This is a genomic window from Thiothrix lacustris DSM 21227, from assembly GCF_000621325.1.
GTDB lineage: Bacteria > Pseudomonadota > Gammaproteobacteria > Thiotrichales > Thiotrichaceae > Thiothrix > Thiothrix lacustris.
Genome location: NZ_JHYQ01000002.1, coordinates 55,851 through 113,521, shown reverse-complemented (window position 1 = coordinate 113,521; position 57,671 = coordinate 55,851). Strand labels below are relative to the sequence as shown.

Sequence of the window (57,671 nt, the reverse complement as noted above, 5' to 3'; positions counted from 1 at the left end):
AGGAACACCGTCGAACCCACCAGATTCACCACCACGTAATGCAGCCCCGCCACCGTGCGTTTTGCCCCACCGCCATGCAACAACAGGCTATAGGACGCCAGCAACAACACCTCAAAAAATACGAACAGGTTAAACGCATCCCCGGTCAGAAATGCCCCGTTCAAGCCGAACAATTGCATCTGGAACAACACATGAAAATGACGACCTTGCGCGTCAGTTTCCGTAACAATCGCATACCACAGCGCCCCGACTGCCAACACTGCCGTCACCAGCAACATCAACGCAGCGAGCTGGTCGAATACCAGCACTATCCCGAAAGGTGCAGACCAATTCCCCAGTGCATACACCTGCCGTTGCCCCGACAATGATGCATCAAACAGCAACACCGCCAGCATCAGCAAGGCAAACCCCGCGCCAAAACTCACCATGCGCTGCATTTTCACCCCCAGCGGGCGCAGCAACAACAATACGATCCCCGCCAGCAATGGCAACAAGATCGGCAAAATGGGTAAATGCATCATGAATCCACCTCGCCATCCACATGGTCACTGCCGGTTTCCCCGCGTGCTTTCAGCGCCAGTACAATCGCAAACGCCGTCATCCCAAACGCAATCACAATCGCGGTCAGCACCAAGGCTTGCGGCAACGGGTCAGCGTAAACCGTTGCATCCGGGCGGATCACCGCAGGCACACCAATCGCCAAACGCCCCATCGCAAACAAAAACAGGTTAGTCGCATACGACAACAAGGTCAGCCCCATCACCACCGGAAACGTACTGGCACGTAACACCAGATACACCCCGCAAGCCACCAAAACCCCGATACTCAAGGCAATCAACAATTCCATCATGCACCTTCCTTCGGGATTGACGCACCCACACGGCTCAACTTGCCCAGTTCCACCAGAATCATCACGGTTGCCCCAACGACCACCAGAAACACCCCGGTATCAAAGAACATCGCACTCGCCAGCTCAAAATCACCCACCAGCGGCCAATGCACATGCGTAAAGGCCGATGTTAAAAACGGATAACCCAGCGCCATTGCCACCAAGCCGGTTCCTGCTGCCACCAGCAAACCGCCTGCCAACCACTGATGCATATCGAAACGCAAGCGTTGCGCCGTCCAAGCAATGCCGTTCGCCAGATTTTGCAACACAATCGCCAACGCCGCGATCAACCCGGCAATAAAGCCCCCGCCCGGCAAGTTATGCCCGCGCAAGAACACATACACCGCCACCATCAACATCAACGGGAATAAAATACGACTAAACATCTGCAAAATGAACGGATTAGCCTCAGCAGACCATGCCCGCCCACCGCTATCTTCTGTGGGCACATACAGTTTGATCTGTTGCAATAAGGCAAAAATCCCCAGCCCTGCCAAAGCCAACACCGCGATTTCACCCAAGGTATCAAAGCCCCGGAAGTCCACCAGAATCACGTTCACCACATTCTTGCCGCCACCGCCCGGCACGCTATTGGCGAGGAAATAATCTGCTAGCGGTGTTGCGGTGTCGCGCGTCATTACCGCCAACGCCAGCAGCGCAGCGCCCAGCCCCAACGCCCCCGCCAGCAAGCCATCGCGCCACTTGCGCCATACCGAGCTAATCCTGGGGGTGTATTGCGGCAAAAAATACAGCGCCAGCATCAGCAATACCACCGTAACGATTTCCACCGATAATTGCGTCAAGGCCAAATCCGGCGCGGAAAATTTCACAAAAGCCAACGACACCACTAAACCCACCGCCCCCAGTACCACCAGCGCAACCAAACGTTCGCGATGCAATACCACGCTCAACAGGCTTGCCAGTATCAGGGTCGACCCCACGGCGAGGCTTACCCCATCCAGCGGCAACAATTCGCGCCCACCCAACAAAGGTGCGGTGCTAGACAAGAAACCCGCCAAGCCCGCCAGCAAGGTAAATCCCAATACCCAGAACAGCACATCCTGCAAACTTCCCCGGTCAAACCACTGGGTCACAAAACGGGCGAAGGCTTGCAGATTTTCCAGCATCCAATCATACACATGCCGCAACTGCTGACCTTTCACCCGCTCTTCATACAAAGTAAACAACGGCTGACGTACCACATACACCGCCACGCCACCCAATAAAGCGATGACACTCATCAATAACGGCACATTCAGCCCATGCCAAACAGCCAAACTGTATTCAGGAGGCGGTGCTTGCAACGTTCCTTGCACCGCAACGGCCAACAACGGCGCGACCGTGAACATTGGCAACATCCCCACCGCCAAGCACAACACCACCAATACATCGACCGGAATACGCATAAAACGCGGCGGCTCGTGTGGTGTTTTCGGCAAATTGATCGGCTCACCGTTGAAAAACACGTCATGGATGAAACGCAGCGAATACGCTACCGAAAACACCCCAGCCAATGTCGCCAATGCCGGAATCACCCACGCCCACATAGACGTATTCGATGCCACTACGGCTTGATCAAAAAACATTTCCTTACTCAGGAAACCGTTCAACAGAGGCACACCCGCCATCGCCGCCGATGCAATCATCGCCAGCACCGCCGTATGCGGCATGTATTTGAGCAAGCCATTGATACGCCGCATATCCCGCGAGCCGGTTTCATGGTCAATAATCCCCGCCACCATGAACAGTGACGCCTTGAACGTCGCGTGGTTAATGATATGGAAGAGCGCCGCCACCGCTGCCAACTCCGTCCCCAAGCCAAACAGCAAGGTAATCAAACCCAGATGGCTGATGGTGGAATACGCCAGCAAACCCTTCAAATCGTGCTGGAACAACGCTGTATACGCCCCGATCAGCAAGGTCAACATCCCCACCGAACCGATCAGCCAAGACCATTCCGGCGTACCCGACAACACCGGGAAAAACCGCGCCAACAGAAAAATCCCCGCCTTCACCATCGTGGCAGAGTGTAAATAAGCAGAAACAGGAGTGGGTGCTGCCATCGCATTTGGCAGCCAGAAATGGAAGGGAAATTGTGCCGATTTAGTAAAGACCCCCAGCGCAATCAGCACCAGCGCCGGCAAATACCAAGAATGTGCGCGGATTTGATCCCCCGCCAGCAGCACATCAGACAGGTTATAACTACCCGCCATTTGCCCCAGCAACAAAATACCCGCCAGTAAGGCCAGACCGCCGCCACCCGTTACCGCCAGCGCCATCCGCGCCCCTTGCCGCGCATCCGAGCGATGCGTCCAATAGCTGATCAACAGGAAAGAACTCAGGGAAGTCATTTCCCAGAACACCATCAATTGCAGCAGGTTTTCAGAGAGCACCACGCCCAGCATCGACCCCATGAACAGCAACAGATAGGCGAAAAAGCGCCCCATCGAATCTTTCGAGGAAAGGTAATAACGAGCGTAGAGAATAACCAACAGACCAATGACCAGAATCATCAGCGCGAATAAAGCACCCAAACCATCCAGCCGGAAAGCCAGGTCCAACCCCATCGCTGGTAGCCACGCCCATGATTGAATAAGGGTCTCACCCGCAAAAACCGCCAGCAGAGAAGGCAACAGCGCCAACAACGCCAGTAGCGTCACCAACCCGGCGAGCCATGCGGAAGCCACCCGGTGAAAATGTGCTGCCCATACTGTCAATCCCGCACCCATCAAAGGCAACAGCACTGCCAACGGCAGGTTTATGCTTGAAAAATCCATGCAACACCATCGCAACAAGACCGGCTAGTTTCCGGCAAATGTCGCCATTCTAACTCAACTCGACGATGGAATACGGATTTACGTCATACAAAATCGGGTTAATTGCCTAACCCGCAGCGCCCAGCCTCACCTTCTGGTAATCATCACCCTGCATCTCATTCAGCCGACTCAGCGCCCGCTGGAACTCAAAGCGCAACTTGTGCCCCTGATACAGGTTTTCCAGTGAAATCGTGGTAGAGAAAATAAACTGCACATTGCGGTCGTACAGCTCATCAATCAGATTGAGAAAACGCCGTGCTGCCGATTCATTATCCTCAGTCAGCACATGCAAACCCGACAACACAATGTAATCAAAGCGTTCCGCCAGCTCGATGTAATCGCGGGTAGAACGGGCGGTTTCACACAAAGTCTGGAAATCAAACCACACAATGTTTTCAGACACGCGATGAGTAGGCAGGGTACGCCCCTGCACCTCAATGTCTTGCCCGATTTCGATAGCGCCTGTCGCCAATTCAGCGAAACACTTTTCCAATTCGTGTTCCACCAGCACGGCGTCATCGTCTTCGAGAAAACTGTCGTGACTAGCCTGCTTCAACATGCGGTAGTCGATATTGTTGTCCAGCTCCACCACATGGGTGTGCTTTTTCAACAAGGCAATGGCAGGCAGGAAGCGTTCGCGCTGCAAGCCATTCAAATACAAATCATCAGGTGGACGATTGGAAGTCGTCACAATGGTAATACCGTGCTTGCACATTGCATCCAGCAAGCCGTGCAGCAGCATCGCATCGACAATATCCATGACGTGGAATTCGTCGATACACAGTAAACGCACATCCTTTGCCAATTCCACAGCCACCGCTTCCAACGGATTACGGTGGCGTGACAATTTTTTCAGCTCTTCGTGAATAAAGAACATGAAGTGGTGGTAATGCATCCGACGTTTTTCCACCAGCGGAATGCGGGCGTAAAACATATCCATCAACCAAGTCTTACCGCGCCCGACGCCACCCCACAGGTAAGCGCCGCGCACTGGATCAATCGAAACGTCATGCCGCTGCTTGGAAAAAACCGCTAAAAAACCGCGTGAGCGCGCAACAGGCGCTTTTTCACATGGTTTAAGCAGTCCGTTCCAGACTTCCTGCAATACCTGAATACCTTCCAGTTGGGCTGGATCTTTTTGGATCGCACCCTCCTTAATGGCATCGTGATAATGCTTCAGTAATGGCATAACGTTTCCTTCTTTCATGGATAAACAATTCCTAATGCATTATCCACTAATTCTTGCTGCTGTGCAGCATGAACTTTAGCGCTCCCTACCGCTGGTGAAGCAGACGCTGGGCGACTGGATACATCCAAACGTGCCAAACCACCCAATACGAGACGCAAGGATGGCTGAATGCTTAACCATGCGCCCTGATTCAATGGCTCTTCCTGACACCAGACATTTACCGCGATATTCGGGTAACGGTCGAGAATCGCGTTCATGTCCGCTTCGGGGAAGGGGTACAACTGTTCGATACGCACAATCGCCACATCCTCAAGGCCAGCATTGCGACGCTTTTCCAGCAAATCGTAATAAACCTTACCACTGCACATCACCAGACGTGTTACCGCCAAGGGGTCAAGCGCGTCAATTTCGTCGATAACATTCTGGAAACCGCGTTCGGTAAGGTCTTCCATGCTGTTCACCGCCAAGGGGTGGCGCAACAGGCTTTTCGGTGTCATCACGATCAATGGGGTGCGGTAATCACGCACCATCTGACGACGCAGCATGTGGAACGCCTGCGCTGGCGTACTAGGCACACACACCTGCATGTTATCTTGAGCACACAGCTGTAAGTAACGTTCCAAACGCGCGGAGGAGTGCTCTGGCCCCTGACCTTCATAACCGTGTGGCAGCAACATGACCAAGCCGCACAACAAGCCCCATTTCTGTTCGCCGGAGCTGATGAACTGGTCGATTACCACTTGCGCACAGTTGGCGAAGTCACCGAATTGCGCTTCCCAAATGGTCATCATATTGGCTTCGGTGGTGGCATAACCGTATTCAAATGCCAGTACAGCCTCTTCTGACAGCAGCGAGTCAATCACCACAAACGGCAGTTGCGCTGGGGAAAGGTGCTGCAAAGGCACGTAAGTTTCGCCAGTTTCCTGCTCATGGAATACCGCGTGGCGATGGAAGAACGTACCACGCCCACAGTCTTCCCCCGACAAACGGATGGGGTAGCCTTCCTTGATCAGGGTTGCATACGCCAGGTTTTCGCAGAAACCCCAGTCCATCGCTTGTTCGCCTGCCGCCATTTTTTTACGGTCAGCGACGATACGTGCCACGCGGGAGTTGAGTTTGAAACCTTCTGGCACGACGGTCAGCTTTTCGCCAAGTTCGCGCACGGTGGCTGCATCAACTGTTGTATCCGCAGACATATCCCACGTGCCACCGACAAAGCGTTTCCACTTGACCGGATGTGGGTTTTCAACCTGGCCTTTTTCCAGCAAATTCGGCACGGTGGGTGCGCCTTGAGTGAGCTGCTGGCGGCAACGTTGCACACGTTCCTGTGATTCTTCAGCAGTGAGAGCACCCTCAGCAATCAATTGCTGAGCGTAGTTTTCACGGGTGGTTGGCATTGAACGGATTTTGCGGTACATCACTGGCTGGGTAGCCGATGGCTCATCCGCTTCGTTGTGACCGTGGCGGCGGTAGCACACCATATCAATGACCACATCCTTGTCGAACTTAGCGCGGTAATCGAAGGCTAGTTTTGTCACCATCACTACGGCTTCGGGGTCATCACCATTGACGTGGAAAACCGGGGAGTCAACCATCTTGGCGATGTCGGTACAGTAGAAGGTGGAACGTGCATCGGAGGCTGCACTGGTCGTAAAACCTACCTGATTATTGATGACGATGTGAATCGTGCCATAGGTGCGGTAGCCACGAGTTTCTACCATTTGCAACATTTCCATGTTGACACCTTGCCCGGCAAAAGCCGCGTCACCATGCAACACGACTGGGATGATTTTATCACCACCCGCATCTTCCCAACGGTCTTGGCGGGCGCGTACTGCACCTTGCACGACTGGGCCGACGATTTCCAGATGCGAAGGGTTGAAAGCCATCGCCACGTGCACAGCACCACCCGGCGTCATCATGTCGGAAGCGTAACCCATGTGATACTTCACATCACCGGTGCGCCCGGTGTAGGAGTATTTACCTTCAAACTCACCAAACAACATGCCCGGCGCTTTGCCCAACACATTAACCAGTACATTCAAACGTCCACGGTGCGCCATACCGATGACCATTTCCTGTGCTCCCAGCGAGCCACCGTGTTGGATCAGGGTATGCAGCATGGGGATCAGGCTTTCGCCGCCTTCCAGCGAGAAACGTTTTTGACCAACATAGTTGGTATGTAAATAACGTTCCAAACCTTCCGCAACGGTGAGGCGATCAAGAATACTGAGCTTTTCGTCTTGGGTGTATGCAGCGCTGGAACGCATGGTTTCCACGCGCTGTTGAATCCAGCGTTTTTGCTCGGTGTCGGTAATGTGCATGTATTGCACGCCAACATGCCCACAATATGTCTGCTCAAGTTGCGCCAAAATGTTGCGCAATGTCATCTGATCTGAACCAAACAGGGAGCCGGTATTGAAAGCAGTATCTAGGTCAGTTTCGCTCAATGAGTGATACGCCAACGTCAGCTCTTTAACGAATGCGGGGGGCGTCTCATCCAGCGGATTGGTTTTAGCGTGGAAGTGACCAAGGAAGCGGTAAGCATTGATCAGCTGCAATACCTTAACTTGCTTGCGCTCATGCTCCACATCAACACTACTAGCCGGAGTGGCATAGGCTTGCGGCTTTGCTGCATAAGCACGGAAATAGTCTTTCACCAATGAGTGACGAGTATCACGATCGTGTCCATTAACCTGCGGCAATGCATCAAAATAGTGCTGCCAACTGGTGGGAATGGATGCTGGCTCTTGCAAATAGCGCTCGTACATCTCCTCGAGGTACAACACGCTGTTACCGTCCAATTGTGTATCCACATTTGAGGCCATAGCCTGCCCTTCTCCTTTGTTCATGCGATAAACCTACATTGATGGTAAATATCAAACATTCATGACTTGACGCACCGCAACAAAGTAGTGCATTGTCGACACATTGGTGTCGCAAGTGGTCTTGTTACCCACTATTTCAGGTCAAAAACAGTCATTTCTTGGTTATAGTGTCGACATTATAGCTTTAAAGTGTCAACAATGTCAGGATGTTTTTCTTGAAAAAGCGCTATTTCAAGGTATTATTGTCAACATAACGCATAAGATGTCGACAACCTGAGGTAGCACCATGGCCTTTCTGACAGCCTGCAAATTGCAGGATCCGGTAACGATTGCAGACAAGTTATTCATAGATCTGCGACGTGCCATTCTGGAGGGTGAAATCCCCGCCGGAAAGAAAATTAGTGAGCCAGAGCTGGCAGCAGCGTATGGCGTGAGTCGAGGCTCCCTGCGGGAGGCCATCGGCAAACTGGAAAATTGTAATTTAGTGACGCGCAAGCCCAATATTGGTGCACGCATCATTGGTTTTTCCACAGAACAACTAGTGGAAATTTACCAAATACGTGAAGCAGCGGAAGGTATGGCTGCACGACTAGCAGCGGAGAACATGACGGAAGAAGAAGTGGTGCGCCTGCGTAAAATTCTGGAGCAACACAAAGCGGAAATTGCCCAACATCAAAGCTACTCACAGCACGATGTTGATCTGGATTTTCACTTCTCCATCATTCAAGGCAGCAAGAACAAACGTCTGATTCGCATGTTATGTCAGGACTTGTATGATTTGGTACGATTTTACCGCTTCCGTATCCAGTCCGGTCTTAGCCGCAGCGAACAGGCATTTCAGGAACACAACCTCATCGTGTCCGCTATTGAACGGCGCGACGGGGAAATGGCGGAGACTTTGATGCGTCATCACATCCGTGCTTCGCGGGACTACTCCTGCAAGCTGCTGGAAGCGATGCCACATTCGGAAGGCTGACCGCCCACGACATTTCTATCAACGGGGATTATGCATGAAGACCGCGAACAAACGACCACTCTCACCCCATTTGCAGGTGTACAAACCGCAACTGACTTCGGTGCTATCAATCCTGCATCGGGTAACCGGTGCGGCACTGGCTGTTGGCACGTTGCTGGTAGTGTACTGGCTAGCTGCTATTGCTGGGGGCGAAGAATCTTTTAACACTGCCAATGCGCTCTTCGGCTCGTGGTTTGGACGGTTGATGTTGTTTGGCTGGTCATGGGCACTGTTTTATCACCTTGCCAACGGTATCCGCCATCTGGTCTGGGATGCTGGATTTGGCTTTGAACTACCCACGGTTTACCTTGGCGGTAAGATTACCGTTGCGGCATCCTTTGTACTCACTATCCTGCTTTGGCTTGTTGCCTGAACCCTGTTGAGGAATTGCTACACATGAGTTTATTAACACCTTTCAAACGCGCCAGCGGTCTGGGCACAACCAGTGACGGGGTAAAACATTGGTGGATGCAACGGGTAACTGCCGTCGCGTTGGTTCCCCTGACCCTTTGGGTTGTGTTTGCCGTTGCCGCACATTCTGGCGATGATTACGCCACTGTCGCCGCATGGTTCGCCCAGCCGTTCACCACGACCATGTTGACCTTGTTCGTGTTTACCACATTCCTGCACGCTATTCAGGGATTGACGGTCATCATTGAAGATTACATCCATCATGAAGGCTACAAAGTTATTGCCCTGATGGGGATGAAATTAGTGCTGGTATTGCTGGGAACCAGCAGTGTTTTAAGTATTTTACGTGTCGCTTTCGCAGGCTGATGACAGAAGAGGTTGATTACACAATGACTGAGTACAAAATTGAACATCACACCTACGATGTCGTGGTCGTGGGTGCAGGTGGTGCGGGCTTGCGTGCCACCTTCGGAATGGCGGTGAAAGGCTTATCAACAGCCTGTATCACCAAGGTATTCCCAACACGTAGCCATACCGTTGCAGCACAAGGCGGCATGTCCGCCGCGCTCGGCAATATGGGGCCGGATAAATGGCAATGGCATATGTACGATACCGTAAAAGGGTCGGACTGGCTGGGCGACCAAGATGCCATCGAATACATGTGCCGCGAAGCGATTCCGGCGGTCATCGAACTGGAACATCAGGGCGTGCCGTTTTCGCGTACTGAGGAAGGCCGTATTTACCAACGTCCGTTCGGCGGCATGACCACTGAATTCGGCAAGGGTATTGCTCACCGCACTTGCGCGGCGGCTGACCGTACCGGGCACGCGATTTTGCACACCCTGTACCAGCAATCGCTGCGTCACGATGCGGTATTCTTCATCGAGCATTTCGCGACCGACCTGATCATGGATGAGGAAGGCGTCTGCCGTGGTGTACTGGCGTGGGATCTGGCGAATGGCATCCTGCGTATCTTCCGTGCGCAAAAAGTCGTACTGGCAACTGGCGGTTACGGTCGTGCCTACTTCTCTGCCACCTCAGCACATACCTGTACCGGCGACGGTAACGGCATGGTAGCCCGCGCTGGCCTGCCGTTGCAGGACATGGAATTCACCCAGTTCCACCCAACCGGTATCTACGGCTCCGGTTGTTTGATCACCGAAGGCGTGCGTGGCGAAGGTGGCTACCTGACCAATTCACAAGGCGAGCGTTTCATGGAACGTTACGCACCAAATGCCAAAGACCTTGCCTCACGTGACGTAGTAAGCCGCGCCATGACCATCGAAATCAACGAAGGCCGAGGCGTAGGTAAAGATAACGACCACATCCACTTGCATCTGGAGCATCTGGGGCCGGAAGTTATCCACGAGCGCCTGCCGGGTATCGCCGAAAGTGCACGTATCTTTGCTGGCGTCGATGTCACCAAAGAACCGATCCCAGTATTGCCGACGGTGCATTACAATATGGGCGGCATCCCCACCAATTATCACGGCGAAGTCGTGACCCTGAAGGATGGTGAACCGGATACCGTGGTTCCCGGCCTGATGGCAATTGGTGAATGTGCTTGCGTATCGGTTCATGGCGCGAACCGTCTGGGTTCCAACTCCTTGCTGGACATCGTGGTCTTCGGGCGTGCAGCAGCCAACCGTTGCGCTGAAACCCTGACCGCTGGTGCAACTCAGCAAGAATTGCCTGAATCTGGCGTACAAAAAGCCCTCGACCGCTTCAAGCGCATCCACACTGCTGACGGCAGCAAATCCACCGCCGACATCCGCGATGCCATGCAGCGCACCATGCAGAAACACGCAGCGGTCTTCCGTACCGGCGAGTCCATGCAAGAAGGTGTAGCAAAAATGAATGAGATCTACGCTAGCTTCAACGATGTTGCGGTGAAAGATCGCAGCTTGGTGTGGAATTCTGACCTGATGGAAACCTTCGAGCTTGCCAACCTGCTGGATTGCGCTCAGAGTTCCATCAATTGCGCCCTCAACCGTGAAGAAAGCCGTGGTGCTCATGCCCGCGAAGATTTCCCGGATCGTGATGATGCAGGCTGGATGAAGCACTCCATCTCTTGGGTGGATGAGGCTGGCAAAGTATCCATCGACTATCGCCCCGTCCACACGTACACGTTGACGGATGAAATCGAATACATCGCACCGAAGAAACGGGTTTACTAAGGGGAGCATCGTCATGGCTGAATTTACATTACCTGCCAACTCGGTCGTCAAGACTGGCAAAACGTGGCCTGCGCCTACTGGTGCAAGCCGCGTAAAAAACTTCCGCATCTACCGTTATGACCCGGATAGCGGCGAAAACCCGCGCTGGGACACTTACCAGATCGACCTCGACCAATGTGGGCCGATGGTGCTGGATGTGCTGTTGAAGATCAAAAACGAGATTGACCCGTCATTGACCTTCCGCCGCTCTTGCCGCGAAGGGATTTGCGGTTCATGCTCAATGAACATTGGCGGCACTAACACACTGGCGTGCATCAAAGCGATTGATGCTTTCGACGGCGATGTCACCATTAGCCCACTGCCGCACATGGAAGTGGTGAAAGATCTGGTGCCTGACCTGACGCATTTCTATGCGCAATACGCATCGATCAAACCTTGGATTCAGACACAAACACCAGCGCCACCTGATCGTGAACGTCTACAATCACCAGAAGACCGCAAGAAACTGGATGGACATTACGAGTGCATCCTGTGTGCTTGCTGCTCTACTTCTTGCCCAAGCTACTGGTGGAACAGTGACCGTTATCTGGGGCCTGCCGTGCTGTTACAGGCTAACCGCTGGGTTGTTGATAGCCGTGATGAAGCGACTGGTGAACGCCTCGACAATCTGGAAGACCCGTTCCGTTTGTATCGTTGCCACACCATCATGAACTGCACCAATACCTGTCCGAAGGGTTTAAACCCAGCCAAGGCCATTGCAGAACTCAAGAAAAAGATGATCGAACGTAGATGATATGAGTGAACTTTCCCGACTGAAAATGCGCTCTAGGCGCGGTCTGAAGGAATTGGATGTGGTGTTCCAGCATTATCTGGAACACCACTACCCAAACGCTAGCCCCTCAGACATCCAGCAACTTGACGAGTTACTGGATATGCAAGACCCTATACTGCTCGGTATGTTACTTGACATGGATCCTATTCCTGAAAGGTATACTCAATTGATCGCAATACTGAGACAATCACATCATGATTGACCCCCATCAGGCGGAACGAATGGTACGCCTGAGATGGGCATGTAGACGTACTTTACAAGTATTAGACCGACCCCTCGGTACTTTTTTAGAAGAGTGCTTCCAAACGCTAGATATGGGTGAACAATTCGCGTTTGAACGTTTATTAAAAGCTAAGGATCAGGAAGTTCTTGACTGGTTAATTGGCAATCGTCAGCCCAGAGACACTGGCATTTACGCTATCATTGAGAAAATACGCCAACACAACGATCTGACTGTCGGAGAGTAACTCATGCCTGATCTACACGACTTATCCCCTCTCGCTGCTTATGCACGCTTAGAAACAACCCCGTATAGCGTACTGATTGATATCCGCTCCGCTATGGAATACCTGTTTGTTGGACATCCTGTCGGTTCTGTCCATATTCCGTGGATTGATGAGCCAGATTGGGAAGAAAATCCTAATTTCGCCAAGGATGTGCAACATTTACTCCAAAGCCGCTTCAAAGAAATCACCCCTCAACAAGATGCTTCAGTTATCCTAATTTGCCGCAGTGGCAAACGCTCACAAGAAGCCGCAACAGCCTTACTGGCGGCAGGTTTCCAACATGTCATGCATGTCGATGAAGGTTTTGAAGGCGAACGGGATGACAATCATCACCGAGGCACGTTAGGCGGATGGCGTTTTCATGGCTTACCGTGGGAACAATGTTAATAAACCTTAGATAAAGGTTTATTTCATCGATAATCGACTTAATATCACCCATTCTATTTTCAGTCAGTTTATTATCAAGTTGTAATTCACAGTGTTGCATACTATAAAAAGTGTGTCCTGTGACGTAATCTGATAATGACTCAAGAAAAGGAGCTTCGACCGCATGAAAGCAAAATCATTAATCGTGCTATTATTAGCCGGTATTTGGGGGGTAGGTAGTTGGTGGTGGTATACCTGTAAAGTCAAGGGCTTTTGCGGCACGGACAACACAACAAGCGCACAAATCGCAGAGGGTACTCCTGTGACAGGTGCTGACATAAACACTAGCGCTAATCCGATTGATACGGATGGTGATGGTATACCTGATACCAAAGAAGCCATGCTGGGTCTTGATCCTACTAAAGAAGACAGCGATGGTGACGGCATCTCCGATTTCATTGAGCTAGCACGTGACCCTCAGGATACGGATGGTGATGGCAAAATTGACGCTATTGATGACGATGATGATAATGATGGCATCCTAACCTCGGCTGAAAATCCTGATCCGAATGGTGATGGCAATGTCGATGACGCATTAGACAGTAACAACAACCAACTGGCTGACTACTTAGACCCCAGCACTACACCATCTACTACTGATACGGCAGACGCCGATAAAGCCAAAGCCGAAGCTGAAAAAGCAGACGCCGATAAGGCAAAAGTTGAAGCTGAAGCTGAAAAAGCAGATGCCGATAAAGCTAAAGCCGAAGCTGAAAAAGCAGACGCCGATAAAGCTAAAGCTGAAGCTGAAAAAGCAGATGCCGATAAAGCTAAAGCCGAAGCTGAAAAAGCAGACGCCGATAAAGTCACGCTTGAAACAGACAATGCCACTCAAGGCAGTGATATTGGCCCTGCGACACTAACCTTCCCAACAGGCTCAGCTAATCCTAAACTCGCGGCAACAACCCAAGCCTATTTTGATAAACTCGCTGCCTTCTTGAAAGATAACAGCTCTGCTAAAGTCACAATTGTAGGACATACTGACAGTCAAGGGGATGCAGCTAAAAATAAAGTACTTGGCTTGCAACGCGCTGAAATGCTCCAGAAAATATTGATTGATATTGGTGCGCCTAAAAATCGTGTAACAGCGTCTTCTCAGGGGGCAGACAAACCCATTGCAGACAACAAGACCGAGGAAGGACGCAAAAAGAACCGTCGCGTTGAAATCACCCCTATAAAATAAACCACATTGGAGTTGTCACCATGTTTACAGACATTACAAGCCGTCACCCTGACATGACCAGCGCCAGTCTGGACGTCATTATCATGCTAGCAGGCGCTTTCCTGCTGGGCTTTCTACTCTGCTATTTTCGCAGCCGTTCAAGTCAAGGGGAGTAAGTCATGAAGCAAACAAATGCTGACTACACCTTTGGCATTGCCAGCATGGAAATAGTCCTACTGTTACTGGGTGCCTTTTTACTGGGTATGTTGTTGTGCTCACTGCTGCGCAAAATGGGCATTTGCTGCACAACACGTAACAGCAATACTCAGCAAGCGCCGATACCCTTGAGCACAGCAACAGCAACCTTAACCAATACACAAGAAGGTGGGCGCATCCCCCGCGAGTTTCCTAGCAGTCAACTCAAAAGCGGAGGTTATACCGCAGACATTAATAGTCTGCTGCGTGCTCGTGACCCTGCTCCCTCCTCAATACCTAATGCCACCGACTCATCAGCAGCGCTAGCAACGGGTATGTTTACGAACCATGATGATGTCATCCACAAAGACGACCTAAAGAAATTAGAAGGTATCGGCCCTAAACTGGAACAAGCACTCAATGCAGCAGGTATCAAAAACTTTGCACAACTGTCGAGTATGTCACCAGAGGAAATCAGGCCAATACTCGACAATGCAGGCAATCAATTCAAGATGCACGATCCCAAAAGCTGGCCGTACCAAGCAGAGTTAGCCAATAAGGGAGAATGGGAACGCCTCAAAGAATACCAAAACTTACTGATCAACGGGCACATTTAACCCCCATTTCAAAAACCGGCAGATATAGCCGGTTTTTGCTAGCAGGACGCTAGCAAAACCATAAGCGAAGAAGGAATAACGATCATGGATACCGCGACTGCCCCCTACACCATTAGCATGGCAACAGGAGAAATCATCATCCTGTTACTGCTAACATTTTTCATGGGCATACTGCTATGCTGGTTACTACGCCAAATGGGGTGGTGCTGTCGAACTCGCAAAGTAACAACAGCCAATAAATTTCGCCATCTCAATCTGGATTTACCACAACCTATCATACCCGAAGTGTATGTGCCTAAAGTCAAAGTCCAACATAGACTGGACGCACCGAACAACCCAAATAATCACCTAAACATTGATACACCAGAGGTAACAATGCCGGACGCATCTACGCTGCCTCCTCTCGACCTATTACTGGCTAACATCGATCCACACAAACCCATTATCGACCCACCCGAGGGCGATACCCAACAGATGCTAGAAGCACCACTCCTATCAATGGAAAATCCACCCGTAGAATCGCCGTATATTTCGCCATCAAACAGCATTGAATTACCAACCATTGACCCATTGCTGGCAGCAATCGATCCACACAAACCCATCGTCGACCCTCACGATAGCGAACTGGATACAGAACTGGAAACTGAAATGGAAATACCCACCATGCCAATTGATATTGACCCACACAAACCCATTATCGACCCGCCAGATATGGAACTCCAACCAAGCGCCAGCGCAAGCAGCAACCTGTTCAACGACTGGCTGCACAAAGCCAAAGACAGCGTGGAACACCTGACCGAAAAAGCCACGCCAACCACTCACGAATGGCTAAACAAAGCCAAAGACAGCGTGGGTCATCTCACCGAAAAAGTCACCCCGACGGCCAATGAGTGGATGCATAAAGCCAAAGACAGCGTAGAACACTTGACTGAAAAAGCCACACCAGCCACCCACGAATGGCTAAACAAAGCTAAAGAAATTGGCAACGGCATCACTGCTAAAGGTAACAGCCTAAGCTCTTCTGACACCCTAAGTAAGGGCGGTGCCACCTTAGCAGCACTTGCCACTAGCGCCAAGGAACTTACTGAAAAACTCGCCAGCAACCTATCGAGCAAACAAGACGACCTACAAAAGCTGGTTGGCATTGGCCCAACATTTGCCGCGATACTGCACCGGGCAGGTATTAATACCTACACACAACTGGCTGAAACTTCTCCGCAGAAACTTCAGGCATTACTGATTGTAGAAGATGAACAATTCAGCAAGCACGACACTTCAAGCTGGCCGAGACAAGCTGCGATGGCAGCCTATGAAGAGTGGGAACAACTCAAGGCTTACCAAGACAGTCTTTAACGCCTAGGCTTTAAAAGCACTGCGGAGGTACTGCACCATCGACCAGATGGTCAGTACCGTCGCAATCGCCAACGCCACCATACCCCATTCCCGCAACGGAAAAATACCCAACAAGGTCTGGTTATAGAGCAAGAAAATCAGAGCGATAATTTGCGCAGTCGTTTTCAGCTTACCAATAAACGCCACCGCCACTTTGGAACGATTGCCGGATTCCGCCATCCATTCCCGCAATGCCGAAATCACGATTTCACGCCCAATAATGATGGCTGTCGCCAAGGTAATCCAGATATTGGCTTCACGCTCCACCAACAAAATCAGCGCAACCGCCACGATCAGCTTATCCGCCACCGGGTCAAGGAATGCGCCGAAACGCGATTCCTGTTGCCATAATCGCGCCAGATAACCATCCGCCCAATCGGTTATCCCCGCAATCCCAAACAAGGTTGCAGCCGCCAGTGGAGCCCAAGGGCGATCCAGATAAAACAGAAACACCAACAGCGGAATAAACGCAATCCGCAGCCATGTCAGCAACACTGGCAGGTTGAAAATCATATCAACTCTCATCTCCATTAAAGAAATCATAAATCTTGCGAGCCAAAGCCTGGCTCACACTAGGCACTTTCGCCAACTCTTCCACACTCGCGCGTTCAATCGCTTTCAAGCCGCCAAACTGTTGCAGTAATACTTGCCGCCGCTTCGCACCCAAACCCTCAATCTGTTCCAGTGGCGATTGGGTACGCGCTTTCTGGCGGCGGGCGCGATGCCCGGTAATCGCGAAACGGTGCGCCTCATCACGGATTTGCTGGATCAAATGCAAAGCGGCGGAATGTTCCGGCAAAGCCAAACGCCCAGTGCCCTGTTCGATGATCAATGTTTCCAGCCCCGGCTTGCGCCCCTCACCTTTCGCCACACCGATAACGTTGACACCAAGCACTTGTAATTCATGCAACACATCCAACGCTTGCGTCACCTGACCTTTGCCACCGTCGATAAACAGAATATCAGGGCGCTTCCCCTCTTGCTCAATAGCACGACGAAATCGCCGCGTCAGGGCTTGATGCATCGCGGCGTAATCATCACCGGGCTGGATACCGTCGATATTATACCGCCGATATTCGGCTTTTACCGGGCCATTCAGATCAAATACTACACAAGAAGCAACCGTTGCCTCACCCATCGTGTGACTGATGTCGAAACACTCCATACGGGCGGGCAAACCATCCAACGACAATGCTTCCTGCAAGGCAAACATGCGTTGCTGAACGCCAGCGCGAGACAGTACCTGCATTTGCAAAGCTTGCTCGGCATTACGCTGGGCGAGTTCCACCCATTTACTGCGTTCACCACGCTGCGGCTGACGGATCACCACCTTACGCCCCTGTTTCAGGGTAAGCATGTCTGCCAACACTTCTGGCTCATCGGGTGTTTCCGATACCAGAATCTCCCCCGGCACATCATGGTTCAAATAATATTGCGCCAAAAATGAGCCAAGAATGTCCGGGGTGCTCACTTCTTCGTCTGGCAGCTTAGGGAAGAAGTTCCGGTTGCCGAGATTATTGCCATTGCGCACCGTAAACACCTGCACGCAGGCCAATCCAGAACCGACGCAAATCGCCACCACATCGACATTGCCGTTACTGCCACTGACGTATTGCTGCTGGGAAATATGCCGCAAACTCTCAATCAGATCGCGGTATTCCGCCGCCTTCTCGAAATTCAGGGTGTCGGCAGCACTGCCCATTTTTTGCACCAGTTCATCAATCGCCTCTTGGGTACGACCTTGCAAAAATTGCACGGCATGGCGGATGCTTTGATCATAATCCTGTTTCTCAATCAAACCCACGCAAGGGCCGCTGCAACGCTTGATCTGGTATTCCAGACAAGGGCGCGAACGGTTGGCGAAATAACTGTCTTCGCATTGCCGCGCCTTGAACAGCTTTTTCATCAAATGCATGGTCTGGCGCACCGCCCCGACGCTGGGGTAAGGGCCGAAATACTGACCCGGCTGCTTGCGTGACCCTCGGTAAAATTCGATACGCGGAAATTCCCCCGCCGTGACATGGATGTAGGGGTAGCCTTTGCCGTCTTTCAGCAAAATGTTGTAGCGTGGTGAATGCTGCTTGATCAAGTTGCTTTCCAGCAACAAGGCTTCGGCCTCAGTGTTGGTGATAGCGATTTCGACATTGCAGATTTGCTTGACCATCGCAAAGATGCGCGAATGGGTCGGTGTCCCCCGAAAATAGCTCGATAGCCGATTTTTCAGGTCTTTAGCCTTGCCGACATAGAGAATTTTGCCGTCTTTACTCAGCATACGGTACACGCCCGGCTTGTGCGGGACGGTCTTCAGGAAATCTTTGGGGTCGAATGGGGGCAAGTCAGTTTGCATAGTGGGTATTTTGCCACAGCGCGGTTGAAGTTGCGCGGCGAGATTGTACGCCAATTTGCACCATAGCCCGCTGCCCTCTACCATCAGGTTTTTCCCATGAAAAGCTGTTCATCATGCCAGACCTCGACATCAAAGCCATTGAAGACAAACTGGTGGCTGCCCGCACCAAGCTGATCCTCGACAAACCCTTTCTGGGTGCATTGGTGTTGCGCCTGCCCTTGCAGATCGCCAACCCGGCATGGTGCCCGACCACGGGCACGGATGCCCGCAAGTTTTATTACAACCCCGAATACATTCAAGAATTGCGCACCGAAGAAGCCCAGTTCGTGCTCGCCCACGAAGCCCTTCATTGCGCCCTGTCGCATTTTGCCCGCCGTGCCCACCGCGTCAAACACCGCTGGGACTTGGCTTGCGATTACGCCATCAACCCCATCCTGATTGCTGACGGCCTGAAACCACCGCCGGGCATGATCATGATGAAAGAATACGTCGGCATGACCGCCGAGGAGATTTACCCGCTCCTCGACGACAACGACATGACCGAAACGATGGATCAGCACCTGTATGACAAGGAAGACAATCCCTCCGAAGGCGGGCGCGATACCAGTGACAACCCGCTGAATAACCGCGACAAACAGGAAACTTCCACACCCAACAACAAGGATGACCAACCACAGGAATCCGAACCAGAACCCGGTGACGAGGCTGAACCAACCGAGCCGGAGCCTTCCGAACCAGAACCCGGCGACGCAGGCGCGGGACAATCTGCCGCTCCCACCGAAACCGATAATGACAGCGGCGGGCGACAACAAGAACGCGATGAACAATCCGAAGGCGGCGAAGCCCCCCCGCCGCCACTGAACCAGCAAGAAGCCGAAGACCTCAGTGTGCAATGGCAACAACGCCTTGCCGGGGCAGCACAACAAGCCCAGCAAGCCGGAAAACTCAGCGGCGTCATGAAACGCCTGGTGGAAGAACTGCTGCAACCGCGCTTACCGTGGCGCACCTTGCTGGCGCACTACATGACCGCCGTGGCTCGCGATGATTACAGCTATGCCCGCCCCAGCTCACGGCGTGGCGACCCGGCGATTTTCCCCAGCCTGAAAAGCTACCAGATTAACGCAGTCGTCGCGCTGGACGTGAGCGGCTCAGTCAACGACAAGGAATTGCAAGACTGCCTGTCAGAAATCAACGCCATCAAAGGGCAAGTCCGCGCGGCTGTCACCCTACTCGCCTGCGATTCCGAAGTGGTGGAAGGTTTCCCGCGCCGTTTTGAGCCGTGGGAAGAAGCCACCCTGCCACAAGCCATGCCCGGCGGTGGTTCCACCGATTTCCGCCCGGTATTCGAGTGGGTAAATGCCCAAGACCAGCAGCCGGATATTTTGGTGTATTTCACCGATGCGCAAGGCTATTTCCCCAAAGCACCGCCGAACTTCCCGGTCATCTGGTTGGTAAAAGGCAAGTCCCCCGTACCGTGGGGCACAAGAGTACAACTAAACTAGTAGGGGCGTATTGCATACGCTCTCTTCCAGAGCCAACAACGCTGCCCCAAACGCGGCCTCATCATGCCGTGAAGCCAGCAACGGCGCACCAATCAGCCTTGCCCGCATCTGCATCCACGCCGGATTGCGGCTACCGCCACCGACAGTACGCAGCGTTTGCGGGTAAGGTGCTCCAAGCTCATGCAGGCGCTGCCAGCCTTCCCGCTCAATCCGGCTCATGCCTTCCAGCATGGCTTGCAGAAATGGCACATCGTCTGCCGGGCGTGGCGTTAGCCGAGGCTGCAATTGCGGATCAGCATGGGGAAAGCGTTCCCCCGGCTTCATCAACGGGTAATAATCCAGCCCAGTGGGGGTTTCCGGTGTGAGCAGCGGCGTCAAACGCTCCAACGCCGCCCGCGAAAAATGCTGTAACAGCACTGCCCCACCGCTATTGGATGCGCCCCCCGCCAACCACTTATCCCCCAAACGATGGCTGTAAATACCGAATTCAGGGGCAAATATGGGCTTGTCACTGATAATTTTGAGCGCAATGGTACTGCCCAGCGACGTCACCGCATCGCCCAACGCGCTTGCACCCGTGGCGATGAAAGCCGCAATACTGTCAGTGGTTCCAGCGCGACAGATCCCCGCCCCAATCTTCTCGCCCGGCACATACACTTTCGGCAACAAGCGCTCAGGAACCAGCCCCTTCACCCATTCCGGCCATGCACGCCGCACCGGGTCATACCCCAGCTTCAAGCAATTATTTTCATCGCTGAAACCAAATTGCCCTGCCAGCTTGCCCGCAATCCAGTCGGCCTGATGCAAAGCGTGAGCGTGGGGTTGGTCGGGGTAATGCTCCAAGAGCCACAGCAATTTGGCGAGGCTGCTGGTCGCACCGTGCGCACCGCTTTCTCTGGGGGCAATGGCTGCAATGCGCCGCGCCTGTTCCAGCGCACGCGCATCGTTGTACATCAGGGCGGGTGTCGTCGGGTTGCCAGCCGCATCCGTCAGCAAAATCGTGCCGGATGTGCCATCCACGGCGATACCTTGCAGATTTGAGCGGATAGCGGCAGGCAGTTCTCCCAACATCTGTTGTACCGCAGCCCACCACAGATCAATCTTCCCCCCCTCTACCTCTGGGAGAGGGGCTGGGGGTGAGGGTTCTTCAGGGTAAATAACCCGCGCTTCGGCTTGCACCGCCTGATTGCCATCAATAACAATCAAGCGGCAACCAGATGTGCCTAAATCAAGACCGGCGTAATAACTCTCGGGCAGTGCTGCGGGCAATTTCAAGCTCCTCATTGGTGGGAATCACCAAAAGCTTGAGGGTAGCAGCTTCCTGCTGGAATGCCAGAATGCCTGCGGTGTGAGCCGTATTTCTGTCAAGGTCAGGGTGTACACCAAATACCTGCAAATTCGCGCACACTTGCGCCCGGATTCGCGCCGAATGTTCGCCAATGCCGCCGGTGAATACTACGGCATCTATGCGCCCCAACACGGCGATATACGCGCCGACGTATTTTTTCACGCGGTAGGCAAACATGGCTTCCGCCAGTTGCGCATCGGTATCCCCGCTATCGGCCAGTGCCTGCACTTCGCGCATGTCGCCGACGCCACACAGCCCTTTCAGGCCACTTTTTTTATTGAACAGGCTTTCCACATCATCGGCTGATAACCCGGTTTCGCGATGCAGGTAGAAATGCAGCGCGGGGTCAATGTCACCACAGCGGGTTCCCATCACCAGCCCTTCCAGCGGTGTCATGCCCATCGACGTGTCTATACTCTTGCCCCCAGCAATCGCCGCCGCGCTGCAACCATTCCCCAGATGCAGGGTAATCAGGTTGAGATCGGCCAAATCACGTTGCAAATACGCTGCCGCCTGTTGCGCCACGTACTGGTGTGACGTGCCGTGAAAACCGTAACGCCGTACCTTGTGTTGCTGGTACAGCTCGACCGGCAGCGCATAGCGGAACGCCACTGGCGGCATGGTCTGGTGAAACGCCGTGTCAAACACCGCCACCTGTGGAATGCCCGGAAACAGGCGTTGCGCCACTTCGATACCTTCCAGATTGGCCGGGTTGTGCAATGGAGCCAACGGAATCATCGCCCGGATGGTATCCACCACCGCCGCATCAATCAGCGCCGGTTGCTTGAAATGTTCGCCGCCGTGTACGACGCGATGCCCAATCGCATCAATTCCGGCAATGCCTGCTGCTTGCAAACGCTGAATAATTTGTTCCAGCGCCTCATGGTGAGAGGCCATTTCACCACCGGCTTCACCAATCCGGTCGATCAAGCCACCCGCCAACACTTGCTGCTCGTCCATGCCGAACACTTGGTATTTGATGGATGAGCTGCCTGCATTCAGTACCAGTATTTTCACGATGCGGTCTCCTGTTGCGCCTGAATCGCGGTAATCACCACGGTATTTACAATATCCGTCACCGTGCAGCCTCGGCTGAGGTCGTTGACCGGCTTGTTCAAACCTTGCAAAACCGGGCCGATGGCGACGGCGTTGGCGGAACGTTGCACCGCTTTATAAGTGTTATTGCCGGTATTCAGGTCAGGAAAAATGAATACGGTGGCTTTGCCTGCGACTTCGCTACCGGGCATTTTGGAGTTGCCAATACTGGCGTCCACCGCTGCGTCGTACTGGATTGGGCCATCGAGTTTCAGCTCAGGGCAACGGGCATGGGCAAGTTTGACGGCAGTACGCACTTTTTCCACGTCATCGCCTTTGCCCGATTCACCTGAGGAATACGAAAGCATGGCGGTACGTGGTTCAATGCCAAACATCCGCGCCGTGTCGGACGAAGTGACGGCAATATCCGCCAACTCCGCCGCATTCGGGTTGGGGTTGACCGCGCAATCGCCGTACACCAGCACCCGGTCTTCCAGACACATGAAGAACACGCTGGACACCAGTGAGCAATCCGGCTTGGTCTTGATGATTTCAAACGCCGGGCGGATGGTGTGCTGGGTGGTATGTGCCGCGCCGGATACCATGCCATCGGCATAACCCAGATGTACCATCATCGTGCCGAAATAACTGACATCCACCATCGTATCCCAAGCGAAAGCCGGGGAAACGTTCTTGTGCTTGCGCAATTCGTAATAAGCATCGGCGAATTCCTGCCGCCACGGCGATTTGCGCGGGTCAATAATGTCCACATGGCGCAATTTCAGCCCCAGATGCGAGGCTTTAGCGCGCACGTCTTCCTCAACACCCAACAGACTGACTTGCACCACATCCCGCAAGGAAAGAATTTCAGCCGCGCGTAACACGCGCTCGTCACTGCTTTCCGGCAACACAATGTGTTTGCGCTGCGACTTGGCACGCTGGATCAGCTCGTATTCAAACATCAGCGGGGTCATGCGCTGCCCGACGTTCTGGATGATCAACTGGCGCAACTGGTGCATATCCACGCAGGATTCCATCAAGCCCAGCGCCACCGCGATCTTGCGTTCGTCGGAAGGCAGAATACTGCCTTCCACTTCGTTGACTTTCAGCGCAGTCTCGAAGGTATCCAGCGGTGAAGACAGGATAGGCAGGCGCAAAGGGTTCATGCCTTCCAGCAGCTTGCTGACCTGTGGCGCGGGTTGTTGCCCACCTGTGAGTACCAACCCGGAAATCAACGGGTAATTGCTGGACGCATCCGCCGCCAAAGTACCCAAAATAATGTCGGAACGGTCGCCGGGGGTAATGATCAGGGTACAGTTGTCCAGATGGTCGAGGAAATCCTGCACCTGCATCGCCGCCACTTTGTAGCGGGAAACTTCGTGGTTCATCGACTGCGGCGTGCCGTACAAACAGGTGAAATGCAGAGCGCGGGCAATTTCACCCACGGTCGGGCGTCCCAGCGAACTCTTTTCTGGCAGTACGTAAAACGGGAAGCGCGAACCTTGCAGCAAGGTCGACAGCTCATCGACCTGATCGGGCGGCACGCGGTTGGCAAAAGCTGCTAGCAACTCGCAATGCTGCCCCGCGTCCAAATGTTCTTCCAGCATCCGCACCGCATCGGCAATTTCACCCGCAGTACGCCCGTGACCTTTGACGACAGGCATAAACAGGCAACCAAAATGGTTGGCAAGTCTGGCATTGAATCCCAGCTCCAGCGCGGTATTTGCCCCGGTGAAATCGGTTCCAGCGCACACCACGATGTCCATCTTTTCCTGCACGGCGCGGTATTTGGCGAGAATCAGCTTGAGCAAGTCATCGTGATGACCTTCCGCGATCATTTTACGGGCAACGTCCAGCGTCACGCCGTAGAGTTCGCTGCCTTCCATGTCCAAACCATAACGCTTGGAAATCAGGTGAATCAGCGGGTCGCGCCCGTTGTTTTCAGTAATGACCGGGCGGAAGAAACCAACATTGGGCGTCATGGCGCGGAGCATTTCCATCATGCCCAGCACAATGATTGACTTGCCGCTGCGGGGTTCTGCCCCGGCTATGTAGATACTGTGAAACACGCTTTACCCCCTAAATGCCGAATGATTTTGTGCACTGCACCAATCATCATAAAGCAATTCAGAGGCTGCTACCAGTGGGAGACGGTTAAGCGGTATGCATACGACTTACCCCATCAGCCGCTCCACTAACCAAAATGCCCCCATCAAACCAATCAGCACAGACCCTACCTGCATGTAAGATCTTGACTGCTTTTGCTTGAACAATAACAGCAATACAGGAAAAATCAGCAAAATTGCCAGCAATTGCCCAGCCTCAACCCCCAGATTGAAGAACAACAATGCACTGGCAACCTGATCACCCAGCCCGATTTCCTTGAGGATGTAGGAAAAGCCGAAACCGTGGATCAAGCCAAATAGAAAAGTCACCACGACACGACGCTTCCAAGGGGAAACTGGCTGTGGCTGGTGTTGCCGCTGCAATTCGTAAAGGTTTTCAAGCGCCACGTAAACAATGCTGAAGGCAATCGCCACTTCCACCCATGCAGCAGGCAGGTTGACAATATCCAGCACGGACAAGCCCAAGGTGATGGAGTGAGCCACGGTGAAAGATGTCACCAGCGCCAACAAAGGTTTAATGCGGATAGGCAACATCAGCAGAGCCAGCAGGAAAAGCAGGTGGTCAAATCCAAATAAAATATGCTCCACCCCCACCGGGAAATAATGGGTGGAGCTGAATAAGGCGCGGATTCCGCTAGCGGCTGGCGCATCCGGCGCTAATGTAGACATAGACGCCTGTTGTGATGCCTGTTGTGACGCACGCTTCTGCCATGCTGCCATGACCCTTCCGAGTGGCACCTGATGTTGGCGCTTTTCTGCCGAAAAGACAAAATCCTGGAAACGGTCGACGTTGGCAATGGCCAAGCGGGTGAAATTTTGATGGTTGGGAAGCTGGTCGATAAAAAGCTTGTACTCAATCGTCAGTGTCTCAATGGCAGCGCCGCAGTCATACTCCATCTTAAATTGCTGTGAGGCAATATCATTCAGCACAAGGGTTCCGGCCGTTTTAACCGTGCAGACGGCTTCACCATTTTTCATCACTAAGCCTTCGCGGATAGCTTGCTCCACCCCGGCCTCATCGGTATTCAGCGTCTTCAAATTGGCGATGGGAGCGGTATAAACAACCGTAAGCTGGCTGTTGCTGGTAATGAGGATACCCGTATCCGTGACACCATCGGCAACATGAGCAAAGGCCGGTGTACTCAATAACCATAGCCAACTAAACAATAATAGGTATTTAATCATGACAAACAACCAGATAAAGAAAAGAAGTGATAAGTGAGCATGTGATACTAATGCTGAAATGTTTATCAAATATGGACAAAACCAAGCTTTCAAGACATGAAAATCTCCATGACTTCTCCATATTTGCCCCTCACTTGCTCCTTATTTCACGATCAGAATGCACCCTGTCAATAAGACAATAATCTAATCCAGGAGCTACTTATGTTTAACACACCAAACAAACTGAAGTTTGCAACAGCCTTATTTCTAGCCTTTGCTACTTACGCGATGTCTTCCAATGCAGAAACAGGTCGTGGCGGCCAAGGTGGTCAAGGCGGCCCTCAAGGTGGCCCACCTCAAGAAGCCATTCAAGCTTGCGCTTCACTGACTGAAGGCACTGCTTGTAGCTTTACAGGTCGCCAAGGTGAAACGATGACCGGTTCATGCATCACCCCACCACGCGGTGAAGCATCGTTGATCTGTGCTCCTGAAGGCGGCAATGCGCGTCCTCCAAGACCTGAGAAAAGTGCAGAATAACGGTCTGGCAACCAGCTAAACAGAAAACCGGCAAGCTTAATCGCTTGCCGGTTTTTTTTGTGGACTATTTAATAATGGGTGAACTACGCTGGTCGACAAAAGCACCCTTAACACACGTTGGCATATTGGGCGCGTCCAATGAGGCATGGTAATGATAAATGCCATCAGGGAATTCCGCCGTTACACTTGTATGTCCGTTACACCCGTCCAGATCAGTAGGTGTAGTCGCCACGCCATTGAGCATATCTGCGTAGGAATAAATCGGATAACCATCTTTCGCATAACCCGTTAAAGCCGTGCTGCTCTGGGTAATCTTGTTACCACAGTTTGCCAGATTGTCAGTACCGTGTGCCTGATGCACTTTATCAGCTGCCTCGGGAATTAAGTGCCAGTGATAATAACCCGCCGGATCGTGATGCCCCCCGCAATAATCCAGTGATGGAATATTGCCACCAACAGCCGCCGCCATACCCGTAGGCCCTGTGACAACAGAAGGCGGCGTACCCGCAAAGGGAATACCATCCAATGACAGCCCGACAGGTTGCACACTACCGATCGCAGTGGGAGAAGTAGTATTTTGAGGTGTAACCGGTATCAGGTAAGTCACTGTCAACGCATCATTCGCCGATGCCTCCAGACAAGCTGCCGTACAATTCTCGCCGGTAGTGGTTCCCAATCTTGGATCCTGAATACAAACCGTTCCGGCCACTTCATCGATCAGGTCATACCCATCGTTCGCCATATTATCCCATAAGGTCTGGGTCAGACTCTGGAAGCCGGGGCCGCTGGCTCCATCATAAATACCCACGCCACCATCCAGCATCGTGTAACCACTCGGGCAAAACGGACCTGCATCATCATCAACCAGATCGCCATTGCTGTTGTGTATCACATTGTCGTTAAAAACAAGCTTGTGACAGGTAGTGGAAGCGCCATTGCTTAATGTACAAGTCGTCGTACCAGATGAAACAATCGACCGAAACAGGCTTACGTCAAGAATGGTGCTAGTGCTTGAAGTAGTAGTAGTGGTGGTGGTATCTGTACTATCAACAGTACTACTCGTGGTACTGCTACCACCATTGCATCCAGAGACAACTGACATTGAACTCAATGCCATAATAACTAAAGATTTTTTAAGCACTATAGGTTGATATTGAGTGAATGATAATTTGAACATAAATTAGCCCCATCATTGACAATGAATCGTTTTGTAAAGTGAGCGGAATGACTAAATAGGCGCTCTATTCCTATTCAGTCATTCCAACGTCTTTATTGTGGCGGCAGCCCTGTGGGTGGAACGCCTCCAGCTGGAGGTGCTCCCGCTGCGGCGGCGCTTGCAGACGTACCCTGCTCACCGTGGAAACAGCCAATGAACGCATTATCACCCGCTGGAGCAGCATGGTAATGGAAGCCACGAATGGCATCGGTATGACCACGGCACTGATCCAGATCAGTATCATCATTACCCGTAGGATTTTTATTGGCGTAAATGCCGTAACCATCCATTGCATATCCCAACAGAGTGGCATGACCATCTTCTTGAATAGCTGACTCAGTACAACCGGTAGCAGCGTGGTAATGGTAGCCAACATTTGGATTAACATGCCCACCACAATCGTCGAATGCAGCAATGGTATAAGCGCTCAGAATAGCGTCAACTGGAGCGGCCAAGGCGAACGTAACGCCAGTCAATGAGATACCAACATTACCGTTGAGTGTCGCAGGTGTCGCTAATGGAACAGGTGTTTTGGGGATCAAGACCGTTTCCGAAATACCGCCGTTAACGTAATCCAGTGAACATTCCACACAATAATTTTGATATTCCGCAGCAACATTGGGTTGCGCAGCTGCCTCACAGGCTACCTGTGTATCGGTAATTTTCACTTTACCCGTTGCTGGGTCATACAATTGCCAGCTAGCATCGCTATAAAGCGTCGGCAGATTGACAATGAAATTACCGTCAACATCGTAAGTTTCACCACTCCCATCAAGCCAAATACCCCCCTCTGTCGCGGTTGAAGTAATCGTGGGTGGGCAGAAAGGGCCAACAGCATGATTGGCGGGAACACCTTTAACGCTAATCCGGTAGCATGTCGTTTTCGTTCCACCACTCAGCACACAATCTTCCGTGGTTGCATCCTCAACCAACGCCCCGCTAACAAAAAGATTGGGGTTAGGCCCCTCAGTAGCATCAGCGGTACTAACGACTGTACTCGCTGTCGTGGTATCAGTACTGGTAGTGTCTGCACTGGTTTCTGTGGTTATTGTTGAAGAAGAACTACCGCCGCATCCACTTAACCCAGCGACCAGAATCATCCCCAGAAAAGTGGAGCCATATTTTATCTTCATGTTTGCCTCTATTACATATTGTTAATGATGACTAAACATATCTGCAAAATGTGAAGGAAATATGGATGACGAATAAAGAGTAGGAACTTGAAAAAAGCTTTAACAGAAATTAGTTAGACCCCCAGTTAACCAAGTTTGGTTGAACTGGAGGCTTTTACAAAAGCCTCAGTTTTGAGGTGGGGAGCGGCGGATTACGCCATTCCGTCGGAATTAACGACGTGGTGGAAGCAGGGTTTTAGCAGCTGTTGTGGTCGTACTGCTTGTGCTGCTGCTTTTGGATGTATCGGTCTTTACTGGCATTTGCGCACCTTGAGCTGGCGCTTCGGTGTATTCAGCCACGGACAGTTGCTTGTCTGCATCCTTGTCTTTGCTGGCAAAGCCCCACACCAAGCCACCGGTGTCTGTACCACCCAATGCAGACATTTCTGCCAATGACAAGGAGGCATCGCTGCCAGCAATCAGGCTGAAAGCTGTCGCGGCTTGTGCTGCCGTTTTGTCAGCGAAAGCGGCGGCAAATTCTGCTGTCTTGCCAGCGAGCATCTCCATCACGGCTTCTTGGTAAATAAGGATGTTTCAGGCTGCTCAGGCGTTAAGACAAATTTATATTTTTCGGGTGCTGAGTCTGCGCCAAGTTTTCGCGTGGCTGTCATCTCAAGTGACTGTTCATCCGCCGTTTTCCCAAATAACCCAACATGAAGGGTTAGCTCATCGCTAGTGGCGGAGTCGGTACTAGCCAAAGCAAAGCGCCCCATCACCACCAGTTGTTCGTTAGGGGCTTGCGGTTCCTCGTGTGAAGCGACAGGTGATAGCATCAAACCTTGCAATGGCCGTGAGCCTTCCTTGTCAGTTAGCCTCACCTTTTCGTTGATAGCCGTCACAAGAGCTGCGCGGTGTTTGATGAATTCACCGGCAGACATTTTACCGTCACCATCATCATCAATAGCGTCAAAGGCTGACACGGGCAGTGACAGCATCATAAAGACACCATCCTCCTTGAAATTTAAGGTGCCGTGCTGAGCGACCATCATGTGTGCTGATGTGTGCGGCACAATGGCCGCACTCAACACTAAGCTAGAGAGCAGAAGCTTGGCCTGAAACATCAGGCGTTTGTACTGGCTTTGCTTAGACATCTTAATACCTGTTTATGAATGAGTGTTATTGAGCAGGAGCATCTGCTGGAGGCGCGCCCGTTGGAGCACCGCCCGCCGGAGGAGCACCCGCGCTTGCCACTGCACCTTTCACACAACGCTGGAAGTAAGGGTAGCTGTCCGTTGCATAGTAATGGTAGATGCCGTTAGGAAATTCAGGGGTTACACCAAAACGCCCGTTACACTCATCCAGATCCCCGGAACCTGCGACATATTGCCAGTCCTGTTTAAACGTACCCATTTCATAAATGTCTACGGAAGGTCTGGTGGCGCTCACGGAAGTAACGTGTTGATAGCTCCCCGACACCTTCTTTATGGCTGAACTTGCATTAGTCGGGTCGCTGTAACCATAGCGTGCATAGATAGGGAAGCCATCCACAGCCCAGCCGACTTGAGTCATTTTGGAGCTATTGCCACCTTTCAAGGTAATAAAACCTTCTGGCATCCCATGGTAGTGATAAGTGCCATCGGGTTGAACGTGTGCATTATTTTCATCAGCGCCAAAATCAAAACTTGAGTGTCCTAATGCTTCCAGATTCCATGCGCCGCCGTTATCGCCACCACTACAAGAAGTACCGTAATCCGTACAGGAACCACCTGTACCAGCGTCTATTTTAATACCATTGAGTACATGTCCCTGAGGGCCTGCTGGGCCGCCACGGGTTGTCGCGACATCTGTCTTGGTGGGTGTTAGCGTATAGCTGGCTGTGACGGTCTGTTCTGAAATCGTATTCGGATTACCAGGGTTAGGGAAAGTCCCAACCGCGTGATCAGGAATACCATTCGCCGCCAGCTCACGTGTTGTTCCCGTACAGGTCCAGGCTGAGGTACTGGTAGCATTCACCGAGCTGGAGGCGTTGAATCCACTATAACTATAATCACACGCAATCCCAGCGGTTGAAGCTTGACCGGCTGCCGTGCTAGTTGTAGTGGCTGTGATGACTACCTGATCCGTGGTGGTTTCTGTGCCATCACTGACGGCGACCTGAAACGTGTAGCTTCCTGCAACATCAGCCGTGAATGTCGGGTTTACTGTAGTCATCGAATTGAGTACCGCAGCACTATTGGCAGGCACTGTCACCGCCGACCAGTAATAGGTAAGGCTGTTCCCATCTGCATCAGAGCTACCACTGGCATTCAGGCTGACGGTAATACCAGGCGTCACATTTTGATCTACCCCGGCACTGGCTACGGGTGCTGTATTAGCACCTGTGGTGCTGGTTGTTGTCGTTACTGTCGATGAGGAGCCGCCGCACCCCTGTAGCCCAGCTATCAGCGCTAGGCTCAGAAGTGTCTTGCGATATTGTATGTTCATATTTCCCACTATTAGCGTTTGTTGGTGATAGCTAAAGATTACGGTGCAAATGTGGGGGAAATATGGATGATGAACTGACTTCACTGTTCCCAGCTTGTTTCTACACATTTACTCCACTTTCTGGGTTTACCCTGACAGGTAATCCAGTCAAAACTCACCCATTAGGGGGTATCCATGAGCATACACAGTATTAACGGCTGCATCGGCTGTGAAGAATGCATCAAATCCTGTCCCACAGATGTCATACGTCTGGACCCGAAGACAAAAAAGGCGGTCATCAAATACGTGGCAGATTGCCAGATTTGTCATTTGTGCCGCCTGTATTGCCCGGTGGATGCCATCATTATCGCACCGGAAAAAACCATACCGGTTATTGTATCGTGGGGCTAACCATGCAGATTCATCCTAAAAAAATCGTTATCATTAACGCACTACTCATTTTCATCGCCTTGCCAGCACTCCTGTTTGCGCTGGGAAACGCCCCCGCTCGTAGCCTGTTAAAAGATTCGCTCTCGCTCCTGACCGTCTTGGCCTTCTCTTTCATGCTGCAACAGCTTTTTCTCACGCGTAACTTTAAAGGCATCCAAGCATATTACAAGTTAAGCCAACTATCTAATATTCATAAATATATTGGCTATTTTGTTGTAACGGTTTTTCTGTTTCACCCTGTTTTACTGGTTATGCCAAGGTTCTTTGAAGCAGGCGTCAAACCGCTGGATGCCTTGATCACCCTTTTGACAACCTTTCAAAGTTTGGGTGTTGTGCTCGGCTTGATTGCTTGGGGTCTGATGCTCCTGTTGGGCATGACTGCCATCTTTCGCTACAAACTGGTGCAAAAGCTGGGTATTAAATACAAAGCATGGCGGCTGTTTCATGGCGCTTTGTCTGTCCTATTCATTTCGATAGCCAGTTGGCACGCCATTGAGCTTGGACGCCATGTCGATACCCTGATGGCAAGCTTCATCATGGTCTTCGCGGTCAGCGGGGCAGTGCTTTTAGTCAAACAATATGTATTAACCACGGAAAAACGCACAGGTGTAACGTCATGAGCAACCCAGAAGATAATCACGGTTTGTCACGCCGTCAGTTTTTAGGCTTAACCGGCGGTGTCGCAGGCATGGCAGCACTGGTATCCATGGGCATCCCACCCGGCTGGGCGGATAACACAACAGCAGTCGACCTCCAGAAACGAGCCGATAAAGCCTATGAAACGGATGTACTGGTGATCGGTGGCGGCATGGCGGGTCTGTTTGCGGCGGTCAAGGCACATGATGCCGGAGCCAAGGTCATGATGATTTCCAAAGGACGCCTCGGCGCATCCGGCCAAACACCTTTTGCAAAAGGCATGTTTGCTTATGATGAAAAGACCGCAAAGATGTCGCTGGATGAGTTTACCGCCGCCGTTTCCCGCTCAGCATTGGGAACCAATAACCCGGTCTACACCCGGCAAATGGCAGAACATTCACAGGCCAGAGTGAATGAGCTGAAGGAATGGGGATTTTTTGACTCAGTGCTTTATAACAAGCCGTTTAGCAAACCCATCACCGAACGCAATATTCCCTTAATCGAGCGCGTCATGATCACGCACCTGATCAAAGAAAACGGCAAAATAGCAGGAGCCGCCGGTTTTAGTCTGGATGCTGAACAAGTCATTACGTTCCACGCCAAAAGCGTCATTTTGTGCACCGGTGCGGGAGGCTTTAAACCCAACGGTTTCCCCATTTGCGACCTGACGCATGATGGCACTGTTATGGCCTACCACATTGGCGCAAAAGTCACCGGCAAGGAGTGGAATGATGGGCATCCGGGGCAAGCCGACAATGCGGCTGCCTGTTTCGATGGCTGGCATGGCATGTTTGAACGCAAACCCGATGTGACCGGGGTAGAAATACGCCATGATCTGGGGGTAGATTTAAACTATATCGCCTACATCAACGGCAATCCTCTGGAGGGTGGCCCTCCCCCAGAACTGATGCGCAAGAATAAAGTAAAAGGTGGCCCCTACAAACCGGAAGGATTTGATCATTCATCGCCGCCTCCCGGTGGTGAAGCTGGCTTGGCAGGCGGGCCACCGCCACGCGGAGAAGAGCCGCCAAGACACGGGCCACCACCCGGTGGTGAAGGTGGTCTGCCACCCGGCATGAGCCAAACACCTGTAGGCGGTTCTTCTGCTGGCATGGCGATCCATAAATCCGAAGGTCTGGTGCCGATTAATGACCAATGCGAATCCACGATTCCGGGGCTATACGCGGCTGGGGATGCATTGGGTTCCTATATGGCGGGTGCAATCTACACGCAGATAGGCTCATCATTGACTGGTTCAGCGGTGCAAGGCGCGATTGCTGCACAAGCCGCCGCCCGATACTGCCAGAACACGCCAATGCCCACGCTATCAGCAGCAACGCTAAGCACCATAAAAGCGGAAATACTAGCGCCGTTAAAAAGAAAAGCAGGCTATGGCCCGGCTTGGGTAACCCAAACCCTGCAAGGCGTGATGATTCCCAACTTTGTGTTGTACATCAAAAAAGAGAGCATGTTGAAAGCAGCCTTGGCTTATATTGAAGAGCTGAGGGATCACCACATGCCCATGCTGAGAGCGGCGGATATGCATGAACTGCGCTTGGCGCATGAAACCGCCAACATGATTATCAGCGCCGAGATGAAGTTGAAAGCCTCACTGATGCGCACAGAAAGCCGCTGTAGCCACTACCGGCTGGATTATCCCGAACTGGACAATCAAAACTGGCAAGCATGGATCAATATCCATAAGGATGCTGAAGGCAATATGCAACTGGAAAAGCAGCCGTTTGGCAGTTGGCCGACACAGGCATAACCGGTATTTAAAGATGCGCTGAATCTGATGCTGTCCGGTAAGGATGGCATCGAGATTATCCGTGAACTGTACAGTATTTGCGTGGCTCCCCCCCTTTCCGTTAACATTCTGCCCATACCCGCTGAACCTCAAGGAAGCACATGGACCCACAACCGAAAGACCCCCATACCGTCATCGTCAATTTACGCGATACCGAAGGCACGTATACCTGTGACATCAAGGCAGGCAAGCACCAAATGGTTGCCGATGAGCCGGTTCCACTGGGTGGTGACGACTTGGGGGCAGCGCCCTACCAATACCTGAAGGCCGCCTTAGGCGCTTGCACGGCCATGACTCTCCGCATGTATGCCGAGCGCAAGAAATGGCCGGTTGAAAACGTGATCGTCACCCTACGCCACAGCCGCGATGCCAAAAAGCAAAGCATGTTTGAACGCGACATCAAAATCGTTGGCGAACTCACCGACGATCAGCGCGAACGCCTGCTGGATATTGCTGACCGTTGCCCGGTACACAAAACCCTGAGCAATGGTGTTACCATCCTAAGCAAACTCATTGATTAACCTGTTGAAGAGCCCTCATGTTGCACATCTACAATAGCCTGACTCGCCAGAAAGAAGTCTTTGAACCCATTCAACCGCGCCAAGTACGCATGTACGTGTGCGGCATGACGGTTTACGACTACTGTCACCTCGGCCATGCACGGGTCATGGTGGTGTTTGATACCGTTTACCGTTACCTCAAAACCAGCGGTTACGCGGTCGAATACGTGCGCAACATCACCGATATTGACGACAAGATCATCAAACGTGCCGCCGAAAATGGCGAGCCGATTGACGCCCTAACCCAACGTTTCATCGACGCGATGCACGAAGATGAAGACAGCCTGAGCGTGCTGCGCCCCGATGCGGAACCGCGTGCCACTGACAATATCCAAGAGATGCTCGCCATGATCCAGACCTTGCTGGACAAGGGCATCGCCTATCAGGGCAAAAACGGCGATGTGTATTACGACGTCTCCCAATTTGAGGGTTACGGCAAACTCTCCGGGCGCAAGCTGGACGACTTACGTGCGGGTGAACGGGTTGCCGTTGACGAAGTGAAAGACGACCCGCTGGATTTCGTGCTGTGGAAAGCCAGCAAACCCGGCGACCCGGCATGGGATGCGCCGTGGGGAGCAGGTCGCCCCGGTTGGCACATCGAATGTTCCGCCATGTCGCAAAAACTGCTGGGGGATCACTTCGACATTCACGGCGGCGGCAGCGATTTGCAATTCCCGCACCACGAGAACGAAATCGCCCAAAGCGAAGGCTGCACCGGACACAAGCACGTCAATTACTGGATGCATAACGGCTTCATCCGCGTCAACGACGAGAAGATGTCCAAATCGCTGAACAATTTCTTCACCATCCGTGAAGTATTGAAAGATTACAAAGCAGCGGAAGTGCGCTTTTTCATCCTCAACAGCCATTACCGTAGCCAGTTGAATTACGGCACGGATCAATTGGATGCAGCACGCGCCTCGCTGTCACGCTTATATACGGCTATCCGTGGTCTGCCTGAATCAGGCCCGGCAGCCTACACCGATTACGAAAATCGCTTTATCGCGGCGATGGATGACGACTTCAACACCCCCGAAGCCATGGCGGTGCTGTTTGAACTGGCGGGCGACATTAACCGCATCCGCAAAACCCAAAGCGATGCCTCAGCCGCCGCACTCGGCGCGTTGCTGCAACGCCTTGGCAATGTCCTTGGGCTGTTGCAAGATGACCCGGAAAGCTGGTTCAAAGGCTCTGCCAATGCAGACGGGTTAAGCGATGACGCCATCGAAACCCTGATCCAGCAACGGCTGGATGCCCGCACCGCCAAACAATGGGCAGAATCCGACCGCATCCGCGACGAACTCAAGGCGCAAGGCGTACTTCTGGAAGATGGCGCGGGCGGCACAACCTGGAAACGCGCGTAAATACAGCGGGATAGTTTGCTTTTTATCATTTTATCCGAGTAAATTACTCAACATAATTCAGTATCAAAAACGGATACGGACACAGTATGAACAAAATAACCATTATCGGCGCAGGCTTTGCTGCCCTAAGCGCCGTGCGCCAAGTGCGCAAACAAGATAAAAATGCGGAAATCACCCTGATTGCCCCGCTTGCCGAGCTGCACTACCTGCCGGGCATTATCTGGATTCCCAACGGCTTACGCACCCGCGAAGACCTGACTGTACCACTGGCTAACTTCTTTGGTCGCATGAACGTCAAGTTCCACCAAGGCAATGTCACTGGCCTACGCGATGGCGGACGAATCGTCGAAACCGACAACGGTGAAGTGGCCAATGACGGCTTAATCATCGCTTCCGGCGGCCGTTTCATCAAAAAACTGCCCGGCATCGAACACGCTATCACGCCGTGCGAAGGCATCAGTGCAGCGGAAAAAATCCGTGACCGCCTGAAAGAAATGCAGGGTGGCACTATAGCCATCGGTTTCGCAGGCAACCCCAACGAACCCAGCGCGATGCGTGGGGGGCCAATGTTCGAGTTCCTGTTCGGCACCGATACCCTGCTGCGTCAGCAAGGTCGTCGTGACAAATTCAAGCTGGTATTCTTCAGCCCTGCTGCACAACCCGGCAACCGTCTGGGCCCCAAAGCCATGTCTGGCCTGTTGTCTGAAATGGGCAAGCGCGGCATTGAAACCCACCTCGGTCACAAAATGAAAAGCTTCACCGCTGAAAAAGTGACGACCGAAGGCGGCGAATTCAACGCAGACCTGATCCTGTTCATGCCCGGCATGACCGGCAACCTGTGGTTCGACAACACCACCCTGCCCCGTTCTGCTGGCGGTTTGCTCAAGGCTGACCAACACTGCAAGGTCGACGGTTGGGACAAGGTTTACGTCGCAGGCGATTCCGGCAGTTTCCCCGGCCCCGACTGGATGCCAAAGCAAGCGCACATGGCTGATTTACAAGCCGAAGCCGCTGCCAAAAACTTGCTGGGTGAACTGAATGGCGGCGCGACCGATGCGACCTTCAAGGTTGAACTGGTGTGCATCGTCGACTCCGTAAACAAAGGGATGTTGGTATCGCGCACTGAAAAACGTTCAGTGGTATTACCCGCTTCCCGCGTATTCCATTGGGCGAAACGCGGGTTTGAATGGTGGTATTTGCGGCAGTACCGTTAATGCTCAAAGGCAAAAAGTGTACCAGAAAGAAAACCCTGCTCAGTTGGAGCAGCGGTAAAGATAGTGCATGGGCGCTGCATTTGCTTCAGCAAGACCCTGCCATTGAACTGGTTGGTTTATTTACCCTTATTGAGCAAAAACACAACCGGGCATCCATGCACGATACCAGCATTGACATGCTACATCGTCAGGCGGATGCAGCAGGTTTACCGCTTGAACTGGTCGTGCTACCAGACGAATGCAGCAATGAACAATACGATGCCATTATGCAAGCATACATCGCCACAGCCGCCCGTAATCAGATTGAGTGCATGGCTTTTGGCGACCTGTTTGTGAATGAAATCCGTCAATACCGAGAACGGCAACTGCAAGGTAGCGGGATTAGCCCGCTATTCCCCTTGTGGGGCATGTGTACTCAATATCTGGTTGAAGCCATGCTATCGGCTGGGCTACACGCGCATATTAGTAGCGTTGACCTAAACAAACTCCCCGCACAGCTTGCTGGCCAACGTTGGTCTAAAGACGTGATTGCAGGCTTCCCTCATGATTGCCACCCATGCGGCGAAAACGGTGAAATCCACACAGTGGTAGTGGCAGGCCCCATGTTCAAGAAGACCATTCCGGTCAATATCGGTGCGGTGATTGAGCGAGATGGGTTTGCTTATGCCGATATTATTCCTATAGGAGTGTAGCGATTGCTTTTGCAGCCCGACCACCACCTTCACCCTTTCCCTTTTTTTGCGGTAGATGCCGCCTTTTCTGAGGAACAGTGTGCGGTACTGGATAGCCTTTTTTCGCAAGATAATGCATGGCAACATCGGGATGGGGCATTTTACCGCTGTTCGCTGTCTGATGTTACCACGATGATTCCGGCAACGTTTCAGACCGAAATACTCGCCAGAATGCGTGACATTACCGGGTTGCCACTCGTCGATCGTGTGCTGGTCACAGCGCAACGAATGCTGCCCGGACAAGTGATTGGTATACACAGCGACCGCCCACTCTTGGGTTATGAACTTGCGCGGCTGGTGGTGCAACTCAATAAGGACTGGCAAGCAGAACATGGCGGTGTGCTGGAATTATTTGCCTCACCAGAGGGCGAAGTGATGTTCAGTGTTAACCCTGAATACAACAAAGCGTTTGGCTTTCTGCTGCACGCAGAGTCGTATCATGGTGTCACTGAAGTGACTGCGCCACGCCAAACCGTGGTCTTCAATTTCTGGCATGAGGCGAATACGCCCGAACTTGACGCGCATATTCAAGCCTTGTTTGCCAAGCTGCATTTCTCGGAATTACCGGCAGCACTTGATCCGATTGCCTCCGATGCAGAGGCAACGTTGCCCGAAGAGGTGACATTTCGGGCAGGTACGGCGGCGATTGCACTGCACCGTTGGGGCTATGACGCGGCAACGGTGGTAACTGGCTACCAGCACAGCACGGGGATTGTTCGCTGCGATTCTAGCGATGCAGAAACCTACGCAGCCGTGCTACTGGCGGATTGGGTGGCGTACTTGTATCGGGATTCGTTTGATTTGGTGCGTTGGGAAATCTTGCGGGGCGAACTTGAGGGAATGGAAAGGTTTCCGCGTTTGATGCCTACATGGCAGCTTTGTGTGCCGGTATGGCGTTAGTCGCATAATCCCGCCAAATTCCGCCACGGCACAACTTGCGCCACTGCCCGGTGTTGCGCCTGCTCCCCGCCGTAAACCAACTGAAATTGCGATACCACGGCTGTAAACGCACCACCAAATAAACTTGCTTCCAACACTGAGATCCACGCCTCCACCGTTTTCTGCGAAATGCCGCAATCATTCGCAATCTGGGTCAGGTTCTAGTTGGTGCAGTTGTTTGACAATTTGTAGCTGTGTCTGCAACTCAGTAATCGCCCGATCAGTGACCAACGCCCCGGCAAACCTGCCAACACACGCTTGGCTTCATCTTCGGTCAGCACCACGGGTAAGCGTTTGGGTTTTCGCGCACGGGTCACACCATCCAGCCAAGGCAGTTGCATCTCAAGCACTTCTTTGTATAAAAACAGAACTGCGGACAAGGCTTGGTTTTGGGTACTGGCGGACACGTCACGCTCGGTTGCGAGGTATGATAGGAACGCCTCAATCTCACGCGCCCCCATTTCGCGGGGATGGCGTTTGTTGTGGAACAGGATGAAACGCTTGATCCAACCGACATACGTATCTTCGGTACGCAAGCTGTAATGCTTAACGCGGATACGGTCACGCACTTGGTCAAGCAGCTTTGGTGGTTGTTTTTCTGGCGGGTTAATCATGTCGTTTTCCACTTTTCGTTTAGGTCGTATTTCATAGAAGGATACGCTACAATCCATTGAAATCGTTGGTATCCAGTCGGAGATATACGACAGGATGTCGTTTTTAACGGCGACATTAGGTCGTCTAATAGTAGTTAGGCATCAGGAGAGAGTAAGTGCAAGTTGAAATTATTCACCTCGCCGAAAATGATGTTTCGCTATTGCAATCGCTGAACGCGATGTTTGGTGAGGCGTTCAACGATCCTGAAAGTTACGCAGCGAAAAAACCATCATCCAGCTATCTACAAAAATTACTCGCCAACCCGACATTCTTCGCTCTGGTAGCGGTTGATAACGGCTTGGTCGTGGGTGGTCTCGCGGCATATGAATTTCAAAAATTTGAACAGCAAAGAAGTGAACTTTATATTTACGACCTTGCAGTTTTAACAACTCATCGCAGGCAGGGCGTAGCAACCGCGTTGATTGAAAAGCTAAAAGCGATAGGAAAAAAGCGAGGCGCTTACGTTGTGTTCGTCCAATCAGACAAAGGCGTTGAAGACCAGCCAGCTATAGCGCTGTACTCAAAACTAGGCACACGCGAAGACGTGTTTCATTTTGACTTTGCTATTGAGGGTCAAAATGGCCATGCCTAACAAGGCGTTCCAGCATCACTGCGGCGCTGCGCGCCTCCGTTGGACAGGCTTTAATTTGCGCTTTTGTGGTTTTGCTTCGCAAAAGGTTTCCACAAAAGCGCAAATTAAAGCCTGCCGCTGAACTTAACGTTAGAAAACAACTACAAATTTGTTAACCCTTCCCCACTTTATCCACTAAACCCAATTCTCCAGCCTTAACCCGACGATCCGCTTAAACTCATCAGTGTTATTGGTCACGACCGTCAAGCCATTGGCTAACGCTGTCGCGGCAATTTGCAGATCATAAGCCCCAATGGGTGTACCTTTGCGCTTGAGGTCGGCACGAATCCACGCAGCTTGTTTGGCATCTTCAGGGGTAAAGTCGAGTACAGTCATCGGGCGCAGGAATTTTTCCAACGCCGCCAAGTTGCGTTTGTGAGCCTGACTATTTTCAACGCTATAATACAGTTCAAATACCGTCACGGCTGAAATAAATACTTGCGCTGGTTTCAATGCCGTGAAGCGCACCAACACTGCTGGCGGTTTTTCTTTGATCAGGTAAATACAGATGTTGGTATCCAGCAGGTACTTCATCACCACTCCCGCTCTTGCACGGCGGGCTGGTCGCGCCCTTCCGCCATGAAATCGTCTGAAAACTGGTCGATGGCGAGCAACCAATCGTCCCAGGATTGCTCCAGTGGTTCAAGGATAATGCGGTTGCCATCGCGGGAAATTTTGACCTCAGTACCCGACAAGCGAAAGGCTTTGGGTAAACGAATGGCTTGCGAACGCCCATTCTGAAAGATTTTTGCTGTTTGCATCACACGACCCTCATTAAAAAGTATATACCAAAAATATAGACTTCTTGTCGCCTGAATTCAAGCCTTACCCACAAAAGAAAACCCCGACAAGCGGGGTTTCCTTCGGAGACAGAATAAGCCGCAGCTTACATCATGCCGCCCATACCACCCATGCCGCCCATGTCTGGCATACCAGCGCCGCCATCTTTCTTCGGCAGTTCAGCGACCATTGCTTCGGTCGTGATGATCAGGCCAGAAACAGATGCCGCGTTCTGCAATGCAGTACGGGTAACTTTAGTTGGGTCAAGGATACCCATCGCGATCATGTCGCCGTACTCGGAAGTACGTGCGTTGTAACCAAAGTTACCTTCGCCCGCTTTCACCGCGTTCAGGATAACGGATGGCTCATCGCCAGCGTTAGCGCAGATTTGGCGCAGCGGCTCTTCCATCGCACGCATCGCGATTTGGATACCCACGTCTTGCTCGTGGTTGTCGCCTTTCAGGTTTGCAATCGCTTGCAGCGCACGTACCAGTGCAACACCACCGCCAGGAACCACGCCTTCTTCAACCGCAGCACGGGTAGCGTGCAGGGCATCTTCAACGCGGGCTTTCTTTTCTTTCATCTCGATTTCGGTAGCAGCACCGACCTTGATGACCGCAACGCCGCCTGCCAATTTGGCAACGCGCTCTTGCAGTTTTTCACGGTCGTAATCGGATGAAGTGGTTTCGATTTGTGAACGCACTTGGTCAACACGCGCTTTGATGTCATCAGGAGAACCCGCGCCATCAATGATGGTGGTGTTGTCTTTGGTGATGTTGATGCGCTTGGCTTGACCCAGATCGTCCAGCGTGACTTTATCCAAAGCCAAACCGACTTCTTCAGAAATAACCGTGCCGCCCGTCAGGATAGCGATGTCTTGCAACATGGCTTTACGACGGTCGCCAAAGCCCGGTGCTTTAACGGCTGCCACTTTAACGATACCACGGATGTTGTTCACCACCAGCGTCGCCAGTGCTTCGCCTTCGATGTCTTCAGCGATGATCATCAGTGGCTTGCCTGCTTTCGCAGCGCCTTCGAGGGCTGGCAGCAGTTCACGGATATTGGAAATTTTCTTGTCGTACAGCAGTACGTAAGGGCCTTCCAATTCAGCCGACATGCTTTGTTGATTGTTCACAAAGTATGGGGACAGGTAGCCACGGTCAAACTGCATACCTTCTACAACGTCAAGTTCGTTGTCGAGGCCGGAACCTTCTTCAACGGTGATAACGCCTTCTTTACCAACTTTGTCCATTGCAGTCGCAATGATGTTACCGATGGCGTCGTCAGAGTTAGCAGAAATGCTACCAACCTGTGCAATGGCATTGGTGTCTGCGCATGGCGTAGACATTTTTTTCAGTTCAGCAACCGCAGCGATGACAGCTTTGTCGATACCGCGCTTCAGATCCATAGGGTTCATGCCAGCAGTAACAGACTTCATGCCTTCACGCACGATGGCTTGCGCCAGTACGGTTGCAGTCGTAGTACCATCACCTGCCGCGTCAGAAGTCTTGGAAGATACTTCCTTAACCAACTGTGCGCCCATGTTCTCGAACTTGTCTTCCAGTTCGATTTCTTTGGCAACGGAAACGCCATCTTTGGTCACAGTCGGTGCGCCGAACGATTTTTCCAAAACGACGTTACGGCCTTTAGGACCCAGTGTAACTTTTACGGCGTTAGCCAGAACATTGATACCGCGAACCATGCGAACGCGAGCGTCATCACCAAAACGTACTTCTTTAGCACTCATCTTATAATCCTCTTAATTAGCCTTCGATAATCGCCAGCAGGTCTTCTTCACGCATGATCAGCACTTCCTGACCATCCATTTTTACTGTGGTACCGGCATATTTACCGAACAAAACTTTGTCACCGACTTTAACTTGCAGCGCGATACGCTCACCGTTGTCACCTGCTTTGCCTGGGCCTACCGCAAGCACTTCGCCGCGATCAGGTTTTTCAGTAGCATTGTCAGGGATGATGATGCCGCTGGCAGTTTTGCGCTCTTCTTCCATACGGCGTACTACAACGCGGTCATGCAATGGACGGATATTCATGGTCAGTATTCTCCTCAAACCAATAAGATTAGGGCATTAGGGTTGTTGTTAGCACTCAAGGCTAGTGAGTGCTAATAATAGGGACGGCTTAAGTAAAGTCAAGGGCGATCGAGTGAATTTTTTGTATCATCGTCCCGATGCACGACTTCGCCTTCGATGTCATGGCTATTGTAAGAGCGGGAAGATTGCGAATATTGGAAGCCAGTAGCCGACACCACGCCACGTTTGAGCAAGGCTTTGATCAACAAGTAACGAGTAGGTGGCAGTAGCAAGATTAGCCCGAGTATATCGCTGAAAAAACCGGGAATGATGAACAGCAAGCCGCTAAGCAGCAGCATAATACCTTCAAGCCCCGCTTGGGCAGGGGGTTGACCCGTTTGCATATCACGCTGGAATTTTGCCAAGGTTACCAGCCCTTGATGGCGTAGCAAAAACATGCCAAACACACCAGACAGGATCAACAGCAGGATGGCCGCAAACGCACCAATGGCGCTGCCCACCTTGATAAGCAACCAAAGCTCAATGAACGGAACCAGCAACAACAGCACAGTAAATACAGGAAAGCGACGCATTACCCAACAGTCCATTCAAACCAATAATAAAAACCATATTGGTCTGAACTTTATGTTTTCAAGGTAATTTGTAAAATTTAGGCCGCTTTTGCCTGCACATCCCTTTCGTTCTGCATCCGCTCACGTAACTGCACCAGCGGAATCGGGCGGCCACAATAATAGCCTTGGGCAAAATCCACGCCAATCTCACGCAGACGTACCAACGTCTCACTGTCTTCGACCAACTCAGCAATCGTCAACAAGTTCATCACTTGACCCACATCGTGCACTGCTTTAACCATCGCCGCATCCACCGGGCTGGACACTAGGTTATGCACGAAATTACCGTCGATTTTCAGGTAACTCAACGGCAACTCACGTAAGTAACTGAGGGATGAAAAACCGCTACCGAAATCATCCAGCACCAAATGGCAACCGAGGCTATGCAATGCATTCATTACCCGCTTCGCGTGGACAAAATTACTGATAGCCACCGATTCAGAAATTTCAAAACAAATCATACTAGGGTTAATGCCGAAGTGATTAATCTGCTCTTCAACGTACCCAAACAACCGCGCATCCTGCACAGACTGCCCCGACAGGTTAATCATCAAACGAATTTCCTGGCAGGGTTGGCTTTGCTGATCTCCACGGCAATTTACCAACATCTCCAGTGACTTGCGAATAATCCATCGATCAATACTCGTCATCAGATCAAGCCGATCAGCAACCGGTAAAAAACTACCGGGATTCAGCAATGCTTGCCGGAATGGCAAGCGTAATAATATTTCATACTGTCGAAGCTGTTGGGAACGTTCTGCATGTAAAGGCACAATTGGCTGGGCAAATAAGATAAAACGGTCTTCGCGAATGGCATCCTTCAGCAGCTTAGCCCAGTCATGAACCCGCTGGTTCGACATTTCCTCACGCTTCTCTTCAGCATGGATAAATACTTGATTACGCCCCAATGCTTTAGCGGTATAACAAGCTTTATCAGCGTCTGAAAACAGTTGCTTGATTTGAATATTCGCAGCAGGCATAAACTCTAATAAGCCGACACTCACACCAATGGTAAATACCTTTCCCTCCCAACTAAAACGGAAGTTACGCAGCTCAACCAATATCGTTTCCATGATGTTGCGCCCCTTCTCGAGACCACAACCCTCTAAAAATACCGCAAACTCATCACCGCCAATCCGTGCCACTTTATCGGAACGCCTCACCGCCCGTCGAAAGATTTGTGAAACCTGTTTTAACAACTCATCTCCTGCCAAATGTCCACAGGTATCATTGATAATTTTGAAATTGTCCAAATCCATACTAGCTAATAGATGACTGCGCGTAAGAGCGGAAGTGTCATGAGCCAGCTGTTCCACATATTGTTCAAAACTGGTTCTATTCATTAAATCTGTTAATGCATCACGCGAGGCCTGACGGTATAAACGGTTAATGATCTTTCGATCTGCCGTAACATCACGAAAAATAAAAACAATTGCCTTACAATGCTCAAGAATACAGGTTGTATTTAACTCAACAAAACGCTCTTCACCAACACGAGGATACAGCTTAACTTGACCAAATTGTAAGGGATGGTTCGGATGCGATAAATTAGTTTCAAATGCCTTCACACCTAAAGAATTTCCCTGCAAATCCTCCAATTTGAGTACCTTGCTAACATGTTCACCCAAAACCTTATCTCTCTGCCATAGTGTCAGTTTCTCTGCGCTAGCATTCATATAGGTGATATTACCCAGTTGATTGGTAACAATCACCCCCCCAGCTAAAGCATCAAGCACCCAATCTGTATTCACTGAGTCCTGTAAGAACGATGGCTTCAGTATTGTGGCATCCATTTCTGTGGAAACAATCACCGCATTTTCAGTCGTAATTAGCCTTCTATGATGTATCAAAAGGTAGATTGCAACGCATTGCCCAACACTAATTCCCAACAACAAATAAGGCACAAAAGCTGTCAGCCAAGACAGATCATCTGCCATAGATAGCTTGTTTAGCTGACCGCTGGACAATATCCAGACAAATAGAACAGCAAACGCAACCAATGACAGGATTGGAACGACAAATCGCATCGAATCCCCCTAACAGGTATCTTATGTAATATTTATGATTAAATAACCACCTCAATAGTAACTAATTTACTTGACAACTGCCACCCCGCTCATCTGATAAAAAACCAGCATTCAGCTAGACTCAATAGTAAAAACAAAAAGCGTCTTTTAATATTATTGACAAAGAATATTAAAATTATCTCATTTCATTAACCACCCCTTGACAATAAGATTAAAGAGCATGAATATACGGAAATATTTTTTAAACATAATGCAAAAGGAAAGGTGTTATTCATGCCCAATGTTGATATTTCCAATCTTAGCGTCGCGGAACTTGAAAAACTCAAAGGCAGTATTGATAGTGCTATAGCAAATCGTCGTGACGGTGAGTTACTGAATTTACGTCAAGCCATTGATGACATGATTGAAGAAGCTGGATTTACTCTCGATGAGGTATTACAAGTCCGCACTACTAAAAAACGTGCTGTTAAAGCAAAGTACAGCAACCCTAATAACCCAGAAGAGACATGGAGTGGTCGTGGCAGAAAGCCAGTTTGGGTACAAGAATGGGTTGCGGCTCAGCATGACCTGAATGAATGCTTAATTCCAGATTGATATTCCAGTATTGAAACACAGAATGCCTGAAAATGCTTCAGGCTTCTGTTGTAATAGCACCACGACATGTTGCATAAATCACTACTTTAATCTTCTCGTCAGAAAAAATTCCTTCATACTATCAAATGATGTGAAGATATTTTGCCGATTACCTTCATTTACTCTACTATTGTTCGCATCTAGTTAAACCATGTTGAAAGATGATTAGTTATCTAAACTTGATTAAGGCGCACAGCAAACTTGTTGGCGTGAGGAATGCGCTGTGTTTCTTGCTGCTCCTAGTTGTTTCGATGCAAGCACACGCACTCAAGCAAGAAGACCTGCTACCTCCTGATGAAGCCTTCAAGTTCAAGGCTGAAATGATAGCTCCTGATAAAATCAAAGCGACATGGGATATTGCTGATGGTTACTACCTATACCGTGAACGCTTTAATTTTGAACCTGACAATCCAGAAAATCTCACACTAGCGACTCCCATTTTCCCCAAGGGTGATACCAAAAATGATCCCAATTTTGGAGAAACCGAGGTCTATCATCACGAAGTTGTTATAGAAATTCCGATTGCCCCCAATCAGAACACCGCTCAGGCTACCGAGCTAGCACTTAAAGTTAAATATCAAGGATGTGCCGATGCTGGGCTATGCTATCCCCCTCAAAGAAAAACAGCCACGTTACAACTTGCGGCAGCCAATACTGATCAAGTAGAACCTGTTACTAAAAATACTAACAATAATAAATCCACACTAACTGACCTTATCAAGCAAGCCCAGAAGCCACCTGCGGGCAATGCTATACCCGTAGAGCAAGCCTTCGTGTTTGACATGACAGCGCTAGATAAAGGAACGTTAAATGCTCACTGGATAATCCAACCTGAACATCATTTATACCGTCCAAAAATCAAGTTCAGCATCAAGGAACCACAAGGTGTCAAGCTAGGCACGCCAATTTTCCCAACAGGTGAAATGGTTGATGATGAATACTTCGGCAAAATTGAAGTATATGGCAAAGATATTGATGTCAAAATTCCAATCTTACAAGCAGAAAGTTTGCAGAAGCTGGTTGTGGAAACTGAGTACCAAGGGTGCTCAGACAGCACAGGTATTTGCTACCCTCCTGTCAAGCAAAGCCATGAATTAACGCTAGCCGGGTTACCCGATGCACAGCCATTGGAGCAGGAACAAGCAGAAACCATACCCACCTCGCCTGAAGATGCCATTTCCATGCGAATGCGGGATGACAGTTACTTCAGCAACCTATTGTTCTTTTTCCTAGCGGGTTTGGGGTTGGCTTTTACGCCATGCGTATTCCCAATGATTCCGATATTGTCTGGCATTATTGCAGGCTCATCGAACAATGACCTTTCTCCACGCAAGGCATTTCTACTATCCCTATCCTATGTGATGCCAATGGCACTAACGTATGCCATTGTTGGGGTCGTGGCGGGGCTAAGTGGGGCAAATCTTCAAGTCATGTTCCAGAATCCATGGATTATCGGCTCATTCGCAGGCTTATTTGTCTTACTGGCTTTTTCAATGTTCGGCTTTTATGACCTGCAAATGCCAGCAAGCATTCAAAGTCGCCTAACCGAGATCAGCAACCGTCAACAAGGCGGGAGCTTTATCGGCGCAGGCATCATGGGCATCCTGTCTGCCCTGATTGTTGGCCCCTGTGTAACAGCGCCACTCATCGGTGCACTGGTTTATATTGCCCAAACGCGTGACGCCCTCCTTGGTGGCTTATCACTGTTCTCGCTAGGTCTGGGCATGGGCTTGCCACTATTGATGATTGGTACATCCGCCAGCAGCTTGCTACCGCGTGCCGGGGCATGGATGGATACGACCAAAGCCATTTTTGGCATTATGATGCTGGGATTGGCGATATGGATGCTAAGCCGTGTAGTACCCCCAGAGGTCACCATGGCCTTAACAGGCACGCTGCTCGTCAGCTCTGGCATTTACATGGGAGCATTGGAAAGAATCAACGATGAAGCCGGTGGCTGGGGACGCTTCTGGAAAAGCCTTGGCCTCATCATGCTTTTCTACGGCGGCATGATTCTCTTCGGTGTAGCAGCAGGCAGTAGTAGCCTATTACAACCACTGAAAGGCGTATTTGGCGGTGGTTATGCTATGGCCACATCCGCTGCCGCAGAAAACAAACTCCATTTTCAGCGAATCAAAGGCATGGAAGGCTTACAACAAGCATTAGAGCAAGCAAAAAACCAAAACAAAGCCGTTATGCTCGACTTTTATGCTGATTGGTGCGTGAGCTGTAAAGAACTTGAGCATAAAACCTTTAAAGATCAGAATGTTGTGACAAGCCTCAAAGACACCTTATTAATACAAGCCGATGTCACAGCTGATGATGCACAAGACAAAGCATTAAATAAACATTTTGGATTATTTGGCCCACCGCAGGTTTTATTTTTCGCACCAAATGGCAAAGAAATCAAAGCAGTACGACTTGCAGGTTATGAAGCGCCAGAACCCTTTCTTCAAAGAATTCAGCGTTTTCAGCAAAATCTCCAACAGAAGGCACCTTAATCAGCACCAGTTAAGCTATAGTTTTTATACTACGTTCGCATATCAACACTTCAGTTGTGGAGTTTCTTACCATGCGTAATAGCAAAGAATATTATACTGAACAAGAAGATGAAATCTTTCAGTTAGAAAAGGCAACGACTGTTTCGTTAGATTGTAAAAAAATCAAACCACATGTTGTGCGACGCAATGTTGAAGATTATCTAGAACGTAAAGCACTAGAACGACGAATTAAAGACGTTTTTGACTATAATGACGCTTGAGACTGAAAAAGTATTAAAAAGCGACGGAGACGCAAAATCTTGCGCCTCCACCCTATTGTCAATACAGTAAATTATAATGGCATGGTGGTATTGGTTGACTCTTCAGGCAACTGCAAGGCGCTACGTAAATCAGCCAGATACGTTTTTTCTGCTTCATTCGCTTCATCAATAATCGCTGCCGATACTAAATAAATTTCGGTCGCCACTGCCAAATCGTTATTCGCCAGTGCTGCAATACCTTTAGCATCTAATGGCTCTGCCAATTCCGTCAGGATCATGTCATTCATGTCCTCCTGCAAGTCCATTTCTACCAATTGTTGGCGAATAGTTGCCAGTTCAGTGGAATCTACATGCCCATCTGCTTTGGCAGCTGCAATCATGGCTTTCATTAGTACTTCCGCGCTAGCTTTAGGAGCAGGTGCTTCTAATAAAGCGGGTTCGGCAACTTGTGCCCCCCCTGAAGTACTCGGATTATTTTCCCACTGGCGGTACATCTGATAGGCCAAACCACCCAGCGCGGCGAGACTACCCACTTTGACAGCCGCACCCGTTACCCGACGGCCAGCCCCCGTTCCTAACAACAAAGCCAATACGCCTGCGGCCGCTGCACCAGTTTTCATCCCTGATAGCATTGTGTCACGTTGCTCACCTTCTGCGGGAACACCCAATTTTTCCTCTGCTAATGTCTGGCCTTTCTGGGCGAAATCTTTACCAGATTGCAGCATTTGATCTAAAAAACTATTGATATCCATAATAATCTCCTTGTTTTGATAATGACTAGATGGGGGGTGCATTCTGCATAACCTCGCGGATAAATTCCCGCGTAATTTTTCGCCCCTTTGTTAAACTGGCGGCATCTAGCCTATCCAGCACTGCCATGAGCGTAGCCATATTTAGCGGATAATGCCGCTCAATATATTTCATGACGTGCTCTGATAATTCAAAGCCACGTTGATGCGCCCGCCAAGCCATTGCCTGAAGGCACTGACCGTCATGCACGGGATGTAACCGGTAATCAGGCCCCCACAATAAACGTGAAGCGAAATCAGGTAGCACACAGCTCATCTCACGAGGATTAGTTCGTGCTGCCATGATCAACGGTTGATTATTGGTTCGGCAAGTATTGATCAGGTTCATCAACGCGATTTCCCAATCCTGTTGCCCGATGATCGCATCCAACTCATCAACTGCCACCAGATGCTTGCCTGCCACGCCCGCCAACACCCGCGTGCCATATTTAGCACAACTGGCCAACGGCAAATAAGCCGCCATCATGCCGCGCTGGTAATAACGTTCACAATACGCTTGCAGTAAATGGGATTTCCCTGCTTGAGTTTCACCCCACAGGAAAATTTGCGGAAAATCTTCTTCAAAACCGCGTTTCAGTGCACCTAATAACTCAGCATTTTCTGGTGTCACAAAAAATGAACTGAAGCGATGGCCTTCACGTATACCGACGTTCAATGTCAGTTGTTGCATCATTCCTGCCCTTTTAGCACGTTATCATTGGCCTCTGGATAATTAGTTAATTCCTCACCCTCAAGCCCGTCTATAGTATAAATATGGCTTCGCTTGTAGGTATCGTGGATATGCCGCATGATTACCGCCAATACTGCCGCCACTGGCAACGCCAGCAATATGCCAAAGAAACCGAACAACTGCCCACCTGCCAATACAGAAAAGATGACCGTCACTGGGTGCAAACCAATCCGCTCACCCACCAATAATGGCGTCAGCACAGTCCCCTCAATCACTTGAGCCACCCCGAATACTGCTAGTATCCAAAATAAATCAAACACATCCTGTGTCTGAAACAGGATAGCAATCCCTGCAATCGACACACCAACGATCAATCCAAGATAGGGCACGAAGCTTACCAATCCAGCAATCAGACCAATCAGTAAAGCAAACTCCAAGCCAACCAATGACAAACCAAGGGAGTAAATCACAGCCAATGCCAGCATCACTAACAATTGACCGCGCAAGAATGCCCCTAATACCTCATCTGATTCAGTTGCCAGTTTAGCCACTAATGGTTCAATCGAACGTGGTAACAAATCATCAATATAGGCGACCATTCGATCCCAATCGCGTAACAAGTAAAACGTAATGATCGGAATCAATGCCAAATTTGCCACCCAGCCCAATACTACAAAACCTGACTTAGAAATGGTCTGAATCGCATTACGAATAAACCCACCGGTTTCCTGCCAATGCGACGTAATAACGGACTTAATTTTATCCACCTCAAGAACACTAGTATCCACTTGAAAATGTTCATGTAAATATGGCCCTAGCACATTCACCACCCAGTCAATGTAAGCTGGTACCTTGCCAATAAACAGTTTCACCTGTGTTTCCAGAACGGGTAACAAGAATAGGAAAAATAGCAGAATAAATAAGAAAATAACCAGAAAGACGGTAGTAACCGACAAGGTACGAGAAAGTCTCCACGTTTCTAGCCGGTCAACCAACGGATCGCCCAGATACGCTAGAAAAGCCGCTGTCAGAAAGGGGGTCAGAATAGGAGCCAGTAAATACAACAAACTCACTACAATACCTGACACCACCAACCAGAACCAACGCCCACTATCCAGTATCATGATTCACCTTTCCGCCACGCATAACGGCTCCACAACAATACATAGGCAGCGCCACTCAGCACAGTCGTCACCGCCACGCCCCACTGCAAGCCCAGATTAAACCAGCTCGGCAACGGGAAAAGCGCGATGTGTAACAAAGTAGTCGCCAACAAAAAAATCTGCAATCCGGTGTTAATTTTACTAATGATTAGAGGGCGCATATCCAGGCTGCCGGTGACCAGTCGGTAAACAATTGCGCCTAACACAATCAGCACATCACGCCCAATCACCAACACGATCAACCACCACGGCAAATGCCCTTTCAGGCCAAAGACGATGAACACTGCCATCACAAACAACTTATCTGCCACCGGATCAAGCATTCCCCCCAGACGGGTAAACCAACTGTAGCGCCGCGCCAGAAAACCGTCGAGCGCGTCAGATAAACCAGCCAACACCAGCAAAGCCAGCGCCAACGCATACGACTCCCTCCACAACAGCCAACAAATCGGCAGGATAGAAAGGATGCGTATCACTGTGATGATATTTGGAATTTGTTCCCGCACGTTAAATCCATTTTTATACAAAGAAGGCTCCCTATGGAGCCTTCAATCATATAACGGATTATAGGTTATGTGCCGGTTTTCCGACTATTGTGTTTTTATTGCTGCTGAAAAGGAATCAACGTAATTTCAACACGGCGGTTTTGAGCACGACCAGATTCGCTGCTATTATCAGCAATCGGACGGCTTTCACCATAGCCTACAGCCTGCATACGCTGCGCGGCTACACCAGTGCTTGCCAGATAAGTGCGCACACCGTTAGCACGTTGCTGGGAAAGTTGTAGGTTAGATGCATCACTACCCACGTTGTCAGTATGGCCCGCGATCTGAATACGGGTTTCTGGATACTGATTCAGGGTATTAGCCAAGCCACCTAACACACCATAGAACTGTGGCTTAACCGATGCCTGACCAAAGTCAAACGTGATTGCATCAGGCATCGTCAACACGATAGTGTCATTCTGACGAGTCACTTCTACGCCCGTACCTTGCAAGTTTTGGCGCAAAGCTGCTTCTTGCTCATCCATATAATTGCCAATGGCTGCACCAGCCAAACCACCAACGACCGCACCTGCGATAGTGTGGCCACGGTCTTTATCACCCGTGTTTTTACCAACAACAGCACCACCGATAGCCCCAATCAGAGCACCTTGTTGTGCACGGGTCATTTCCCCAGTAGGGCTACAACCAGCCATCAGCGTTGCTGAAACAGCACCAATCAACAAAGTACGCATGGAAATTTTCATAATGAACACCTCAATAATTTATAATATGTCGTCACGGCATTAGAACTAAGTTAGCCCACAGAGTTCCCGCTAACGATCGGACGAATTTTGACGTAAACCTGAGTAGGATGCTAGCCATTAAAAAGGAATCGGGCTGCGAATTGTCAAAATAGTGCCAGACTGCGGGTGCGGAAAATGGATACAGGCTGCGTGCAACAACAAACGCGGGGCTTGCGCGAGAATTTCCGCGCTAGCATATAGCTCATCACCGAGGATCGGATGCCCCAACGCCTGTAAATGCACCCGTAACTGATGGGTACGCCCGGTAATGGGTTCGAGTTCCACGCGGGTAGTATTTGCCACTGCATCCTGTTCCAGCACTTGATAGCGGGTGCTGGAAGGCTTGCCCAGCTCAAAACTGACGATCTGGCGTGGGCGGTTAGGCCAATCGGTGAGCAGTGGCAGATTAATTTCACCGCACGCTTCCGCCAGTTGCCCTGCCACCACGGCTACGTAGCGTTTATGTACCTGCCGAGTCTGAAACAGGATACTTAACGCCCGCTCCATCGCCTTGCCCCGCGCTATCACCATAATGCCAGACGTACCCATGTCGAGACGATGGACGGTTAAGGCATCGGGGAATTCGGCTTGTACTCGGCTAATCATGCAATCCTGTTTATCTGCACCACGACCGGGGACGGAAAGCAGGCCAGCGGGCTTATCGACTACGATTAGAGAGTCATCTTGATAGAGGATTTGCAGGCCAGTATGGGCAGGTGGATGGTAATCAATCAATGAACAGTTACTCCAGACGCAAAAAAGGCCAGTCATTTCTGACTAGCCTTTAAATTTGGTGCCGGGAAGAGGACTCGAACCTCCACGGGGTTACCCCCACTAATACCTGAAACTAGCGCGTCTACCAATTCCGCCATCTCGGCAATTCATAAAGCAGTAATGCCTTGTGAGAGGCGAAATATATAGAGCTTGTGGCATCTTGTCAAACACCAAACAGCGTTTTTATTACATTTTTTTGGTACACTGCACCCATACGAAAACACAAATCACACAAGGACACAATTTGAAGTTTAACGACCCCCATAGTCAGCGCGAAGCCGAAAAGTATGAAAACCCCATCCCCAGCCGCGAGGTTATCTTGCAGTTGTTGGAGGAGAACGGCCATCCGCTAGACTTTGTTGCCATCACTGAAGCCCTGCACCTGCACGACGAACGTGACATTGACGCCCTGAAAAAACGCCTGCGGGCAATGGAGCGTGATGGGCAACTGCTATACAACCGCCGCCGCCAATACGTCCCTATCGAACGCACCGACCTGATTGCCGGGCGCGTCATCGGCCACCCGGACGGATTCGGCTTCCTCAAACCGGATGACGGCACACCCGACCTCTTCCTGCACGCCAAACAAATGCATGGCTTGATGCATGGCGATCGCGCCCTATGCAGCGTGCGCGGCCTCGACCCCAAAGGCCGACGTGAAGGCGCTGTCGTAGAAGTACTAGAACGCGGCACCACCCAAGTCGTCGGGCGCTATTTCATCGAAGGCAATATCGGCTTCGTCACCCCCGACAACTCCCGTATCAGCCAAGACATCCTCATCCCCGCTGATGCCGCAGGTAACGCCCAACCCGGCCAAATCGTAGTCGCCGCGATTGTTGAACAGCCCTCCAAGCGTGCCCAACCCACCGGCAAAATTGTCGAAGTGCTCGGCGACCACATGGCTCCCGGCATGGAAATCGACGTAGCCATCCGCAGCCACCAGCTTCCCCACGAATGGTCAGCCGAAATCCACGAAGAAGCCGACCGTTTCGGCTACGAAGTCCCTGAAGCTGACAAAGCCGATAAAAATCGCGAAGACCTACGCGACACCCCATTCGTCACCATCGATGGCGAAGATGCCAAAGACTTCGACGATGCCGTGTACTGCGAACGTGACGGCAACGGCTGGCGCTTATTGGTTGCGATTGCCGACGTATCGCATTACGTCAAAGCCAACTCAGCCATCGGACGTGAAGCCACCGAACGCGGCACATCCGTGTATTTCCCTGGCAAAGTCATCCCGATGCTGCCGGAAATCCTTTCCAACGGCCTGTGCTCGCTTAACCCACACGTCGATCGCCTGTGCATGATTTGCGACATTCAGATTGGCGCACGCGGCAAACTCATCAGCTACCAATTCGTCGAAGGCATCATGCACTCCGCTGCTCGCCTGACCTACACCGATATGGCGAAAATCGTGGTTGACCGTGACATGGAAGCCCGTCGCCAACACCCGCAAGAACTTTGCGAACACCTCGACGATCTGTATTCCCTTTACCACGTATTACGCAAAGCGCGTGACCGCCGTGGCGCAATCGACTTTGAAACGTCCGAAACCCGCATCGTTTTCGATGCCGAACGCAAAATCGAAGCAATTGTTCCCACCGTGCGCAACGATGCCCACAAACTGATCGAAGAATGCATGATCCTCGCCAACGTGTGCGCGGCAACCTACCTCAGCAAGTATAAAATTCCTGCACTGCACCGCGCCCACAAGCGCCCCAGCCCGGAAAAACTCGCCGATGTACGCCAATTCCTCGCCGGTTTAGCCCTGACGCTCGACGGTGGCGACGAACCCACCCCGGCGGATTACACCAAGTTGCTCAACAGCCTCGGTGATCGCCCGGACAAGCACCTGATCCAGACCGTACTGCTGCGCTCCATGTCGCAAGCGGTTTACAGCCCTGATTCCGACGGGCATTTCGGGCTGGCACAAACCCATTACGCCCACTTTACTTCACCGATACGCCGTTACCCTGACCTATTGGTGCACCGCGCTATCCGTCATCTGGTGCGTGGTGGCAAAGTCAGCGAGTACCAATATTCGCACAAAGACATGGTAGCACTGGGTGAACACTGCTCCATGACCGAACGCCGTGCGGACGACGCCACCCGCGATGTCACCGCCTGGCTCAAATGCGAATACATGCAGGCACACGTGGGCGAAACTTTCAGCGGCGTGATCGCAGGCGTGACTGGCTTTGGCCTGTTCGTCGAACTCAAAGACATCTACGTGGAAGGTCTGATCCACATCACCGCCCTGACCAGCGATTACTACCACTTTGATGCCGCACGCCACCAATTGACCGGGGAAAATTCCGGGCGCATCTACCGACTCGGCGACACCCTCAATGTCACCGTCGCACGGGTGGATCTGGATGAACGCAAAATCGACTTCGTACTCGCCAAAACGGATAGCGACGACGCTGACAGTAGCAAGAAACCGCGCGGTAAAAAACCTGCCAGCAAAAGCCGCAAACCCGCCAGTAAGCCAAGAGCCAAGAAGCCCAAAGCTGAACCCGATTCCACAGGCAGCCAGACTGCCGCCAAAAAACCCCGCAAGAAGAAACCGCAAGCCTAATGTCAAAATCCATCATTTGCGGCGTACATGCCGTTGAAAGCGCCCTGCGCAACGATACCGAAAATCTCGGGCAAATCTGGCTGGACAAACGCAGCCGCAACGACCGCCTGAAGAAGCTCGAAAAAATGGCGGAAGAAAGCGGGATGCGCGTTTTCCTCACCGACGACGACAAGCTCGACAAACTCGCCGGTAACAACCGCCACCAAGGCATTGTTGCCGAGTATTACAAGCTCAAAGCGTGGACAGAAAACGACCTCTACGACATGCTCGATGGCATGACCGAGCAGCCCTTCCTGTTGGTGCTGGATGGCGTGACTGACCCACACAACTTAGGGGCGTGTTTGCGTACTGCCGAAGGTGCTGGCGTCCACGCCGTGATTGCGCCCAAGGATAACGCTGCCAGCATTACCCCAACCGTGCGCAAAGTTGCTTCTGGTGCAGCGGAAATCATCCCGTTTGTGCCAGTCACCAACCTTGCCCGCACGCTGGAAACGCTCAAAAGTCGCGGTATCTGGCTGACCGGCACCAGCGACAAAGCCAAACAAACCTTGTATCAAGCCGACCTGAAAGGGCCAATGGCTTTGGTGATGGGTGCAGAAGGTGCAGGCATACGCCGCCTGACCGAAGAGGCTTGCGACTACCTGATTTCCATTCCGATGGCGGGTCAGGTATCGAGCCTCAATGTCTCGGTCGCAACAGGCGTATGCTTGTTTGAAGCAGGTCGTCAGCGCCAGCGTTAAGGCGCAGCGTAATAATCGTACTTGTTCAGCATGTCGCTGGTAAAACGCCATGCTTCGTTGTAAGACAAGCCGCTGTTGTTGGGGATAATGACTTTCACGTACAACTCCGTGCTGTGCTGGGCTTTAAGCGCCCCTAACTCACTTTCCAATGCTGCCCGTGTGACGCTACGTGAAGAAGCATCACCCGGTTTGCGGATGCTGTAACCGGATTTGCTATACACCACTTCGACCACTTGTTTACCCTTGGTCGAACGCGCCGGTTTGAGCAGTTTCTGGTATTTCTGGTCGAGTTCGGTGTATTCGCCTTGCATACTCAGCAGTTTTTTCTCGCTTTCATCCACTTTGGTGCGCAAGCCTGCCATGTCAGTTTCCTTGCTCTCCAAGGTGATTTGCAATTCCTGAATGGCCTTGTCACGCAAACCCAGGGTGTCCGCCTGTGTGCTGGAAAGTGCCTGTAAACGGGCAAGTTCCGCATCCTTGCTGGTACTG

General features: G+C 51.2%; 59 protein-coding genes and 1 tRNA gene (2 of these 60 cut by a window edge). 28 read left to right on the top strand and 32 right to left on the bottom strand.

The annotated features are described in order from the left end of the window. The 5 genes from Q394_RS0102005 to Q394_RS0101985 all read right to left on the bottom strand — a co-directional run. A protein-coding gene (locus Q394_RS0102005; protein WP_028487804.1) for a monovalent cation/H+ antiporter subunit D crosses the window boundary here: on the bottom strand, window positions 1-521 show its 5' end (the start). The gene continues 1,015 nt to the left of window position 1, outside the view; only the first 521 of its 1,536 coding nucleotides appear in the window; it begins with the start codon at window positions 519-521; the stop codon falls past the left edge of the window. After that, complete coding sequence (locus tag Q394_RS0102000; protein ID WP_028487803.1) at window positions 518-847, bottom strand: Na+/H+ antiporter subunit C; 330 nt, start codon at window positions 845-847, stop codon at window positions 518-520. The genes Q394_RS0102005 and Q394_RS0102000 overlap by 4 nt, the downstream gene beginning before the upstream one ends. After that, window positions 847-3,666: a monovalent cation/H+ antiporter subunit A gene (locus Q394_RS0101995; RefSeq protein ID WP_028487802.1), complete on the bottom strand. Its 2,820-nt coding sequence runs from the start codon at window positions 3,664-3,666 to the stop codon at window positions 847-849. The genes Q394_RS0102000 and Q394_RS0101995 overlap by 1 nt, the downstream gene beginning before the upstream one ends. 106 nt (window positions 3,667-3,772) lie before the next feature. Then, entirely contained in the window at window positions 3,773-4,912 is a 1,140-nt protein-coding gene (zapE, locus tag Q394_RS0101990) for a cell division protein ZapE (protein WP_028487801.1), read from the bottom strand. Continuing rightward, window positions 4,909-7,746 carry a 2-oxoglutarate dehydrogenase E1 component gene (locus Q394_RS0101985; protein ID WP_028487800.1) on the bottom strand — a complete coding sequence of 946 codons (2,838 nt, stop codon included), beginning with the start codon at window positions 7,744-7,746 and terminating at the stop codon, window positions 4,909-4,911. The genes zapE and Q394_RS0101985 overlap by 4 nt, the downstream gene beginning before the upstream one ends. 262 nt (window positions 7,747-8,008) lie before the next feature. Between Q394_RS0101985 and Q394_RS0101980 the strand changes: the two genes are divergently transcribed. The 12 genes from Q394_RS0101980 (at window position 8,009) to Q394_RS21195 (ending at window position 16,416) form a co-directional block, all read left to right on the top strand. After that, window positions 8,009-8,698 (top strand): GntR family transcriptional regulator, encoded by a 690-nt coding sequence (locus Q394_RS0101980; protein WP_028487799.1) that lies wholly within the window; start codon window positions 8,009-8,011, stop codon window positions 8,696-8,698. A gap of 34 nt (window positions 8,699-8,732) precedes the next feature. Then, window positions 8,733-9,110: a succinate dehydrogenase, cytochrome b556 subunit gene (gene sdhC, locus Q394_RS0101975; protein ID WP_028487798.1), complete on the top strand. Its 378-nt coding sequence runs from the start codon at window positions 8,733-8,735 to the stop codon at window positions 9,108-9,110. 23 nt (window positions 9,111-9,133) lie between these two features. Further along, window positions 9,134-9,514, top strand: coding sequence for a succinate dehydrogenase, hydrophobic membrane anchor protein (sdhD, locus tag Q394_RS0101970; RefSeq protein ID WP_028487797.1), 381 nt, complete (start codon window positions 9,134-9,136; stop codon window positions 9,512-9,514). A 23-nt stretch (window positions 9,515-9,537) separates the two neighbouring features. Then, window positions 9,538-11,325 (top strand): succinate dehydrogenase flavoprotein subunit, encoded by a 1,788-nt coding sequence (gene sdhA, locus Q394_RS0101965; protein WP_028487796.1) that lies wholly within the window; start codon window positions 9,538-9,540, stop codon window positions 11,323-11,325. Window positions 11,326-11,338: 13 nt separating this feature from the next. After that, a complete protein-coding gene (locus Q394_RS0101960; RefSeq protein ID WP_028487795.1) occupies window positions 11,339-12,118 on the top strand; it encodes a succinate dehydrogenase iron-sulfur subunit in 780 nt (259 codons plus the stop codon). Window position 12,119: 1 nt separating this feature from the next. Next, window positions 12,120-12,359, top strand: coding sequence for a succinate dehydrogenase assembly factor 2 (locus tag Q394_RS0101955; protein WP_028487794.1), 240 nt, complete (start codon window positions 12,120-12,122; stop codon window positions 12,357-12,359). Further along, the gene (locus Q394_RS0101950) at window positions 12,352-12,624 is read left to right on the top strand and encodes a succinate dehydrogenase assembly factor 2 (RefSeq protein WP_028487793.1); all 273 of its coding nucleotides are present in this window, start codon (window positions 12,352-12,354) and stop codon (window positions 12,622-12,624) included. The genes Q394_RS0101955 and Q394_RS0101950 overlap by 8 nt, the downstream gene beginning before the upstream one ends. A gap of 3 nt (window positions 12,625-12,627) precedes the next feature. Continuing rightward, the gene (locus tag Q394_RS0101945; RefSeq protein WP_028487792.1) at window positions 12,628-13,050 is read left to right on the top strand and encodes a rhodanese-like domain-containing protein; all 423 of its coding nucleotides are present in this window, start codon (window positions 12,628-12,630) and stop codon (window positions 13,048-13,050) included. A gap of 163 nt (window positions 13,051-13,213) precedes the next feature. Next, window positions 13,214-14,272 (top strand): OmpA family protein, encoded by a 1,059-nt coding sequence (locus tag Q394_RS21205; protein WP_028487791.1) that lies wholly within the window; start codon window positions 13,214-13,216, stop codon window positions 14,270-14,272. Window positions 14,273-14,292: 20 nt separating this feature from the next. Next, window positions 14,293-14,427 (top strand): hypothetical protein, encoded by a 135-nt coding sequence (locus Q394_RS22965; RefSeq protein WP_281169626.1) that lies wholly within the window; start codon window positions 14,293-14,295, stop codon window positions 14,425-14,427. A 3-nt stretch (window positions 14,428-14,430) separates the two neighbouring features. Then, window positions 14,431-15,063, top strand: coding sequence for a hypothetical protein (locus Q394_RS21200; RefSeq protein ID WP_051542621.1), 633 nt, complete (start codon window positions 14,431-14,433; stop codon window positions 15,061-15,063). Window positions 15,064-15,147: 84 nt separating this feature from the next. After that, on the top strand, window positions 15,148-16,416 hold the full coding sequence (locus Q394_RS21195; RefSeq protein WP_028487790.1) for a hypothetical protein: 1,269 nt from the start codon (window positions 15,148-15,150) through the stop codon (window positions 16,414-16,416). 3 nt (window positions 16,417-16,419) lie between these two features. Here Q394_RS21195 and pgsA read toward each other — a convergent pair whose 3' ends face one another. Both pgsA and uvrC read right to left on the bottom strand, forming a co-directional pair. Further along, on the bottom strand, window positions 16,420-16,968 hold the full coding sequence (gene pgsA, locus Q394_RS0101920) for a CDP-diacylglycerol--glycerol-3-phosphate 3-phosphatidyltransferase (RefSeq protein ID WP_028487789.1): 549 nt from the start codon (window positions 16,966-16,968) through the stop codon (window positions 16,420-16,422). Window position 16,969: 1 nt separating this feature from the next. Beyond that, window positions 16,970-18,802 (bottom strand): excinuclease ABC subunit UvrC, encoded by a 1,833-nt coding sequence (gene uvrC / locus Q394_RS0101915; protein WP_028487788.1) that lies wholly within the window; start codon window positions 18,800-18,802, stop codon window positions 16,970-16,972. Between the two features lie 113 nt (window positions 18,803-18,915). Here uvrC and Q394_RS0101910 point away from each other — a divergent pair, with 113 nt between their 5' ends. Beyond that, on the top strand, window positions 18,916-20,304 hold the full coding sequence (locus tag Q394_RS0101910) for a vWA domain-containing protein (RefSeq protein WP_028487787.1): 1,389 nt from the start codon (window positions 18,916-18,918) through the stop codon (window positions 20,302-20,304). Here the strand turns inward: Q394_RS0101910 and Q394_RS0101905 are convergent. The 4 genes from Q394_RS0101905 to Q394_RS21190 all read right to left on the bottom strand — a co-directional run bounded on the left by Q394_RS0101905 (window position 20,296) and on the right by Q394_RS21190 (window position 25,998). Next, window positions 20,296-21,573: an FGGY-family carbohydrate kinase gene (locus Q394_RS0101905; protein ID WP_245606715.1), complete on the bottom strand. Its 1,278-nt coding sequence runs from the start codon at window positions 21,571-21,573 to the stop codon at window positions 20,296-20,298. The two genes, Q394_RS0101910 and Q394_RS0101905, sit on opposite strands and share 9 nt — an antisense overlap. Beyond that, window positions 21,533-22,669 carry an acetate/propionate family kinase gene (locus Q394_RS0101900; protein WP_028487785.1) on the bottom strand — a complete coding sequence of 379 codons (1,137 nt, stop codon included), beginning with the start codon at window positions 22,667-22,669 and terminating at the stop codon, window positions 21,533-21,535. The genes Q394_RS0101905 and Q394_RS0101900 overlap by 41 nt, the downstream gene beginning before the upstream one ends. Beyond that, window positions 22,666-24,756, bottom strand: a complete 2,091-nt coding sequence (pta, locus tag Q394_RS0101895) for a phosphate acetyltransferase (RefSeq protein ID WP_028487784.1) — start codon at window positions 24,754-24,756, stop codon at window positions 22,666-22,668. Before pta ends, Q394_RS0101900 begins: the two co-directional genes overlap by 4 nt. Window positions 24,757-24,861: 105 nt before the next feature. Beyond that, entirely contained in the window at window positions 24,862-25,998 is a 1,137-nt protein-coding gene (locus Q394_RS21190) for a HupE/UreJ family protein (RefSeq protein WP_051542617.1), read from the bottom strand. 201 nt (window positions 25,999-26,199) lie between these two features. Here Q394_RS21190 and Q394_RS21185 point away from each other — a divergent pair, with 201 nt between their 5' ends. Next, on the top strand, window positions 26,200-26,514 hold the full coding sequence (locus Q394_RS21185) for a hypothetical protein (protein ID WP_051542615.1): 315 nt from the start codon (window positions 26,200-26,202) through the stop codon (window positions 26,512-26,514). Window positions 26,515-26,578: 64 nt separating this feature from the next. Here the strand turns inward: Q394_RS21185 and Q394_RS18735 are convergent, their stop codons facing one another. The 5 genes from Q394_RS18735 to Q394_RS18725 form a co-directional block, all read right to left on the bottom strand. Further along, on the bottom strand, window positions 26,579-27,616 hold the full coding sequence (locus Q394_RS18735; protein WP_169735871.1) for a YHYH protein: 1,038 nt from the start codon (window positions 27,614-27,616) through the stop codon (window positions 26,579-26,581). Between the two features lie 167 nt (window positions 27,617-27,783). Beyond that, complete coding sequence (locus tag Q394_RS18730) at window positions 27,784-28,863, bottom strand: YHYH protein (protein WP_084260312.1); 1,080 nt, start codon at window positions 28,861-28,863, stop codon at window positions 27,784-27,786. Between the two features lie 210 nt (window positions 28,864-29,073). Continuing rightward, window positions 29,074-29,409 (bottom strand): hypothetical protein, encoded by a 336-nt coding sequence (locus Q394_RS0101870; protein WP_028487783.1) that lies wholly within the window; start codon window positions 29,407-29,409, stop codon window positions 29,074-29,076. Then, window positions 29,409-29,993: a hypothetical protein gene (locus Q394_RS0101865; RefSeq protein ID WP_028487782.1), complete on the bottom strand. Its 585-nt coding sequence runs from the start codon at window positions 29,991-29,993 to the stop codon at window positions 29,409-29,411. The genes Q394_RS0101870 and Q394_RS0101865 overlap by 1 nt, the downstream gene beginning before the upstream one ends. A gap of 25 nt (window positions 29,994-30,018) precedes the next feature. Then, window positions 30,019-31,326: a YHYH protein gene (locus Q394_RS18725; protein WP_211248778.1), complete on the bottom strand. Its 1,308-nt coding sequence runs from the start codon at window positions 31,324-31,326 to the stop codon at window positions 30,019-30,021. A gap of 174 nt (window positions 31,327-31,500) precedes the next feature. On the opposite strand from Q394_RS18725, the gene Q394_RS0101855 reads away from it, so the two are divergent. The 8 genes from Q394_RS0101855 (at window position 31,501) to Q394_RS0101820 (ending at window position 38,967) form a co-directional block, all read left to right on the top strand. Next, complete coding sequence (locus Q394_RS0101855; protein WP_028487781.1) at window positions 31,501-31,716, top strand: 4Fe-4S dicluster domain-containing protein; 216 nt, start codon at window positions 31,501-31,503, stop codon at window positions 31,714-31,716. A 2-nt stretch (window positions 31,717-31,718) separates the two neighbouring features. Then, window positions 31,719-32,375 carry a ferric reductase-like transmembrane domain-containing protein gene (locus Q394_RS0101850; RefSeq protein WP_028487780.1) on the top strand — a complete coding sequence of 219 codons (657 nt, stop codon included), beginning with the start codon at window positions 31,719-31,721 and terminating at the stop codon, window positions 32,373-32,375. Further along, a complete protein-coding gene (locus Q394_RS0101845) occupies window positions 32,372-34,159 on the top strand; it encodes an FAD-dependent oxidoreductase (RefSeq protein WP_028487779.1) in 1,788 nt (595 codons plus the stop codon). Before Q394_RS0101850 ends, Q394_RS0101845 begins: the two co-directional genes overlap by 4 nt. Before the next feature lie 140 nt (window positions 34,160-34,299). Further along, on the top strand, window positions 34,300-34,719 hold the full coding sequence (locus tag Q394_RS0101840; RefSeq protein WP_038140149.1) for an OsmC family protein: 420 nt from the start codon (window positions 34,300-34,302) through the stop codon (window positions 34,717-34,719). Window positions 34,720-34,736: 17 nt separating this feature from the next. Next, the gene (gene cysS / locus Q394_RS0101835) at window positions 34,737-36,122 is read left to right on the top strand and encodes a cysteine--tRNA ligase (protein WP_028487777.1); all 1,386 of its coding nucleotides are present in this window, start codon (window positions 34,737-34,739) and stop codon (window positions 36,120-36,122) included. 86 nt (window positions 36,123-36,208) lie between these two features. Further along, window positions 36,209-37,336, top strand: a complete 1,128-nt coding sequence (locus Q394_RS0101830; protein WP_028487776.1) for an NAD(P)/FAD-dependent oxidoreductase — start codon at window positions 36,209-36,211, stop codon at window positions 37,334-37,336. Beyond that, window positions 37,336-38,028: a Dph6-related ATP pyrophosphatase gene (locus Q394_RS0101825; protein WP_028487775.1), complete on the top strand. Its 693-nt coding sequence runs from the start codon at window positions 37,336-37,338 to the stop codon at window positions 38,026-38,028. The genes Q394_RS0101830 and Q394_RS0101825 overlap by 1 nt, the downstream gene beginning before the upstream one ends. Window positions 38,029-38,031: 3 nt before the next feature. Further along, window positions 38,032-38,967 carry a 2OG-Fe(II) oxygenase gene (locus tag Q394_RS0101820; protein WP_211248777.1) on the top strand — a complete coding sequence of 312 codons (936 nt, stop codon included), beginning with the start codon at window positions 38,032-38,034 and terminating at the stop codon, window positions 38,965-38,967. Here Q394_RS0101820 and Q394_RS22230 read toward each other — a convergent pair. Together Q394_RS22230 and Q394_RS18720 are read right to left on the bottom strand one after the other, a co-directional pair. Next, window positions 38,964-39,104 carry a hypothetical protein gene (locus Q394_RS22230; protein WP_156946715.1) on the bottom strand — a complete coding sequence of 47 codons (141 nt, stop codon included), beginning with the start codon at window positions 39,102-39,104 and terminating at the stop codon, window positions 38,964-38,966. The genes Q394_RS0101820 and Q394_RS22230 overlap by 4 nt on opposite strands. A gap of 63 nt (window positions 39,105-39,167) precedes the next feature. Then, complete coding sequence (locus tag Q394_RS18720) at window positions 39,168-39,620, bottom strand: phage integrase N-terminal SAM-like domain-containing protein (protein ID WP_051542611.1); 453 nt, start codon at window positions 39,618-39,620, stop codon at window positions 39,168-39,170. A gap of 155 nt (window positions 39,621-39,775) precedes the next feature. Here Q394_RS18720 and Q394_RS0101805 point away from each other — a divergent pair, with 155 nt between their 5' ends. Further along, complete coding sequence (locus Q394_RS0101805; protein WP_028487773.1) at window positions 39,776-40,252, top strand: AAC(3)-I family aminoglycoside N-acetyltransferase; 477 nt, start codon at window positions 39,776-39,778, stop codon at window positions 40,250-40,252. Between the two features lie 174 nt (window positions 40,253-40,426). Here the strand turns inward: Q394_RS0101805 and vapC are convergent, their stop codons facing one another. The 6 genes from vapC to Q394_RS18715 form a co-directional block, all read right to left on the bottom strand. Then, entirely contained in the window at window positions 40,427-40,825 is a 399-nt protein-coding gene (gene vapC, locus Q394_RS0101795) for a type II toxin-antitoxin system tRNA(fMet)-specific endonuclease VapC (protein WP_051542610.1), read from the bottom strand. Next, entirely contained in the window at window positions 40,825-41,052 is a 228-nt protein-coding gene (gene vapB / locus Q394_RS0101790; RefSeq protein ID WP_028487771.1) for a type II toxin-antitoxin system antitoxin VapB, read from the bottom strand. Before vapB ends, vapC begins: the two co-directional genes overlap by 1 nt. Window positions 41,053-41,177: 125 nt before the next feature. Beyond that, window positions 41,178-42,818 carry a chaperonin GroEL gene (gene groL / locus Q394_RS0101785; protein WP_028487770.1) on the bottom strand — a complete coding sequence of 547 codons (1,641 nt, stop codon included), beginning with the start codon at window positions 42,816-42,818 and terminating at the stop codon, window positions 41,178-41,180. A 16-nt stretch (window positions 42,819-42,834) separates the two neighbouring features. Further along, the gene (gene groES, locus Q394_RS0101780) at window positions 42,835-43,125 is read right to left on the bottom strand and encodes a co-chaperone GroES (protein WP_028487769.1); all 291 of its coding nucleotides are present in this window, start codon (window positions 43,123-43,125) and stop codon (window positions 42,835-42,837) included. A 98-nt stretch (window positions 43,126-43,223) separates the two neighbouring features. Beyond that, window positions 43,224-43,697, bottom strand: a complete 474-nt coding sequence (locus Q394_RS0101775; protein ID WP_028487768.1) for an FxsA family protein — start codon at window positions 43,695-43,697, stop codon at window positions 43,224-43,226. A gap of 77 nt (window positions 43,698-43,774) precedes the next feature. Further along, complete coding sequence (locus Q394_RS18715) at window positions 43,775-45,763, bottom strand: putative bifunctional diguanylate cyclase/phosphodiesterase (protein ID WP_051542608.1); 1,989 nt, start codon at window positions 45,761-45,763, stop codon at window positions 43,775-43,777. 273 nt (window positions 45,764-46,036) lie between these two features. Here Q394_RS18715 and Q394_RS0101765 point away from each other — a divergent pair, with 273 nt between their 5' ends. The 3 genes from Q394_RS0101765 (at window position 46,037) to Q394_RS0101755 (ending at window position 49,157) form a co-directional block, all read left to right on the top strand. Beyond that, window positions 46,037-46,357 carry an H-NS histone family protein gene (locus tag Q394_RS0101765; RefSeq protein WP_028487767.1) on the top strand — a complete coding sequence of 107 codons (321 nt, stop codon included), beginning with the start codon at window positions 46,037-46,039 and terminating at the stop codon, window positions 46,355-46,357. A 290-nt stretch (window positions 46,358-46,647) separates the two neighbouring features. After that, window positions 46,648-48,897, top strand: coding sequence for a protein-disulfide reductase DsbD (locus tag Q394_RS0101760; protein WP_245606714.1), 2,250 nt, complete (start codon window positions 46,648-46,650; stop codon window positions 48,895-48,897). A gap of 71 nt (window positions 48,898-48,968) precedes the next feature. Next, window positions 48,969-49,157 carry a PA3496 family putative envelope integrity protein gene (locus Q394_RS0101755; protein WP_028487765.1) on the top strand — a complete coding sequence of 63 codons (189 nt, stop codon included), beginning with the start codon at window positions 48,969-48,971 and terminating at the stop codon, window positions 49,155-49,157. A gap of 71 nt (window positions 49,158-49,228) precedes the next feature. Here Q394_RS0101755 and Q394_RS0101750 read toward each other — a convergent pair whose 3' ends face one another. The 7 genes from Q394_RS0101750 to Q394_RS0101720 all read right to left on the bottom strand — a co-directional run bounded on the left by Q394_RS0101750 (window position 49,229) and on the right by Q394_RS0101720 (window position 53,965). Then, complete coding sequence (locus Q394_RS0101750; RefSeq protein WP_028487764.1) at window positions 49,229-49,909, bottom strand: tellurite resistance TerB family protein; 681 nt, start codon at window positions 49,907-49,909, stop codon at window positions 49,229-49,231. Window positions 49,910-49,934: 25 nt separating this feature from the next. Beyond that, complete coding sequence (gene hda, locus Q394_RS0101745) at window positions 49,935-50,639, bottom strand: DnaA regulatory inactivator Hda (protein ID WP_028487763.1); 705 nt, start codon at window positions 50,637-50,639, stop codon at window positions 49,935-49,937. Then, complete coding sequence (locus Q394_RS18710) at window positions 50,636-51,760, bottom strand: AI-2E family transporter (protein WP_038140145.1); 1,125 nt, start codon at window positions 51,758-51,760, stop codon at window positions 50,636-50,638. The genes hda and Q394_RS18710 overlap by 4 nt, the downstream gene beginning before the upstream one ends. Beyond that, a complete protein-coding gene (locus Q394_RS0101735) occupies window positions 51,757-52,305 on the bottom strand; it encodes a CDP-alcohol phosphatidyltransferase family protein (RefSeq protein ID WP_028487762.1) in 549 nt (182 codons plus the stop codon). The genes Q394_RS18710 and Q394_RS0101735 overlap by 4 nt, the downstream gene beginning before the upstream one ends. 95 nt (window positions 52,306-52,400) lie before the next feature. Continuing rightward, window positions 52,401-53,048, bottom strand: a complete 648-nt coding sequence (locus tag Q394_RS0101730) for a YiaD family glycine zipper/OmpA-like lipoprotein (protein ID WP_051542602.1) — start codon at window positions 53,046-53,048, stop codon at window positions 52,401-52,403. 117 nt (window positions 53,049-53,165) lie between these two features. Further along, window positions 53,166-53,822: an RluA family pseudouridine synthase gene (locus Q394_RS0101725; RefSeq protein ID WP_028487760.1), complete on the bottom strand. Its 657-nt coding sequence runs from the start codon at window positions 53,820-53,822 to the stop codon at window positions 53,166-53,168. A 56-nt stretch (window positions 53,823-53,878) separates the two neighbouring features. After that, window positions 53,879-53,965 (bottom strand) — tRNA-Leu (locus tag Q394_RS0101720). 140 nt (window positions 53,966-54,105) lie between these two features. Here Q394_RS0101720 and rnr point away from each other — a divergent pair. Both rnr and rlmB read left to right on the top strand, forming a co-directional pair. Beyond that, window positions 54,106-56,442, top strand: coding sequence for a ribonuclease R (gene rnr, locus Q394_RS18705; protein WP_084260321.1), 2,337 nt, complete (start codon window positions 54,106-54,108; stop codon window positions 56,440-56,442). Further along, window positions 56,442-57,182: a 23S rRNA (guanosine(2251)-2'-O)-methyltransferase RlmB gene (rlmB, locus tag Q394_RS0101710; RefSeq protein WP_028487759.1), complete on the top strand. Its 741-nt coding sequence runs from the start codon at window positions 56,442-56,444 to the stop codon at window positions 57,180-57,182. The genes rnr and rlmB overlap by 1 nt, the downstream gene beginning before the upstream one ends. Here rlmB and Q394_RS0101705 read toward each other — a convergent pair. Beyond that, on the bottom strand, window positions 57,179-57,671 hold the 3' portion of the coding sequence (locus Q394_RS0101705; protein WP_028487758.1) for a hypothetical protein. Its footprint extends 413 nt past the window's final position; only the last 493 of its 906 coding nucleotides appear in the window; its start codon lies off the right edge, out of view; its stop codon occupies window positions 57,179-57,181. The genes rlmB and Q394_RS0101705 overlap by 4 nt on opposite strands.

Bases quoted from the DNA above. Each gene is read 5' to 3' on its own strand.
- Q394_RS0102000 (WP_028487803.1), bottom strand. From the start codon at position 847: ATGGAATTGTTGATTGCCTTGAGTATCGGGGTTTTGGTGGCTTGCGGG.
- Q394_RS0101995 (WP_028487802.1), bottom strand. From the start codon at position 3,666: ATGGATTTTTCAAGCATAAACCTGCCGTTGGCAGTGCTGTTGCCTTTG.
- zapE (WP_028487801.1), bottom strand. From the start codon at position 4,912: ATGAAAGAAGGAAACGTTATGCCATTACTGAAGCATTATCACGATGCC.
- Q394_RS0101985 (WP_028487800.1), bottom strand. From the start codon at position 7,746: ATGAACAAAGGAGAAGGGCAGGCTATGGCCTCAAATGTGGATACACAA.
- Q394_RS0101980 (WP_028487799.1), top strand. From the start codon at position 8,009: ATGGCCTTTCTGACAGCCTGCAAATTGCAGGATCCGGTAACGATTGCA.
- sdhC (WP_028487798.1), top strand. From the start codon at position 8,733: ATGAAGACCGCGAACAAACGACCACTCTCACCCCATTTGCAGGTGTAC.
- sdhD (WP_028487797.1), top strand. From the start codon at position 9,134: ATGAGTTTATTAACACCTTTCAAACGCGCCAGCGGTCTGGGCACAACC.
- sdhA (WP_028487796.1), top strand. From the start codon at position 9,538: ATGACTGAGTACAAAATTGAACATCACACCTACGATGTCGTGGTCGTG.
- Q394_RS0101960 (WP_028487795.1), top strand. From the start codon at position 11,339: ATGGCTGAATTTACATTACCTGCCAACTCGGTCGTCAAGACTGGCAAA.
- Q394_RS0101955 (WP_028487794.1), top strand. From the start codon at position 12,120: ATGAGTGAACTTTCCCGACTGAAAATGCGCTCTAGGCGCGGTCTGAAG.
- Q394_RS0101950 (WP_028487793.1), top strand. From the start codon at position 12,352: ATGATTGACCCCCATCAGGCGGAACGAATGGTACGCCTGAGATGGGCA.
- Q394_RS0101945 (WP_028487792.1), top strand. From the start codon at position 12,628: ATGCCTGATCTACACGACTTATCCCCTCTCGCTGCTTATGCACGCTTA.
- Q394_RS21205 (WP_028487791.1), top strand. From the start codon at position 13,214: ATGAAAGCAAAATCATTAATCGTGCTATTATTAGCCGGTATTTGGGGG.
- Q394_RS22965 (WP_281169626.1), top strand. From the start codon at position 14,293: ATGTTTACAGACATTACAAGCCGTCACCCTGACATGACCAGCGCCAGT.
- Q394_RS21200 (WP_051542621.1), top strand. From the start codon at position 14,431: ATGAAGCAAACAAATGCTGACTACACCTTTGGCATTGCCAGCATGGAA.
- Q394_RS21195 (WP_028487790.1), top strand. From the start codon at position 15,148: ATGGATACCGCGACTGCCCCCTACACCATTAGCATGGCAACAGGAGAA.
- pgsA (WP_028487789.1), bottom strand. From the start codon at position 16,968: ATGATTTTCAACCTGCCAGTGTTGCTGACATGGCTGCGGATTGCGTTT.
- uvrC (WP_028487788.1), bottom strand. From the start codon at position 18,802: ATGCAAACTGACTTGCCCCCATTCGACCCCAAAGATTTCCTGAAGACC.
- Q394_RS0101910 (WP_028487787.1), top strand. From the start codon at position 18,916: ATGCCAGACCTCGACATCAAAGCCATTGAAGACAAACTGGTGGCTGCC.
- Q394_RS21190 (WP_051542617.1), bottom strand. From the start codon at position 25,998: ATGATTAAATACCTATTATTGTTTAGTTGGCTATGGTTATTGAGTACA.
- Q394_RS21185 (WP_051542615.1), top strand. From the start codon at position 26,200: ATGTTTAACACACCAAACAAACTGAAGTTTGCAACAGCCTTATTTCTA.
- Q394_RS18735 (WP_169735871.1), bottom strand. From the start codon at position 27,616: ATGTCAGTTGTCTCTGGATGCAATGGTGGTAGCAGTACCACGAGTAGT.
- Q394_RS18730 (WP_084260312.1), bottom strand. From the start codon at position 28,863: ATGAAGATAAAATATGGCTCCACTTTTCTGGGGATGATTCTGGTCGCT.
- Q394_RS0101870 (WP_028487783.1), bottom strand. From the start codon at position 29,409: ATGGAGATGCTCGCTGGCAAGACAGCAGAATTTGCCGCCGCTTTCGCT.
- Q394_RS0101865 (WP_028487782.1), bottom strand. From the start codon at position 29,993: ATGTCTAAGCAAAGCCAGTACAAACGCCTGATGTTTCAGGCCAAGCTT.
- Q394_RS18725 (WP_211248778.1), bottom strand. From the start codon at position 31,326: ATGAACATACAATATCGCAAGACACTTCTGAGCCTAGCGCTGATAGCT.
- Q394_RS0101855 (WP_028487781.1), top strand. From the start codon at position 31,501: ATGAGCATACACAGTATTAACGGCTGCATCGGCTGTGAAGAATGCATC.
- Q394_RS0101850 (WP_028487780.1), top strand. From the start codon at position 31,719: ATGCAGATTCATCCTAAAAAAATCGTTATCATTAACGCACTACTCATT.
- Q394_RS0101845 (WP_028487779.1), top strand. From the start codon at position 32,372: ATGAGCAACCCAGAAGATAATCACGGTTTGTCACGCCGTCAGTTTTTA.
- Q394_RS0101840 (WP_038140149.1), top strand. From the start codon at position 34,300: ATGGACCCACAACCGAAAGACCCCCATACCGTCATCGTCAATTTACGC.
- cysS (WP_028487777.1), top strand. From the start codon at position 34,737: ATGTTGCACATCTACAATAGCCTGACTCGCCAGAAAGAAGTCTTTGAA.
- Q394_RS0101830 (WP_028487776.1), top strand. From the start codon at position 36,209: ATGAACAAAATAACCATTATCGGCGCAGGCTTTGCTGCCCTAAGCGCC.
- Q394_RS0101825 (WP_028487775.1), top strand. From the start codon at position 37,336: ATGCTCAAAGGCAAAAAGTGTACCAGAAAGAAAACCCTGCTCAGTTGG.
- Q394_RS18720 (WP_051542611.1), bottom strand. From the start codon at position 39,620: ATGATTAACCCGCCAGAAAAACAACCACCAAAGCTGCTTGACCAAGTG.
- vapC (WP_051542610.1), bottom strand. From the start codon at position 40,825: ATGAAGTACCTGCTGGATACCAACATCTGTATTTACCTGATCAAAGAA.
- vapB (WP_028487771.1), bottom strand. From the start codon at position 41,052: ATGCAAACAGCAAAAATCTTTCAGAATGGGCGTTCGCAAGCCATTCGT.
- groL (WP_028487770.1), bottom strand. From the start codon at position 42,818: ATGAGTGCTAAAGAAGTACGTTTTGGTGATGACGCTCGCGTTCGCATG.
- groES (WP_028487769.1), bottom strand. From the start codon at position 43,125: ATGAATATCCGTCCATTGCATGACCGCGTTGTAGTACGCCGTATGGAA.
- Q394_RS0101775 (WP_028487768.1), bottom strand. From the start codon at position 43,697: ATGCGTCGCTTTCCTGTATTTACTGTGCTGTTGTTGCTGGTTCCGTTC.
- Q394_RS18715 (WP_051542608.1), bottom strand. From the start codon at position 45,763: ATGCGATTTGTCGTTCCAATCCTGTCATTGGTTGCGTTTGCTGTTCTA.
- Q394_RS0101765 (WP_028487767.1), top strand. From the start codon at position 46,037: ATGCCCAATGTTGATATTTCCAATCTTAGCGTCGCGGAACTTGAAAAA.
- Q394_RS0101760 (WP_245606714.1), top strand. From the start codon at position 46,648: ATGCAAGCACACGCACTCAAGCAAGAAGACCTGCTACCTCCTGATGAA.
- Q394_RS0101755 (WP_028487765.1), top strand. From the start codon at position 48,969: ATGCGTAATAGCAAAGAATATTATACTGAACAAGAAGATGAAATCTTT.
- Q394_RS0101750 (WP_028487764.1), bottom strand. From the start codon at position 49,909: ATGGATATCAATAGTTTTTTAGATCAAATGCTGCAATCTGGTAAAGAT.
- hda (WP_028487763.1), bottom strand. From the start codon at position 50,639: ATGATGCAACAACTGACATTGAACGTCGGTATACGTGAAGGCCATCGC.
- Q394_RS18710 (WP_038140145.1), bottom strand. From the start codon at position 51,760: ATGATACTGGATAGTGGGCGTTGGTTCTGGTTGGTGGTGTCAGGTATT.
- Q394_RS0101730 (WP_051542602.1), bottom strand. From the start codon at position 53,048: ATGAAAATTTCCATGCGTACTTTGTTGATTGGTGCTGTTTCAGCAACG.
- rlmB (WP_028487759.1), top strand. From the start codon at position 56,442: ATGTCAAAATCCATCATTTGCGGCGTACATGCCGTTGAAAGCGCCCTG.